Origin of the sequence: Rhodococcus sp. UNC23MFCrub1.1, from assembly GCF_000686025.1 — a bacterium.
Classification (GTDB): domain Bacteria; phylum Actinomycetota; class Actinomycetes; order Mycobacteriales; family Mycobacteriaceae; genus Rhodococcoides.
Genome location: NZ_JMLQ01000015.1, coordinates 1 through 57,503, shown reverse-complemented (window position 1 = coordinate 57,503; position 57,503 = coordinate 1). Strand labels below are relative to the sequence as shown.

56 protein-coding genes and 1 tRNA gene (1 of these 57 running past the window's edge) are annotated in these 57,503 nt (G+C 68.4%); 42 read left to right on the top strand and 15 right to left on the bottom strand.

Features of this window, described 5'->3' with window-relative positions; genetic code table 11:
- Window positions 1-670, top strand: part of the annotated coding region (locus BR07_RS0122100) for an NAD(P)(+) transhydrogenase (Re/Si-specific) subunit beta (RefSeq protein ID WP_027507264.1) (this coding region is incomplete at its 5' end). 132 nt of the annotated region lie to the left of the window's left edge; 670 of its 802 annotated nt are in view.
- Window positions 671-698: 28 nt separating this feature from the next.
- Here BR07_RS0122100 and BR07_RS0122095 read toward each other — a convergent pair.
- From BR07_RS0122095 to pdhA, 3 genes are all read right to left on the bottom strand, one after another.
- Entirely contained in the window at window positions 699-1,352 is a 654-nt protein-coding gene (locus tag BR07_RS0122095) for a hypothetical protein (protein ID WP_056448448.1), read from the bottom strand.
- A gap of 69 nt (window positions 1,353-1,421) precedes the next feature.
- Entirely contained in the window at window positions 1,422-2,450 is a 1,029-nt protein-coding gene (locus BR07_RS0122090) for an alpha-ketoacid dehydrogenase subunit beta (RefSeq protein WP_081821488.1), read from the bottom strand.
- Complete coding sequence (pdhA, locus tag BR07_RS0122085) at window positions 2,447-3,526, bottom strand: pyruvate dehydrogenase (acetyl-transferring) E1 component subunit alpha (RefSeq protein WP_037187430.1); 1,080 nt, start codon at window positions 3,524-3,526, stop codon at window positions 2,447-2,449. Before pdhA ends, BR07_RS0122090 begins: the two co-directional genes overlap by 4 nt.
- A 260-nt stretch (window positions 3,527-3,786) precedes the next feature.
- On the opposite strand from pdhA, the gene BR07_RS0122080 reads away from it, so the two are divergent.
- The 4 genes from BR07_RS0122080 to BR07_RS0122065 all read left to right on the top strand — a co-directional run bounded on the left by BR07_RS0122080 (window position 3,787) and on the right by BR07_RS0122065 (window position 8,438).
- Complete coding sequence (locus tag BR07_RS0122080; RefSeq protein WP_027507260.1) at window positions 3,787-5,271, top strand: cryptochrome/photolyase family protein; 1,485 nt, start codon at window positions 3,787-3,789, stop codon at window positions 5,269-5,271.
- Window positions 5,272-5,342: 71 nt separating this feature from the next.
- Window positions 5,343-6,170, top strand: a complete 828-nt coding sequence (locus tag BR07_RS0122075) for an SDR family oxidoreductase (protein WP_027507259.1) — start codon at window positions 5,343-5,345, stop codon at window positions 6,168-6,170.
- A gap of 1 nt (window position 6,171) precedes the next feature.
- Window positions 6,172-7,389 (top strand): acyl-CoA dehydrogenase family protein, encoded by a 1,218-nt coding sequence (locus tag BR07_RS0122070; RefSeq protein ID WP_027507258.1) that lies wholly within the window; start codon window positions 6,172-6,174, stop codon window positions 7,387-7,389.
- Window positions 7,390-7,436: 47 nt separating this feature from the next.
- The gene (locus tag BR07_RS0122065) at window positions 7,437-8,438 is read left to right on the top strand and encodes a phosphotransferase family protein (RefSeq protein ID WP_051613704.1); all 1,002 of its coding nucleotides are present in this window, start codon (window positions 7,437-7,439) and stop codon (window positions 8,436-8,438) included.
- A 70-nt stretch (window positions 8,439-8,508) separates the two neighbouring features.
- Here the strand turns inward: BR07_RS0122065 and BR07_RS0122060 are convergent, their stop codons facing one another.
- Together BR07_RS0122060 and BR07_RS0122055 are read right to left on the bottom strand one after the other, a co-directional pair.
- Window positions 8,509-9,684, bottom strand: coding sequence for a benzoate/H(+) symporter BenE family transporter (locus tag BR07_RS0122060; RefSeq protein WP_027507256.1), 1,176 nt, complete (start codon window positions 9,682-9,684; stop codon window positions 8,509-8,511).
- A complete protein-coding gene (locus BR07_RS0122055) occupies window positions 9,681-10,121 on the bottom strand; it encodes an acyl-CoA thioesterase (RefSeq protein ID WP_027507255.1) in 441 nt (146 codons plus the stop codon). Before BR07_RS0122055 ends, BR07_RS0122060 begins: the two co-directional genes overlap by 4 nt.
- A 157-nt stretch (window positions 10,122-10,278) precedes the next feature.
- On the opposite strand from BR07_RS0122055, the gene BR07_RS0122050 reads away from it, so the two are divergent.
- Window positions 10,279-11,022, top strand: a complete 744-nt coding sequence (locus BR07_RS0122050) for a GntR family transcriptional regulator (RefSeq protein WP_027507254.1) — start codon at window positions 10,279-10,281, stop codon at window positions 11,020-11,022.
- An 84-nt stretch (window positions 11,023-11,106) separates the two neighbouring features.
- Window positions 11,107-11,952: an SDR family NAD(P)-dependent oxidoreductase gene (locus BR07_RS0122045; protein WP_027507253.1), complete on the top strand. Its 846-nt coding sequence runs from the start codon at window positions 11,107-11,109 to the stop codon at window positions 11,950-11,952.
- Between the two features lie 10 nt (window positions 11,953-11,962).
- Here the strand turns inward: BR07_RS0122045 and BR07_RS0122040 are convergent, their stop codons facing one another.
- Window positions 11,963-12,421, bottom strand: a complete 459-nt coding sequence (locus BR07_RS0122040) for a PTS sugar transporter subunit IIA (protein ID WP_027507252.1) — start codon at window positions 12,419-12,421, stop codon at window positions 11,963-11,965.
- Window positions 12,418-12,648 (bottom strand): glucose PTS transporter subunit EIIB, encoded by a 231-nt coding sequence (locus BR07_RS0122035; RefSeq protein ID WP_027507251.1) that lies wholly within the window; start codon window positions 12,646-12,648, stop codon window positions 12,418-12,420. Before BR07_RS0122035 ends, BR07_RS0122040 begins: the two co-directional genes overlap by 4 nt.
- A 272-nt stretch (window positions 12,649-12,920) precedes the next feature.
- Here BR07_RS0122035 and BR07_RS0122030 point away from each other — a divergent pair, with 272 nt between their 5' ends.
- Genes BR07_RS0122030 through BR07_RS0122015 form a run of 4 tightly spaced genes read left to right on the top strand, consistent with a single transcriptional unit; the run spans window position 12,921 to window position 16,935 of the window.
- Window positions 12,921-14,162: a PTS transporter subunit EIIC gene (locus BR07_RS0122030; RefSeq protein ID WP_373428369.1), complete on the top strand. Its 1,242-nt coding sequence runs from the start codon at window positions 12,921-12,923 to the stop codon at window positions 14,160-14,162.
- Window positions 14,159-15,340, top strand: coding sequence for an N-acetylglucosamine-6-phosphate deacetylase (locus BR07_RS0122025; protein WP_027507249.1), 1,182 nt, complete (start codon window positions 14,159-14,161; stop codon window positions 15,338-15,340). Before BR07_RS0122030 ends, BR07_RS0122025 begins: the two co-directional genes overlap by 4 nt.
- Complete coding sequence (gene nagB, locus BR07_RS0122020; protein WP_027507248.1) at window positions 15,321-16,100, top strand: glucosamine-6-phosphate deaminase; 780 nt, start codon at window positions 15,321-15,323, stop codon at window positions 16,098-16,100. The genes BR07_RS0122025 and nagB overlap by 20 nt, the downstream gene beginning before the upstream one ends.
- Before the next feature lie 31 nt (window positions 16,101-16,131).
- Window positions 16,132-16,935, top strand: a complete 804-nt coding sequence (locus BR07_RS0122015; protein ID WP_027507247.1) for an SDR family NAD(P)-dependent oxidoreductase — start codon at window positions 16,132-16,134, stop codon at window positions 16,933-16,935.
- Window positions 16,936-16,953: 18 nt separating this feature from the next.
- Here the strand turns inward: BR07_RS0122015 and BR07_RS0122010 are convergent, their stop codons facing one another.
- The gene (locus BR07_RS0122010) at window positions 16,954-17,772 is read right to left on the bottom strand and encodes a shikimate 5-dehydrogenase (RefSeq protein WP_027507246.1); all 819 of its coding nucleotides are present in this window, start codon (window positions 17,770-17,772) and stop codon (window positions 16,954-16,956) included.
- 46 nt (window positions 17,773-17,818) lie between these two features.
- Complete coding sequence (locus tag BR07_RS0122005; protein WP_027507245.1) at window positions 17,819-18,484, bottom strand: HNH endonuclease family protein; 666 nt, start codon at window positions 18,482-18,484, stop codon at window positions 17,819-17,821.
- 133 nt (window positions 18,485-18,617) lie between these two features.
- Here BR07_RS0122005 and BR07_RS0122000 point away from each other — a divergent pair, with 133 nt between their 5' ends.
- From BR07_RS0122000 to BR07_RS0121970, 7 genes are all read left to right on the top strand, one after another.
- Entirely contained in the window at window positions 18,618-21,473 is a 2,856-nt protein-coding gene (locus tag BR07_RS0122000) for a DEAD/DEAH box helicase (protein ID WP_027507244.1), read from the top strand.
- On the top strand, window positions 21,473-22,234 hold the full coding sequence (locus tag BR07_RS0121995) for an SWIM zinc finger family protein (protein ID WP_037187418.1): 762 nt from the start codon (window positions 21,473-21,475) through the stop codon (window positions 22,232-22,234). Before BR07_RS0122000 ends, BR07_RS0121995 begins: the two co-directional genes overlap by 1 nt.
- Before the next feature lie 64 nt (window positions 22,235-22,298).
- Window positions 22,299-23,807, top strand: coding sequence for a CoA-acylating methylmalonate-semialdehyde dehydrogenase (locus BR07_RS0121990; RefSeq protein WP_027507242.1), 1,509 nt, complete (start codon window positions 22,299-22,301; stop codon window positions 23,805-23,807).
- Window positions 23,808-23,818: 11 nt separating this feature from the next.
- Complete coding sequence (locus tag BR07_RS0121985; protein ID WP_027507241.1) at window positions 23,819-24,958, top strand: acyl-CoA dehydrogenase family protein; 1,140 nt, start codon at window positions 23,819-23,821, stop codon at window positions 24,956-24,958.
- Window positions 24,955-26,064 (top strand): enoyl-CoA hydratase/isomerase family protein, encoded by a 1,110-nt coding sequence (locus BR07_RS0121980; protein WP_037187413.1) that lies wholly within the window; start codon window positions 24,955-24,957, stop codon window positions 26,062-26,064. Before BR07_RS0121985 ends, BR07_RS0121980 begins: the two co-directional genes overlap by 4 nt.
- Window positions 26,061-26,954 carry a 3-hydroxyisobutyrate dehydrogenase gene (gene mmsB / locus BR07_RS0121975; RefSeq protein WP_027507239.1) on the top strand — a complete coding sequence of 298 codons (894 nt, stop codon included), beginning with the start codon at window positions 26,061-26,063 and terminating at the stop codon, window positions 26,952-26,954. Before BR07_RS0121980 ends, mmsB begins: the two co-directional genes overlap by 4 nt.
- 20 nt (window positions 26,955-26,974) lie before the next feature.
- Window positions 26,975-27,757: an enoyl-CoA hydratase gene (locus BR07_RS0121970; RefSeq protein ID WP_027507238.1), complete on the top strand. Its 783-nt coding sequence runs from the start codon at window positions 26,975-26,977 to the stop codon at window positions 27,755-27,757.
- A gap of 69 nt (window positions 27,758-27,826) precedes the next feature.
- Here BR07_RS0121970 and BR07_RS0121965 read toward each other — a convergent pair whose 3' ends face one another.
- Complete coding sequence (locus BR07_RS0121965; RefSeq protein ID WP_027507237.1) at window positions 27,827-28,357, bottom strand: MarR family winged helix-turn-helix transcriptional regulator; 531 nt, start codon at window positions 28,355-28,357, stop codon at window positions 27,827-27,829.
- Window positions 28,358-28,578: 221 nt separating this feature from the next.
- Between BR07_RS0121965 and BR07_RS0121955 the strand changes: the two genes are divergently transcribed.
- Both BR07_RS0121955 and BR07_RS0121950 read left to right on the top strand, forming a co-directional pair.
- Entirely contained in the window at window positions 28,579-29,394 is an 816-nt protein-coding gene (locus BR07_RS0121955) for a hypothetical protein (protein ID WP_027507236.1), read from the top strand.
- Between the two features lie 69 nt (window positions 29,395-29,463).
- A complete protein-coding gene (locus BR07_RS0121950) occupies window positions 29,464-30,111 on the top strand; it encodes an alpha/beta hydrolase family protein (RefSeq protein ID WP_027507235.1) in 648 nt (215 codons plus the stop codon).
- 27 nt (window positions 30,112-30,138) lie between these two features.
- On the opposite strand, the gene BR07_RS0121945 is transcribed toward BR07_RS0121950, so the two are convergent.
- The 3 genes from BR07_RS0121945 to BR07_RS0121935 all read right to left on the bottom strand — a co-directional run bounded on the left by BR07_RS0121945 (window position 30,139) and on the right by BR07_RS0121935 (window position 31,857).
- Window positions 30,139-30,211 (bottom strand) — tRNA-Arg (locus tag BR07_RS0121945).
- Window positions 30,212-30,271: 60 nt separating this feature from the next.
- Window positions 30,272-30,973, bottom strand: coding sequence for a DUF305 domain-containing protein (locus BR07_RS0121940; protein ID WP_027507234.1), 702 nt, complete (start codon window positions 30,971-30,973; stop codon window positions 30,272-30,274).
- 2 nt (window positions 30,974-30,975) lie between these two features.
- The gene (locus BR07_RS0121935) at window positions 30,976-31,857 is read right to left on the bottom strand and encodes a DUF3105 domain-containing protein (protein WP_027507233.1); all 882 of its coding nucleotides are present in this window, start codon (window positions 31,855-31,857) and stop codon (window positions 30,976-30,978) included.
- 157 nt (window positions 31,858-32,014) lie between these two features.
- Between BR07_RS0121935 and argS the strand changes: the two genes are divergently transcribed.
- From argS to BR07_RS0121830, 20 genes are all read left to right on the top strand, one after another.
- Entirely contained in the window at window positions 32,015-33,667 is a 1,653-nt protein-coding gene (gene argS, locus BR07_RS0121930; protein WP_027507232.1) for an arginine--tRNA ligase, read from the top strand.
- Complete coding sequence (lysA, locus tag BR07_RS0121925) at window positions 33,664-35,082, top strand: diaminopimelate decarboxylase (RefSeq protein ID WP_027507231.1); 1,419 nt, start codon at window positions 33,664-33,666, stop codon at window positions 35,080-35,082. The genes argS and lysA overlap by 4 nt, the downstream gene beginning before the upstream one ends.
- Complete coding sequence (locus BR07_RS0121920; protein ID WP_155957165.1) at window positions 35,079-36,431, top strand: homoserine dehydrogenase; 1,353 nt, start codon at window positions 35,079-35,081, stop codon at window positions 36,429-36,431. The genes lysA and BR07_RS0121920 overlap by 4 nt, the downstream gene beginning before the upstream one ends.
- Before the next feature lie 91 nt (window positions 36,432-36,522).
- Entirely contained in the window at window positions 36,523-37,455 is a 933-nt protein-coding gene (gene thrB / locus BR07_RS0121915) for a homoserine kinase (protein WP_027507229.1), read from the top strand.
- A gap of 292 nt (window positions 37,456-37,747) precedes the next feature.
- Window positions 37,748-39,907, top strand: a complete 2,160-nt coding sequence (gene rho, locus BR07_RS0121910) for a transcription termination factor Rho (RefSeq protein WP_081821486.1) — start codon at window positions 37,748-37,750, stop codon at window positions 39,905-39,907.
- A 150-nt stretch (window positions 39,908-40,057) separates the two neighbouring features.
- Window positions 40,058-40,291 carry a 50S ribosomal protein L31 gene (gene rpmE, locus BR07_RS0121905; protein WP_027507227.1) on the top strand — a complete coding sequence of 78 codons (234 nt, stop codon included), beginning with the start codon at window positions 40,058-40,060 and terminating at the stop codon, window positions 40,289-40,291.
- 101 nt (window positions 40,292-40,392) lie between these two features.
- Window positions 40,393-41,472, top strand: coding sequence for a peptide chain release factor 1 (gene prfA / locus BR07_RS0121900; protein WP_027507226.1), 1,080 nt, complete (start codon window positions 40,393-40,395; stop codon window positions 41,470-41,472).
- Window positions 41,473-41,517: 45 nt separating this feature from the next.
- Window positions 41,518-42,399 carry a peptide chain release factor N(5)-glutamine methyltransferase gene (gene prmC / locus BR07_RS0121895; protein WP_027507225.1) on the top strand — a complete coding sequence of 294 codons (882 nt, stop codon included), beginning with the start codon at window positions 41,518-41,520 and terminating at the stop codon, window positions 42,397-42,399.
- Between the two features lie 61 nt (window positions 42,400-42,460).
- Entirely contained in the window at window positions 42,461-43,123 is a 663-nt protein-coding gene (locus BR07_RS0121890; protein WP_027507224.1) for an L-threonylcarbamoyladenylate synthase, read from the top strand.
- A 125-nt stretch (window positions 43,124-43,248) separates the two neighbouring features.
- Complete coding sequence (locus BR07_RS0121885; RefSeq protein WP_081821490.1) at window positions 43,249-44,337, top strand: glycosyltransferase family 4 protein; 1,089 nt, start codon at window positions 43,249-43,251, stop codon at window positions 44,335-44,337.
- A 1-nt stretch (window position 44,338) separates the two neighbouring features.
- Window positions 44,339-44,800, top strand: coding sequence for a hypothetical protein (locus BR07_RS0121880; protein WP_197027871.1), 462 nt, complete (start codon window positions 44,339-44,341; stop codon window positions 44,798-44,800).
- A 477-nt stretch (window positions 44,801-45,277) separates the two neighbouring features.
- Window positions 45,278-46,003 carry a F0F1 ATP synthase subunit A gene (gene atpB / locus BR07_RS0121870; RefSeq protein WP_037187440.1) on the top strand — a complete coding sequence of 242 codons (726 nt, stop codon included), beginning with the start codon at window positions 45,278-45,280 and terminating at the stop codon, window positions 46,001-46,003.
- A gap of 82 nt (window positions 46,004-46,085) precedes the next feature.
- Window positions 46,086-46,328 carry an ATP synthase F0 subunit C gene (locus BR07_RS0121865; protein ID WP_027507220.1) on the top strand — a complete coding sequence of 81 codons (243 nt, stop codon included), beginning with the start codon at window positions 46,086-46,088 and terminating at the stop codon, window positions 46,326-46,328.
- Window positions 46,329-46,333: 5 nt separating this feature from the next.
- A complete protein-coding gene (locus BR07_RS0121860; protein ID WP_027507219.1) occupies window positions 46,334-46,897 on the top strand; it encodes a F0F1 ATP synthase subunit B in 564 nt (187 codons plus the stop codon).
- On the top strand, window positions 46,894-47,724 hold the full coding sequence (locus BR07_RS0121855; protein WP_027507218.1) for a F0F1 ATP synthase subunit delta: 831 nt from the start codon (window positions 46,894-46,896) through the stop codon (window positions 47,722-47,724). Before BR07_RS0121860 ends, BR07_RS0121855 begins: the two co-directional genes overlap by 4 nt.
- A gap of 128 nt (window positions 47,725-47,852) precedes the next feature.
- On the top strand, window positions 47,853-49,496 hold the full coding sequence (gene atpA, locus BR07_RS0121850; protein WP_027507217.1) for a F0F1 ATP synthase subunit alpha: 1,644 nt from the start codon (window positions 47,853-47,855) through the stop codon (window positions 49,494-49,496).
- Between the two features lie 42 nt (window positions 49,497-49,538).
- Window positions 49,539-50,513: a F0F1 ATP synthase subunit gamma gene (locus tag BR07_RS0121845; protein WP_027507216.1), complete on the top strand. Its 975-nt coding sequence runs from the start codon at window positions 49,539-49,541 to the stop codon at window positions 50,511-50,513.
- Between the two features lie 2 nt (window positions 50,514-50,515).
- Window positions 50,516-51,967: a F0F1 ATP synthase subunit beta gene (atpD, locus tag BR07_RS0121840; protein WP_027507215.1), complete on the top strand. Its 1,452-nt coding sequence runs from the start codon at window positions 50,516-50,518 to the stop codon at window positions 51,965-51,967.
- Window positions 51,968-51,973: 6 nt separating this feature from the next.
- Window positions 51,974-52,342, top strand: coding sequence for a F0F1 ATP synthase subunit epsilon (locus BR07_RS0121835; RefSeq protein ID WP_027507214.1), 369 nt, complete (start codon window positions 51,974-51,976; stop codon window positions 52,340-52,342).
- A 47-nt stretch (window positions 52,343-52,389) separates the two neighbouring features.
- Window positions 52,390-52,824 (top strand): DUF2550 domain-containing protein, encoded by a 435-nt coding sequence (locus tag BR07_RS0121830; protein WP_231476479.1) that lies wholly within the window; start codon window positions 52,390-52,392, stop codon window positions 52,822-52,824.
- Between the two features lie 24 nt (window positions 52,825-52,848).
- Here the strand turns inward: BR07_RS0121830 and BR07_RS0121825 are convergent, their stop codons facing one another.
- Window positions 52,849-53,430 (bottom strand): cob(I)yrinic acid a,c-diamide adenosyltransferase, encoded by a 582-nt coding sequence (locus BR07_RS0121825; protein WP_027507212.1) that lies wholly within the window; start codon window positions 53,428-53,430, stop codon window positions 52,849-52,851.
- 65 nt (window positions 53,431-53,495) lie between these two features.
- On the opposite strand from BR07_RS0121825, the gene murA reads away from it, so the two are divergent.
- On the top strand, window positions 53,496-54,749 hold the full coding sequence (gene murA, locus BR07_RS0121820) for a UDP-N-acetylglucosamine 1-carboxyvinyltransferase (RefSeq protein WP_027507211.1): 1,254 nt from the start codon (window positions 53,496-53,498) through the stop codon (window positions 54,747-54,749).
- Between the two features lie 18 nt (window positions 54,750-54,767).
- On the opposite strand, the gene pdxR is transcribed toward murA, so the two are convergent.
- On the bottom strand, window positions 54,768-56,177 hold the full coding sequence (gene pdxR, locus BR07_RS0121815) for a MocR-like pyridoxine biosynthesis transcription factor PdxR (RefSeq protein ID WP_027507210.1): 1,410 nt from the start codon (window positions 56,175-56,177) through the stop codon (window positions 54,768-54,770).
- Between the two features lie 95 nt (window positions 56,178-56,272).
- On the opposite strand from pdxR, the gene BR07_RS26015 reads away from it, so the two are divergent.
- Window positions 56,273-56,968, top strand: coding sequence for a pyridoxamine 5'-phosphate oxidase family protein (locus BR07_RS26015; protein WP_331280460.1), 696 nt, complete (start codon window positions 56,273-56,275; stop codon window positions 56,966-56,968).
- Window positions 56,969-57,503: the final 535 nt, after the last annotated feature.

The following is a 57,503-nucleotide window of genomic DNA, read 5'->3' as shown; positions in this document are numbered from 1 at the left end:
CATGATCGTCGGCGCGTCCGGCACCATCCTCACGAATCTGATGGCGACGGCAATGAACCGGTCGATTCCGGCGATCGTGTTCGGGTCCTTCGGTGGCGGCGGCGCGTCCGCGATCGGTGGCCCGGACGATGCCGGCGGCACGGTGAAGTCCACCTCGGCGGCCGACGCGGCGATCCAGATGGCGTACGCCTCGCAGGTCATCGTGGTGCCCGGCTACGGTCTCGCGGTCGCGCAGGCCCAGCACGCGGTCAAGGACATGGCGTCGATCCTCGAGTCCAAGGGCGTGGAGGTGAAGTACGCGATCCATCCGGTGGCCGGGCGCATGCCGGGTCACATGAACGTGCTGCTCGCCGAGGCGGACGTGGAGTACGAGGCGATGAAGGAGATGGACGACATCAACGGGGAGTTCTCCCGCACCGATGTCACCCTCGTCATCGGCGCGAACGACGTCACCAACCCGGCGGCGCGCAACGATCCGAGTTCGCCGATCCACGGGATGCCGATTCTGAACGTGGACGAGTCGCAGTCGGTGATCGTGCTCAAGCGGTCGATGAGCTCCGGGTACGCAGGTATCGACAATCCGCTGTTCACGGCGGACCGCACGTCGATGCTCTTCGGCGACGCGAAGAAATCCGTCAACGCCGTCATCGAGGAACTCAAAGCCCTCTAGGTGTACCCGGCCCTGATGCCCCGCCCGCTCACCGGCGGCGGAGCATCAGGGCCGCGGTGTCGAGAGGGTTCTTCGCCTCGCGGGCAGCGGCGACGGGGGAGTGCGCCATGACGACACCGGCGGCGCCCCACCACATCCCGGTCACCAGCAGCGCCCCGACGATGCCGATGCCTGTCGCACCCGCGGTGACCACGGCGGCGAGGGCCACGCCGGCGACCAGGGCCGAGCCCAGCCCCAGGACGACGGGACGCAGCCGACCGGGCACGACGAGCGCACCCGACGCGATCACCGAGGATGCTGCGACCACGCGGCCGTCGGGAAGTGCCGACGTCGCGATGTGATCGGACAGCCATGCCGACCCGGCTGCGGCGGTCAGGGTCGACCCGAGGCACAGCATGAGGATCGCGCCGATGCCGTACGGCAACTTGCGCACCACCGCGACCACCGTCAGCGCGGCGACCACCACCAGCACGGTCGTCACGTCGATGACGTCGAGCACCGTGTCGGCCGGGGCGTACAGGGCCTCGAGCGCGACCGACGCCGGTGGGTAGCGCACGCCCAGCAGCGGCAGGACGGCGTAGAGCACGACCAGTGCCGCCGCAGACACTCCTGTCAGTGCCCACCACCGAGGGGTGGTGCGTCGGGCGCGAAGCGCGATCTGTTGCGTCGTCGTGGTACTCACGGGTCCCCATGATGGCGCACGAGGCTGGCAGAATCCTGTGACCCGGCACAGTGATTCCCGTGCGGCGCGTCAGCCTGCGAGAACCGTGTCGACTCCCGTGAGAATCCGATCGACGTCCGGGAGGTGGTGCCGCTCGAGGCGTGCCGGCGGGTACGGAACGTGGAAGCCCGTGACCCGCTGGACGGGTGCCTCCAGCGAGTAGAAGCACTCCTGCGACACCTGGGCCGCCACCTCCGCCGCGATGCCGAGGTAGCCCGTGTCCTCGTGCACGACGACGAGGCGCCCGGTCCGACGCACGGACCGACAGACCGTGTCGGTGTCCAGCGGTGAGAGGGACCGGAGATCGATGACCTCGAGGCTGTGGCCCTCGGACTCCGCCACCTCGGCTGCCTTCAGTGCGGTCTGCACCATCGACCCGTAGGCCACCACTGTCGCATCGGTACCGGTGCGGCACACGCGAGCGGCGTCCAGCGGCAGATCGGGCGCATCGGTGGCCCATTCGCCCTTGTCCCAGTACCGACGCTTGGGCTCGAGGAAGACGACGGGGTCCTCCGAGTGCACGGCCTGCTGGATCATCCAGTACGCGTCGTGGGGCGTGCTCGGGCTGACCACGCGCAGGCCCGCCGTGTGGGCGAAGTACGCCTCGGGAGATTCCGAATGGTGTTCGACGGCTCCGATGCCACCACCGAACGGGATGCGGATGACCATCGGAGCGCCGACGAGTCCGGCGGTGCGATACCGGATCTTGGCCACCTGGGACACGATCTGGTCGAAGGCGGGGTAGACGAACCCGTCGAACTGGATCTCCACGACCGGGCGGTAGCCACGGAGCGCCATGCCGAACGCGGTGCCCACCATGCCGGACTCGGCGAGAGGCATGTCGAGTACGCGCTGGTCGCCGAAGTCCTTCTGCAGTCTGTCGGTCACGCGGAACACACCGCCGAGCTTGCCGATGTCGAGGCCCATCAGCACGACCTTGTCGTCGTCTTCGAGGCATGCACGCAGACCTGCGTTGATCGCACCACCGAGGGTGCCCTTGACGTGGAGATCGGACGACGCGGTGGTCGCGCCGGCGCGGGAGAGGGTTCCGGTGGTCATCGCAGTGTCTCCTTCTGGCGGTCCACCACAGCGTGTGGTTCGGCGTAGACGTGGTCGAGCAGGGTGGACGACTCCGGATCGACGGCGGAGATCGTGGCGGAGCGCAGCCGGGTGGCGACGTCGTCCGCGGTCGCGGCGATGTCCTCGCGCACGGACGGTGTCAGGGCGCCCTCGCGGGTGAGCAGTCTGTCGAGGCGGTCCAACGGATCGCGCGCCGCCCACACGTCGCGCTCGGCGTCCGCGCGGTACCGCGTCGGATCGTCGGACGTGGTGTGCGGGCCCATGCGGTAGGTCATCGCCTCGATGAACGTGGGGCCACCGCCGGTGCGGGCTCGGTGCGCGGCGGCGCGCGTCACGGCGAGGACGGCGAGGGCGTCGTTGCCGTCGACACGCAGGGCGGGCATGCCGAAGCCGGCGGCACGGGACGCGAGCGGGAGCGGGCTCTGGAGCGCGACGGGCTCGCTGATGGCCCAGTGGTTGTTCTGGCAGAAGAACACGACTCCGGCTCCGAACGACACCGAGAACGACAACGCCTCCGAGATGTCGCCTTCGCTGGTAGCGCCGTCGCCGAAGTAGGCGACCGTGGCGATCTCGGCACCGTCGAGCCGCGCTGCCATGGCGTAGCCGGTGGCATGCAGACCCTGCGCTCCGACGATGATCGCGGGATTGGTGATGTTGTACTCGTCGGGGTCCCATCCGGAGTGCGCGGTACCGCGCCACAGTGCGGTGAGCTTCTCTACCGGCACGCCTCGGCAGTACGCCACCGCGTGCTCTCGGTAGCTCGTGAAGATGTAGTCGTCGGCGGTGACGGCGTGGGCAGAGCCCACCTGGGCTGCTTCCTGACCCAGCAGCGGTGCCCACAGTCCCAGTTCGCCTTGACGCTGCAAAGCGGTCGCCTCGGTGTCGATGCGGCGCGCGACCACCATGTCGCGGTACATGTCGAGCATGTGGGCGGCGTCGACGTCGGCGACGAGTCGCCAGTGCTCGGGGTCGTGCACTCGTCGGCCGTCGGGTTGGACGAGTTGCACGGGATGCGCGATGCGATCGCCCCGCGGTGATGTGTCCGATCGGGTCATGGTCTTCCTCTCCGCCGGTGCGCGGACCTCGTCGTGAGAGGAGGGCGCACAGTGTGGACGAACCGTGTGTGGTTCACCTCACAGCATGCTCGCCTGACCGCATTGCGCAAGTGATACCTGCGAGAGTGAGCAACTCGCTCGATGGACACCTCACCGACACGCACAGAACGAGCAGGATGGGCGTCGGGTGACGGTGTCGGACGGTCACGCGTAGCGGTTCCCGGCCGGTTGGCTCGGGGGAGGACGGGGAACAGCAGAGCATGTCCTCTCCGGCTCCGCTCTGGGTGTTCGCCGATCAGCTCGGACCCCACGTCCACTCGTCCGAGGAGATGGTGGACCGTGACGTCGTCATCATCGAGTCCGCGCGCGCGTTGGGACGTCGACGGGGTCATCGTCAGAAGGCCCATCTGTTGCTCAGCGGCATGCGGCACCTCGCCGAGGAGTTGGGCGATCGAGCGACGTACATCCGTGCGGACACCTATCGCGAGGGCCTGGCTCGCGTCGGGCGCCCGGTCGTCGTCCACGAACCGACGTCGCGGCGAGCGGAGGCCTTCGTTCGTCGACTGGCCGACGAGGGCCTGGTCGAGGAGATCGTGCCGACCCCCACGTTCGCCCTGTCCCGTGCGGACTTCGCCGACTGGGCGGGCGGCAAGAAGTCGTTCCTCATGGAGAACTTCTACCGAGAGCAGCGTCGCCGGTTCGACATCCTGATGGACGGCGAGAATCCGGTGAGCGGCACCTGGAACCTCGATGCGGAGAACAGGGAGAAGCCGCCGAAGAAGCGGACGACACTCGGTGTTCCCGAACCGTGGTGGCCCGAGGAGGACGACATCGACGCCGGCGTGCGTAAGGATCTCGACGCCATGGACGTCGACTGGTCCGGCGAGGACGGACCGCGTCTCTTCGCCGTCACCGCAGCCGAGGCGGCGTCGGCGCTGGAGACCTTCGTGGCCACCCGTCTCGCCACGTTCGGTCCCTACGAGGACGCCGTGATGGCCGCGGACTGGACCATGTCGCACTCGCTGCTGTCGGTGCCGTTCAACCTCGGTGTGCTGCACCCGTTGGACGCGGCGCGCGCCGCCGAGCAGGCCTACCGGGACGGCACGGCACCGCTCGCAAGCGTCGAGGGGTTCGTACGCCAGATCCTGGGGTGGCGCGAGTACGTGTGGCACCTCTACTGGCATCTGGGCGAGGACTACATGCGCACCAACGCCCTCGATGCCGACACACCGCTGCCCGGATGGTTCCAGACCCTGGATGCGGAGGAGGTCACCGCGGCGTGTCTGTCCGACGCCCTCGCCGGCGTGCACGATCGCGGGTGGGTGCACCACATCCCGCGCCTGATGATCCTCGGAAACCATGCGCTGCAACGTGGGTACGACCCGCGGGCGCTCACCCGGTGGTTCACCGAGCACTTCGTCGACGGGTACGAGTGGGTGATGCCGGTCAACGTCTTCGGCATGAGTCAGCACGCCGACGGGGGAGTGATCGCGACCAAGCCCTACACGTCCGGCGGCGCGTACATCGACCGCATGACCGATCACTGCAAGGGCTGCGCGTTCGATCCGAAGAAGCGGGTGGGCGAGGACGCATGCCCGTTCACGGCGGGGTACTGGGCGTTCACGCACAAGCACCGCGAGCGGCTGGCGAAGAACATGCGCACGCGCCGAGCAGTCAGTTCGATGGAGCGGCTCGGCGACATCGACGAGATCGTCGAGCAGGAGCGGCACCGGACCTCTTTCTGAACTCGAGGTCGACCTCGAGTTCGTTGACCCTGAAAGCCCGTCACCCACTGCGCATGCCTACTATCTGAATGATGCGGGTCACAGACAAGGTCGCCATCGTCACGGGAGGTGGCGCCGGTATCGGCGCCGCCCTCGCCACTGCACTGGTCGAGGCCGGGAACTCGGTCCTGGTCGCCGATCTCGACGGGGCGGCCGCCGATGCGGTCGCCGCGCGACTGGGGGAGCGGTGCATCGCCGTCGGCGGCGACGTCGCCGACGACGCGGTGATCGCCCAGATGATCGAGCGGGTCGAGGAGGCGTTCGGGCCACTCGACATCTACATCGCCAATGCCGGGACGACGGCAGGGATGGGGCTCGACAGCACCGACGCCGCCTGGGACACCGCGCTGTCGGTCAACGTCCTCGCCCATGTGCGCGCTGCGCGCGTGGTGATCCCGCGATGGATCGAGCGCGGAACGCACGGCTACTTCCTGTCCACCGCGTCCGCGGCGGGCCTGCTCACCCAGATCGGATCGGCCACCTACTCGGTGTCCAAGCACGCCGCCGTCGGCTTCGCCGAATGGTTGTCGGTCACCTACGGCGACAAGGGCATCGCGGTGAGCTGCCTGTGCCCGATGGGCGTCAACACGGCGCTCCTGAACTCGGGCTTCGACAGTGACGCCGAGGGTGCCTCGGTGGCGGCCTCCGCCGTGACCGGCGCCGGCACCGTCCTCGAACCGGAGGACGTCGCTCGCATCGTCCTCGAGGCGATGGAGACCGAGAAGTTCCTCGTTCTCCCGCACCCCGAGGTGCTCACGTTCTACTCGCACAAGAGTGCCGACTACGACCGGTGGATCGCCGGGATGCGTCGGTACCGAACATCTCTCGAGACGGCCGCACGGCCAGGACAGGATCGCTGACATGGATTTCGCGTACTCGGATCGGTGCAAGGACTACCAGCAGCGCCTGCTGGCGTTCATGGACGAGAAGGTCTATCCGGCGGAGGCGGTCTACGCCCAGCAGATCCTGGAGTCCGGTGATCCGCACTTCCAGCCGCCGATCCTCGAGGAGCTCAAGGCCGACGCGAAGTCGCGCGGCCTCTGGAACCTCTTCCATCCGGATCCCGCCTACGGCCCCGGTCTGACCAACGCCGAGTACGCACCGCTCGCGGAGATCATGGGCCGCAGCCCCGCGATCGCGCCCGAGGCCTGCAACTGCGCCGCACCGGACACCGGCAACATGGAGGTGTTCACCCGCTTCGGCACGGACGAGCACAAGGAGAAGTGGCTCGCCCCGTTGCTCGAGGGCACCATCCGCTCGGCCTTCGCCATGACGGAGCCCGATGTCGCCAGCTCCGACGCGACGAACATCGCGATGTCCATGGTGGCCGACGGCGAGGACTGGATCCTGAACGGTCGGAAGTGGTGGACTTCCAACGCTTTGCACCAGAACTGCAAGGTCTTGATCGTCATGGGCAAGACCGCGCCCGAGGCGTCGACGTACGAACAGCAGTCGATGATGGTCGTGCCGATCGACGCGCCCGGCGTCACCGTCCTGCGCGGACTGCCCGTGTTCGGGTACCAGGACCGCGAGGGTCACGCCGAGGTCCTCTTCGAGAACGTCCGCGTCCCCGGCAAGGACGTGCTCGCCGGACCGGGCGCCGGTTTCATGATCGGCCAGGCACGTCTCGGCCCCGGCCGTATCCACCATTGCATGCGTGCGATCGGAATGGCCGAGCGCGCACTGGAACTCATGTGTGACCGTGCGTCGTCCCGCGTGGCGTTCGGCAAGCCGATCGCGGCGCAGGCCAACATCCAGGACTGGATCGCCGAAGCCCGCATCGACATCGAGATGGCGCGCCTGCTCACGCTGAAGGCCGCCTGGATGATGGACGAGTTCAGCAACAAGGAAGCGCGCGTGGAGATCGCGGCCATCAAGGTCGCCGCGCCCGCGATGGCCCTGAAGATCGTCGACCGCGCCATCCAGGTCCACGGCGGCGGCGGTGTCTCCGACGACTTCCCGCTCGCCAGCATGTACGCCCACCTGCGGACCCTGCGTCTCGCCGACGGTCCGGACGAGGTGCACAAGCGGACCATCGCACGCACCGAGCTCGCGCCCTACCGGAAGATCGACAAGTGACGACGGGAACGACACCGGGCCTCGACGACGGTGCGGTGACGGCGTGGATGGAGAGCCTCGACATCGGGGTCTCGGGGCCACTGACCTTCGAGCGCATCGGCAACGGGCAGTCCAACCTGACGTTCGCCGTTGGCGATGCCGCCGGTGGTCGGTGGGTGCTGCGGCGTCCGCCGCTGGGCACGCTGCTGGCGTCGGCGCACGACGTCGCTCGCGAGTACCGCATCCTGTCGGCCTTGCAGCAGACCGCCGTTCCGGTGCCGACGACGATCGCGCTGACCGATGATCCAGCGGTCACCGATGCGCCTCTGGTCCTGATGAGTCATGTGGACGGGTTGGTGATCGACAGCCCGACCGTCGCGGAGACGCTGTCCGAGGAGCGTCGACGGGCCATCGGGGAGGCGATGCCCGCCACGCTCGGCAAGATCCACGCGGTCGATCTCGACAGCACCGGACTCACCGACCTGGCGAGTCACAAGCCCTATGCCGCACGGCAACTGAAGCGATGGTCGTCGCAGTGGGCGCAGTCGAAGACGCGGGACGTTCCGGACATCGAGCGCCTTGCCACCGCGCTGGCGGCGTCGGCTCCGGAGCAGGCCGAGGTCTCGTTGGTGCACGGCGACTTCCATCTGAGCAACATCATCACCAGCGGAGCCGGTGAGGGAAGTGTCGACGATGCGATCGTCGCGGTGGTCGACTGGGAGCTGTGCACGCTGGGCGACCCGCTCGCGGACGTCGGTGCGCTGCTGGCCTACTGGTCGGAGGCCGACGACGACAACGCGGGCATGTTCATGTCCTCCACGTTGCCGGGCTTCCCGACGAGGAACGAGCTGGTCGAGCTCTATGCCGCCGCCACCGGCCGCGACGTCTCCGCGGTGGGGTACTGGCACGCCCTCGCGCTGTGGAAGCTGTCCGTCATCGCCGAGGGCGTCATGCGCCGGGCCATCGACGACGAGCGCAACCGGGCACGCGACGGTTCTCCGACGACGGATCTGGTGGACGGCATCATCGGCCGCGCCGTCGCCACGGCGGAGGAGGCCGGGATCCTCTGAGTGGGCTCCGCCCCCGTGCGCCTTTCGCGTACCCCTGGATACGCGAAAGGCGCACGAGGAGCACCGGTCCTCAGGCGCGTCGGGTGAGGCCCAGTCGGACGACGAGACCGAGCACGAGCGCCCAGAAGGCCGAGCCGATCCCCGCGATCGCCACACCCGAGGCGGCGACGACGAACGTGATGGCCGCCGGCACCCGGTCCGCCTCGGTGCTCAACGCGGCGGCCAGCGATGCCGCGAGGGTTGCCAGCAACGCCAGTCCCGCAACGGTTTCCACGATGCCGGCCGGCGCGAGGGCGACGAGGGTCGCCAGCGCCGCCGAGGCGAGCGCGAGGGCCAGGTAGGACGCCCCGGCAGCCACCGCCGCGATCCACCGACGATCCTTGTCCGGGTGCGCGTCCGGGGCGGCCGCGAGCGCTGCGCTGATGGCAGCGAGGTTGACGGCGTGAACGCCGGCGGGTGCGGTGATCGCTGTGCCGACGCCGGTGACGGTCATCGAGGCTCGCCACGGTACCGCGTAGCCGAAGGAGGCCATGACGGCCGTTCCCGGGATGTTCTGCGACGCCATCGTCACGATGTAGAGCGGCAGGGCGATGCCGATCAGCGCCTGCCACGTCCAGGTGGGTGCGACGAGGTCGAGGCTCGGGAGCAGCGATCGGGCGCCGATCTCGGTGTCGCCCGTCGTGAGCGAGATGCCGATGACCACGGCGGCGACGGCGAAGGCCGCCGGTACCGCCCAGCGCGGGGAGAAGCGCAGCAGCAGGACCCATGTGACGACGACGGGGGCGACCGCAGCGGGATTGTCCGCGAGGGCCCGCACGGGTTCGAGACACAGTGGCAGGATGACGCCGGCGAGCATCGCCTGTGCCAGCGACACCGGGATCGCCGCGATGACGCGGCCGAGGCCGGACCACACTCCGGTGAGCACGATCGCGATGCCCACGGTCACGAACGCTCCCACGGCCGCCGGCCATCCGCCGACCACCGCTCCGGTACCCGCGAGCAACGCGGCACCGGGTGTGGACCAGGCCAGTGTGATCGGGATGCGGTAGCGCAGTGCCAGACCGGTGATCCCGAAGGCCATGACGAGAGACATGGCGAACAGTCCGGACGCGGCCTGGGACTCGCTCGCCCCCACCGAGCGCAGGCCCGTGAGGACCACGGCGAACGAACTGGTGAAGCCGACGAGCGCCGTGACCACACCCGCGCCGATCGGCACGGCGAGGGACACCCGGCCGGGGGCTGTCACTGTCCGAGTGCCTCGACGACCGCGCGGATCTCGTCGGGGACCGGTGTCGGGCGGCGGGTCTCGGCGTCGACGTAGACGTGAACGAACCGTCCCGCCGCCGCCGGGGTCAGGTTTTCGCCGTCCACCCGGAAGATGCTCAGCGCGTACACGATCGAGGTGTTGCCGAGCCTCTCGACGGCGATACCCACCTGCAGGTCGTCGGGAAAGCTCAGTTGGCTGAGGAACCTGCAGGACGTCTCGGCCACCACGCCGATGGCCGGAAGTGTGCGGATGTCGAGGCCGGTGCTCTGCATGAGCCACCCGTTCACCGCGGTGTCGAAGTACGAGTAGTACGTGACGTTGTTGACGTGCCCGTAGTGGTCGTTGTCCTCCCAGCGGGTGGCGACGGGCCACAGGACGGGGCAGTCGGCTGCGGACGGGACGGTGCTCTCGGTCATGCGGGTGAGGATTCCATCCCCGTGCGCCTTTCGCGTATCCCAGGGTGCGCAAAAGGCGCACGGGGCGAAGCCACGGTAGTAAGTTGGACGGGACCAGTCCGTACCGCTCGCGCCAAGATCGCTCCGGTCGCGCCGATTCTCGGGAGTACACGCCGTGGTGATGCCCGTCCACCTTCGCGACAGTGCCGTACCCAAGCACGAGCAGCTCCGCGCGATCCTGCTGCACCGGTGCACCAAGGAACTCCAGCCCGGCGATCTGATGCCGAGCGAACGGCGCCTCATGGAGGACTACGGGGTCAGTCGAATCACCGTGCGCGAGGCCATCGGTCAGCTCGTCAACGAGGGCCACCTGGTGCGGGTGCGCGGCAAGGGCACGTTCGTCGCCAGTCGGCCCGTCCAGTCGAGGCTCCACCTGGCGTCGTTCTCGGAGGAGATGCGCGCGCAGGGTCTCGAACCCACCACGGTCGTTCTCTTCGCGCGGCTCGAGGATCCGTCGGTGGCCACCATCCGTGCGCTGGACATCGCCGCGGGCGGCAAGGCGTACCACATCAAGCGGCTGCGGCTGGCGGACGGAGAGCCCGTCAGCGTCGACGACGGGTGGTACGACGCCGCCGTGCTGCCGGGCCTGGTCGAACTCGATCTGAGCAAGTCCATCTACGACGCGGTGTCCTCCCACTACGGGCAGACCATCGATCGCGCCGAGCAGACGGTCAGCGCGACGGCGGCCGACAACGACACCGCGACGCTGCTGGGGACGAAGCGTGGGGCGCCGGTGCTGTACTTCGACCGGGTGTCGTTCAGCGGTGACCGGCCGATCGAACACACGGAGAGCTGGTACCGCTGCGATCGGTATCAGCTCACGATGGAGGTCCAGGGCGGGCGGCGGCCACAGCGTCGCTGACGTCCACAGCCGACAGCGTCGCCGACGCCGTTCGCTCGTACACTTCGGTCGAGGCGTTCCATCCGCAGATCGAAAGGCTCCTCCGTGCCCACTCCCCGTTCGCTCACCGGTCGCACCATCGTCGTGACGGGAGCGAGCGACGGAATCGGGCGCATCGCCGCGCGCACCCTGGCGGAACGCGGTGCGGAGGTGCTCGTCGTGGGCCGCTCACCGGAGAAGACCGCCGCCGCGGCCTCGGAGATCGGTGGTCGCGCGTTCGTGGCCGACTTCGCCTCGTTCGACGACGTGCGACGGGTCGCGGACGAGCTGCGGGATTCCGTCGATCACATCGACGTCCTGTTGAACAACGCGGGTGGAACGTTCGATCCGTCGAAGCGCACCGCCGACGGGCACGAGCCGAACGTCCAGATCAATCACCTGTCGCCGTTCCTGCTCACCCACCTGCTACTCGACCGACTCGGCGGTACGGCGGGCAGTCGCATCGTCAACACGTCGTCCGTGGGCAACCTCGGTGGACGAATCGATCTGCAGGACATGGCCTACGACCGTTCCTCGCCGGCCGAGTTCCGCGCCTACTGCACCAGCAAGCTGATGAACATCGGCTTCACCCGCGGCGCCACGGAGCGGTGGTCCGACCGCGGCATCACGTCGGTGGCCGTCCACCCCGGAGCGGTGCGCAGCAACTTCGGCAACGCCAACGTCCTGTTCCGGGTGATCTACCGGACTCCGCTGAAGTACGTGGCCTCGATCAGTGCCGAGTCGGGCGCCGAGCCGTTGGTGTCGGTGGCCGTCGACAAGCCGGACGCCGAGGTCGCCGGGATCTACTACAGCCGCCACAAGGCTCGCGGTCGCACGAACGGGCAGGTAGACGATCCCGCCGTGGTCGACGGGCTGTGGAGAGAGTCGGAGAAGCTGGTCGGGCTGGCCTGACCCCGGCGCGTCAGAGGGTGAAGAGCGGCTCGCCGGCAGTGACGGACGACCCGACCGACGGCGTCGCGAAGGAGTCCGCGGCGGAGTCCATCACGACGACGGGGCACACGTCGTCGAATCCGGCGGCGGCGACGGCGGCCGGGTCGTAGCGCACGACGACGTCTCCAGCCGACACCGAGTCCTTCTCGGCCGCGACCAGTTCGAAACCCTCGCCCTTCATCGTCACGGTGTCGATACCGATGTGCACCAGCACTCCCTTCCTGTCCTCCGTCAGAACCACGAAGGCATGAGGGTGCAGCTTGAGGATGCGCCCGGACACGGGAGAGTGGACGTCCACCATTCCGGTCGTCGAAGCGGGTCTGACAGCCACGCCGGCGCCGACCATCTGCGAGGAGAACACCGGGTCGGGGACGTCGGCCAGTGCGATGACGGTGCCCGCGAGCGGGCTGCCCACGGCGGTGTCGGTCACAGGATGTCGTCGATGTCCTCGGCGAGGGTGTCCGCCTCGGGCCCGACGATGACCTGCACGGCCGTCCCCTTGTGGAAGACCCCGTGTGCTCCGGCGGCCTTGAGAGCGGCCTCGTTCACGAGTGCTCCGTCTCGCACCTCGGTGCGGAGCCGCGTGATGCAGGCTTCGATCTCGACGATGTTCCCGGCTCCTCCGAGCCCGGCGACGATGGCGTCCGCCTTGGACATGCGGTGCTCCTTCCGCTCGGTGACCCGCCCCCGGCGCGATGCGATGCAGGTGGGCGTGCTCACACTTTCTGTTTGACATCAGGCTGCCACCTGGTCAAACTACAACTGGTTATGACCGGACAGTACCCGTGATGGAACCGGTCCACAACACACACGAGAAGAAGGTCGCCATGGCCGGCACGACTGCCACCGGGAACACCGCACCACAGACGCCCACCGAGAAGAAGGACTCCCGCGCACTCGCCGGGTTGCAGCGATTCGGGCGCAGTCTCATGCTGCCCATCGCCGTGCTCCCCGCCGCAGGCATCCTGCTCCGCATCGGCCAGCCCGATCTGCTCGGACGCTTCACCCCGCTCGAGACCACCGCATCGGTGATCTCGGCCGCGGGGCAGTCGGTCTTCACGTGGCTTCCCCTCATCTTCGCAGTCGGCATCGCGATCGGCTGGGCGAAGAAGTCGGACGGCTCCACCGCGTTGGCCGCGGTGGTCGGTTACATGGTGGTCGACGGCGTCTTCACGGCCATGTCGCCGGTGGTGCTCGACGGCGAGGTCGACGCGAACGGCGACCCTGCCGTCATCGACTACGGCGTGCTGGCCGGCATCATCATCGGTCTGCTCTCCGCCGTTCTCTGGCAACGCTTCTACCGTCAGAAGCTGCCCGACTACCTGGGCTTCTTCAGCGGCCGACGCCTCGTCCCGATCCTGACGGCGATCACCGGTCTCGTGGTCGGCGTCCTGATGTCCTTCGTGTACCCGCTGTTCTACAGCGCCCTGAACTGGGTGGGCGCCACCGTCGCCGATCACTCCGTCGTGGGCAGCGGTATCTACGGTTTCGCCAATCGCATGCTCATCCCGACCGGCCTGCACCACATCCTCAACTCCGTCGTGTGGTTCCTCGTCGGTGACTACACGGACGCGAGCGGCCAGATCGTCCGAGGCGACCTCAACCGCTTCTTCGCCGGGGACCCGAGCGCCGGAGTGTTCATGACCGGCTTCTTCCCGATCATGATGTTCGCGCTGCCCGCCGCTGCCTTCGCGATCTACCGCAACGCGAAGCCGTCGCAGAAGAAGCTCGTCGGTGGCATCATGCTCTCGACCGGTCTCACGGCCTTCGTCACCGGTATCACCGAGCCGCTCGAGTACTCGTTCATGTTCGTCGCCTGGCCGCTCTACATCGTGCACGCGGTGCTGACCGGTACCTCGATGGCGTTGACCAACGCACTGGGCATCCACGACGGCTTCTTCTTCTCCGCGGGCGGTATCGACTACCTGCTGAACTACGGCATCGCCACCAAGGCATGGCTTCTCATCCCGATCGGCCTGGTCTACGCCGTCATCTACTACGTGCTGTTCAGCTTCGTCATCAAGAAGTGGAACCTGCGCACGCCCGGACGTGAGGACGACGTGACCCTCGACGACGCGGCGGTGACCACCGGCGCACCGGCGGCCACCACCGCATCGACGGACGCCACGACCGCGCCGACGGACAAGCCGGCCGGCGGCGGCTCGGCGTGACCCTCCTCCGCGGGCGCGTCGTCCTGGTGGACGGCGTGCTCGAGGACGGGGTGGTGGAGTTCGAGGACGATCGGATCGTCCGGGTGGGCCCGGCCCGCGGGCGGACGGACATCGCCGTCCCGCCGTCGTCCTCGACGATTCTGCCGGGCATGGTGGACGTGCACTGCCACGGCGGCGGGGGAGCAGGCTTTCCCGATGCCACGGCCGACGCCGTCGATGCCGCTGTCGCGCATCACGTGCGCAGCGGGACGACGACCATGCTCGCCTCCCTCGTGTCCGCCCCGCGCGAGGTGCTCGTCGACAGGACGACACTGCTGGCGGAGCTGTGGCGCCGCGGCGACATCGCGGGCGTTCATCTCGAGGGGCCGTTCCTCGCCCGTAGCCGTTGCGGTGCACAGGATCCGGCGGCGATCGTTCCGGGTGATCCGCGTCTCCTCGAGGCCGTGGTGACGGCCGGCGGGGGAGCCGTGCGGTCGATGACGCTGGCACCGGAGACCGCGAACCTGGACGCCCTCGCTCGGGTGATGGCCGAGAACGACATCCGTCCGAGCGTGGGCCACACCGACGCCGATGCGGCCACGGTCACGGCAGCGCTGGCGCGGCTGACCGGGCCGGTGAGCGCCACCCATCTGTTCAACGGGATGCCGCCGCTGCACCATCGGTCGCCCGGACCGGTGGCCGCGTGTCTCGCGGCGGCGGGACGCGGCGAGATGGTGCTCGAACTCATCGGTGACGGAGTGCATCTCGATTCCTGGACGGTCGCCATGGTGGTCGACCTCGTCGGACCCGACGGCATCGTGTTCGTCTCCGACGCCATGGCCGCGGCCGGGATGAGCGACGGCCCTTACCGATTGGGCTCGCTCGACGTGACGGTCGCGGACGGGGTGGCGCGCCTGACGCAGGACGGCGACGAGCCGGGAGCCATCGCGGGCGGAACGTCGACAGTCCTCGACATCGTGCGACGGGCGGTGGCCGAGTCGGGAGTCGACCTGGTGTCGGCGGTGCGCATGGGGGCGACCACACCGGCTCGGTTCCTCGGCCTGCAGGACACGGTGGGGCGCCTGGCGGCCGGGATGCGCGCGGACATCGTGATCACCGATGCCGATCTGACCGTGACGAGCGTCGTGAGGCGCGGACGAGTGGAAGTGGGTGTGCCGGATGGAGATCGTCATCCGTGACGACGCGGCGGCGGTGCACCGCACCGTGGCGGACATCGTCGAACGCAGGGTTCGGCAGGGTGCCGCGGTGCTGGGCGTGGCGACGGGGTCCACCCCGTTGGGGACGTACCGGGAGCTCGGTCGGCGGCATCGCGAGGAGGCGTTGTCGTTCGCGTCCTGCCGGGCGTTCCTCCTCGACGAGTACGTGGGTCTGCCGGCCGCCCATCCGCAGTCGTACCGTTCGGTGATCGCCACGGAGTTCGCTGCGGAGATCGACATCGACCCGGATGCCATCGACGGTCCGAACGGCGAGGCGGCGGACGTCGCGGCCGAGTGCGCTCGCTACGACGCCGCGATCGCCGCGTCGGGCGGTGTGGACGTGCAACTGTTGGGCATCGGGTCCGACGGCCACATCGGCTTCAACGAACCGGGGTCGTCGCTCGTCTCCCGCACGCGGGTCAAGACCCTCACGCGCCGCACGCGGGAGGACAACGCACGCTTCTTCGACTCCGCCGACGAGGTACCGCATCACGTGGTCACCCAGGGTCTGGGCACGATTCTCGAGGCCCGCCATCTGGTCCTCGTCGCACTCGGCGAGGGGAAGGCGGAGGCTCTCGCCGCGTCGGTGGAGGGGCCGCTGGCCGCGTCCTGTCCGGCGTCGGTGATCCAGATGCATCCGCACGTGACCGTGGTCGTCGACGAGGGCGCGGCGTCGGCGCTGGGGTCGAGTGACTACTACCGGTACGCGTTGTCGGAGAAACCCACATGGCAGAACTTCTGATCGTCGGACGTCCGGTCCCTACAGTGAGCGGATGACCATGTCGACGCTGCGTACGCGTCTCACCGGATCCACCGTCCTCGTCACCGGCGCGAGCTCGGGCCTGGGTGCCGATTTCGCACGACGCTTCGCATCCCTCGGGTGCGACGTCGTGCTCGTCGCGCGGCGACTCGATCGCCTCGAGGAGCTGGCTGCGGAGATCTCCTCCCGGCACGGTGTCACCGCCACCCCGATCGCCGCGGACCTCGCCGTGCCCGGTGCGGGATCGGCGCTGAAGGCGACTCTCGGTCACCGCGGCATCACGGTGCACTCGCTGATCAACAATGCGGGATTCGGGACGCACCAGCCGTTCGTCGAGGAGGATCCGGTGACGCTCGGCAACGAGATCGCCGTGAACATCGCTGCTGTCGTCGATCTCTCGCGTGCGTTCCTGCCGGGCATGATCGAGCACGGCGCGGGCGTGCTGGTCACGCTCGCGAGCACGGCGGCGTACCAACCGCTCCCGGGAATGGCCGTCTACGCGGCGAGCAAGGCGTTCGTGCTCAGCTTCACCGAGGCGCTGGCCGTCGAGACTCGCGGGACCGGCGTCACCGTCATGGCGGTCTCGCCGGGTCCCACCGAGACCGAGTTCTTCGAGGTGCTCGGCAGCAAGGACGCCGCGTTCGGGAAGATGCAGACGTCGGAACAGGTCATGGACACGACGTTCGCGGCGCTCGCGGCCAAGCGGCCCCCGGCCTCGGTGGTGTCCGGAGTGAACAACAAGCTGCAGTCGGCCGGTGTGCGGTTGCTCCCACGGCGCGCCGCCCTCGAGGTCACCGCCAGAATGTTCCGTGAGTAGTCGGCTGGTCGAACGACCTCAGCGCCGACTGAACTCGGAGGCCCGCTGGATCTGCTCGGTGCGCAGGCGCACGCCGGTGTACAGCGCGAATTGCTCCGCGGCCTGCAGTGCCACCACCTGCGCACCGGTGATCACGGGCTTTCCGGCGGCGCGCGCCGCGACGATCAGCGGTGTCTCTGACGGCACCGCGACCACGTCGACGACGGCGCGAGCGGCGGCGATCTGCTCGGTGGCGAACGGCAGCGCGTCGGAGTCCGGACCGCCGGCCATCCCGACGGGTGTCACGTTGACGAGGACGTCGGCCGAGACGTCGTCGGCGGTGGCCGACCAGCCGTAGCCGTACTTCTCGGCGAGAGCCGGTCCGGTTCTCTCGTTGCGCGCCACGACAGTTCCTGTGGTGAAGCCCGTGTCCCGCAGCGCGGCGACGACGGCCTTGGCCATGCCGCCACTGCCCGTGACCGCGACCGACCACGACGGGTCGAGACCGGCCTCCCGGACGAGGTCCGCGACGGCCTGGTAGTCCGTGTTGTAGGCGTGCAGCACGCCGTCCTCGTTGACGATGGTGTTCACCGAGTCGATCGCGGACGCCGAGTCGTGCATGACGTCGACGTGCTCGATGCAGGCCTCCTTGAACGGCATGGACACTCCGCAGCCGCGGATTCCGAGCGCACGGATTCCGGCGACGGCCGCGGGGAGGTCGGTGGTGGTGAACGCCTTGTAGACGAAGTTCAGATCCAGCTCGTCGTAGAGGTAGTTGTGGAACCGGGTCCCGATGTTGCTGGGCCGCCCCGACAACGACATGCAGAGCTGGGTGTCTTTGGTGAACACACGCGACATGACGGGCAGCGTAACGGTTCCGGCGACGGCTCGGGTTCGGACGGAGTCAGGGGCAGGAGTTCGACACCGTGGTCAGCACGTCCCGGTCGGCCACCGTGACGGGAAGCCCGTACCGGACGGCCACCGTGAGGAACCGCCCCGCGTAGTAGCAGTGGTACGCGCCGTTGGGAGGCATCCAGTCCGAGGGGGTCTTGTCGCTCTTCGACTGGTTCTCCGCACCCGAGACGGCCATGAGGTTGTACGTGATGTCGTTGGCGAAACGGATGCGCTGATCGAGCGGCCACTGCCATGCGCCCATGTCCCACGCCGCCGCCAGCGGGTAGGTGTGGTCGATCTGCACGTCGCCCGCGCTCTGCTTGCTGAACGGCAGCACCGATCCCGTGAACGGATCGCTCAACGATCCCGCCACGACGACGCAGTCGTTGGTTCCCGGCCGGAACTGCACGTCTGTGAGCGCGAGCTGCAGCACGTTGTCGCGGGTGCCGCAGCCGTCGTGTCCGCCCGGACCGTCGTAGTCGTCGGTCCAGGCGGGACCGAACACGCATCCGTCCCCGGCCTTGCAACTGCGCTCGTACCCCGGCACGTCGGGCCGGGAGTCCACGACGGCGACCTGCGCGAGCAGTGACTCGATCGTCGTCGCGGGGGGACTGCCCGGTGCGGGAGTGGGCGCGCCCAGCAGCGTCGAGCAGCCGGTGAGGACGGCCAGGACCATCGCGGCGACGAGCGCGGACGCGAGACGCCGCGTCGGCCGGGTCGAGGAGAAGGTCACGAGGAGCGAGTATGCCGGGTGGGTCCGACAGGACGCGGGACGTTCTGCACAGGCCTCGCAGTGATTGGATGGCACCATGCTCCACGGCCTCTGGACCCCCGGTCGAGGCCTGATGTTGTGGGAGGACGACGACGCCCCGAGCGGCGACCGTCACTCGGCCGACACGCCGGAGCTCCCGCCTCACCTGGCCAAGGTGATGTCCCGACGGATGCGGCACCGTGCCGACGTCACCCTGCCGACGCCGCGCGGACACGTGGCGGTGTCGATGCCGTCGATCGCGCTGGCGCCGGCGGACGCAGCGGAACTGCTGTTGCGCGTTCCGCCCCGCCATCCCGCGATCTCCGGTGATCTGCGCTATCTCGCCCTCGTGGTGGCCGGGGTGGAGCGGTGGGTCCGTGCCGCGCGGGTGGTCCCGGTGCAGGTGCGGTTCGAGTCGCAGTGGTGGCTGCGGTGGCGACTGGTCGGAGGGGAGCCACAGCGCGCGTGGCGCGCGGAACTGGCGGCCGCGATGCCGCCGGTGCAGAGTGCGGAGGGCGGTGCGCGCGCCGTCCTCGACGACCTGCTCGCCGAGGTGACGGATCCGATCGTGCGCCGCGTCATCGGACGCCCCGTAGTCGAGCATCCGCTCCTGTGGTCCCTCGTCGAGGAGGAGCCGTACGAGGAGGGATCGGCTCGCTCCGAGGCGGCACTGGAGCAGTGGCGGGCGAGCCTGCGCGGCGACGAGCCCGAGCTGGTCCTGCGGCTCACCGAACCGGACGACGACGAGGAGACCGGGGAGCCGTTGTGGCCGCTCGAGGTGTTGCTGCGTCCGGACGGTGAGGCGCCGACGCCGGTGGTGGTGCACCGCGGCGGCGCGCCCGGTGCACACGGTGGCGGAGCGCCGGGTGTGCGGGACGCGGAACTGTTCCGGGTCGCGGTGGCGAAGCTCGGCGAGGCGATGGCCGCGTACGAGCCGCTGCGCTCGATGGCGACGGACACCGGCTCGCTCGACATGCTGCTGCCCACGGCGGCGGTGACCGACTTCGTGCTGCACGGGGTCGAGAAGCTGCGTGCCGTGTCGGTCGGGGTGCTGCTTCCGCGGGCGTGGAGTCGCCTCGACGCGTCGTTGCGGCTGAAGGTCGACTCGCCGCCGTCGCCCACCGCGGAGAACCGGGCGGTGGGGTTGGACGAGATCGTCTCGTACGACTGGCAACTGGCCATCGGCGACATGGAACTGACGCCGGAGGAGATGGCCCGGCTCGCGTCGACGAAGGGCGACCTGGTGCGACTGCGCGGCACCTGGGTGCAGGCCGACGGAACCGCCCTGAGCCGCGCGATCGAGTACGTGAAGAAGCAGAACCGGGACCGCGCCCTGCCGCTCGCCGACGTGCTGGGGCAGTTGTCCGCCGAGAAACCGCCGCCGGTTCCCGTCGAGCGGATCGAGGCCACCGGCTGGGCGCAGAAGTTGCTCGACCCGGACCGCCGGCCGGAACCGGTGGAGGTGCCCGACTCGGTGCACGCGACGCTGCGGCCGTATCAGCAGCGCGGTGTGGAGTGGCTCGCCTTCATGAGTTCGGCCGGCCTCGGGGCGGTACTGGCCGACGACATGGGGTTGGGAAAGACGCTGCAGCTGCTGGTTCTCCTGGCGCACGAGCGATCGGTGACACCGACGTTGCTCGTCGCGCCCATGTCGGTGGTGGGCAACTGGCAGCGCGAGGCGGCGAAGTTCGTGCCGACCCTGCGCGTGCTGGTGCACCACGGGCCGGATCGCGCGACGGGGGACGACCTGACGGCTGCGGTGCGCTCGCACGATCTGGTGGTCACGACGTACGCATTGTTGGCCCGCGACGTGGGCGAACTGTCGGCGCAGACCTGGCGACGGGTGGTGCTCGACGAGGCCCAGCACGTCAAGAACAGCAGCACGGCGCAGGCCCGCGCGGCGCGGGCGATTCCCGCGGCGCACCGGATCGCGCTGACGGGCACGCCCGTGGAGAACCGGTTGGACGAGCTCCGGTCGATCTTCGACTTCTGCAACCCCGGCATCCTGGGCACCCCGGCCACGTTCCGGGCACGCTTCGCGATCCCGATCGAACGCGAGAAGGAGGAGACCGCCGTGGCCCGGTTGCGCTCCCTCACGTCACCGTTCGTTCTGCGGCGGGTGAAGACCGACAAGACGGTCATCGCGGATCTGCCCGACAAGTTCGAGATGACCGTGCGCTCGAACCTCACCGCCGAGCAGGCGAGCCTGTACCAGGCCGTCGTCGACGAGATGATGCGACAGATCGCCGAGAGCGAGGGCATGGCGCGCAAGGGTGCGGTGCTCGGCGCGCTGACCCGGCTCAAGCAGGTGTGCAACCACCCGGCGCACTTCCTCGACGACGGGTCGACGGTGTTACGTCGTGGCAAGCACCGCTCCGGCAAGCTCGCACTCGTGGACGACATCCTCGACTCGGTCCTCGGCGACGGCGAGAAGGCGTTGTTGTTCACCCAGTTCACGGCGTTCGGATCGATGGTGGCGCCGTACCTCGAACGCCGGTTCGGCGTTCCCGTCCCGTTCCTGCACGGTGGTGTGAGCAAGGGTCGACGGGACGCGATGGTCGAGGAGTTCCAGTCCGCCGGCGGTCCTCCGATCATGGTGCTCTCGCTCAAGGCGGGTGGCACCGGCCTCAACCTGACGGCCGCCAATCACGTGGTGCACCTGGACCGGTGGTGGAATCCGGCGGTGGAGAACCAGGCGACGGATCGCGCGTTCCGCATCGGCCAGCGCAAGGACGTCCAGGTGCGCAAGTTGTTGTGCGTCGGCACCGTGGAGGAGCGCATCGACACCATGCTCACCACGAAGAAGGATCTGGCCGATCTCGCGGTGGGCTCCGGCGAGAGTTGGATCACCGAGTTGTCGACGGGGGAGTTGCGCGATCTGCTCACGCTCTCCGAGGACGCGGTGGGCGACTGATGGCGCAGTTCGACCAGTTCGGCCCCCGGCGGCGGATCCCGGACGGCATCGCGGCGAAGACCTCTCGGGGCGCCTTCGGTCGCACGTGGTGGGGCAAGCAGTTCGTGGAGACCATCGAGTCGATCGCCGACGCCGGGCGGCTCTCGCGCGGACGGACGTACGCCCGCGGCGGGCAGGTGATCTCCCTCGAACTCCGGCCGGGGCGGATCGACGGCGACGTCCAGGGCAGTCAGGTGGAGCCGTTCTCGGCGTCCGTGAGCATCGCTGTCCTGGATCCGTTCGACATGGACGCGCTGATGTCCGACGTACAGGAGTCGCCCGGCATGCTGACCGAGCTCGCCTCCGGCTCGGTTCCGCGGGCGCTGGGGCCGCGGCTGCTGCTGTCGAGTGCGTCGCAGCTCGATTTCGACTGCACCTGCCCCGACAGCGGGTGGCCCTGCAAGCACGCCGCGGCGCTGACGTATCTCGCCGCGGAGCGGATCGACGAGGACCCGACCCGCCTGCTGGCGCTGCGCGGAGTCGACCTCGATGCCCTGGTCGGGTTCGTCGAGGACGCGGAGGCGACGGTCGATCCGGACGATCACTTCGGTGACGCGACGACGCTGCCCGCGCTGCCGGACCCGCTGTTCTCGCCGGCGTCGGACGATCTCGAGGCGTCGTTGCTGCGCATCGCGTTGCGGACTGCGGACGTCGACGAGCGCGGGGTGCGGTCCGCGATGGCGGAGCTCGATGCGCTCTACCGGCGGATGGGCGGGGCGTGATCCTGGACATACGTGGACGTCCGACTATAGGATCACCTCACTCAACGACGACGAAGGTGGATCCGTGACCCGAGAACTGACGCACTACATCGGTGGACAGCACGTGGCGGGGGAGTCGGGCCGTTTCGCCGACGTCTTCGACCCGAACACCGGCGAGGTGCAGGCCCGCGTTCCGCTCGCCAGTACGGCGGAGGTCGAGGCGGCCGTGGCGAACGCCGAGGAGGCGCAGGTCGAGTGGGCGCTGCAGAATCCGCAGAAGCGTGCCCGCGTCCTGATGCGCTTCCTGGCCCTGATCAACGAGAACATGGAGCCGCTCGCCCAGTTGCTCTCGTCCGAGCACGGCAAGACCGTGGCCGATGCCAAGGGCGACATCCAGCGCGGACTCGAGGTCGTCGAGTTCGCCACCGGCATCCCGCATCTGCTCAAGGGTGAGTTCACGGCGAGTGCCGGAACGGGTATCGACGTGTACTCGATGCGTCAGCCTCTCGGTGTCGTCTCCGGCATCACCCCGTTCAACTTCCCCGCGATGATTCCGCTGTGGAAGGCCGCGCCCGCCATCGCCTGCGGCAACGCGTTCATCCTCAAGCCGTCCGAGCGGGACCCCTCCGTGCCGCTGCGGTTGGCCGAACTCTTCCTCGAGGCCGGTGGCCCTCCCGGAATCTTCAACGTCGTCAACGGTGACAAGGAAGCAGTCGACGCGATCCTGACCGACCCCCGCGTCAGCGCGGTGGGCTTCGTCGGCTCCACGCCCATCGCCCAGTACATCTACGAGACGGCGGCGGCGCACGGCAAGCGCGCCCAGTGCTTCGGCGGAGCGAAGAACCACGCCATCGTCATGCCCGACGCCGATCTCGACGAGGTGGCCGATGCGCTGATCGGTGCCGGCTACGGCAGTGCGGGTGAGCGCTGCATGGCCATCTCCGTGGCCGTGCCCGTCGGCGAGGAGACCGCGGAGGCCCTGCGCGCCAAGCTGGTCGAGCGCGTCGAGAAGCTCAGCGTCGGACGCAGCGACGACGCGGGCAGCGACTTCGGACCGCTCATCACGGCCGAGGCCGTCCAGCGTGTCACGGACTACGTGCAGATCGGTGTCGACGAGGGTGCGGACCTGGTGGTCGACGGCCGAGGCTTCTCGCTCGCCGGCCACGAGAACGGGTTCTTCACCGGCGCAACGCTGTTCGACAAGGTGACGACGGACATGCGCATCTACAAGGAGGAGATCTTCGGACCGGTGCTGCAGATCGTGCGTGCGGCCGACTACGAGGAGGCCCTGCGCCTGCCGTCGGCTCACGAGTACGGCAACGGTGTCGCGATCTTCACGCGCGACGGTGACACGGCGCGCGACTTCACCGCGCGGGTCAATGTCGGCATGGTCGGCGTCAACGTTCCCATTCCGGTGCCGATCGCGTACCACACCTTCGGTGGCTGGAAGCGGTCCGGATTCGGCGACCTCAATCAGCACGGACCGGATTCGGTGCGGTTCTACACCAAGACCAAGACGGTCACCCAGCGGTGGCCCAGCGGCCGCAAGGAAGCTGTGGCGCAGAACCACTTCGTCATCCCGACGATGGACTGACGGTGGCGGACATCTTCGCGCTCGACGAGGACGAGCGCGCGATCAGCGAGACGGCAGCGGATTTCGCCGCGGAGTTCCTCGCTCCGAACGCCGTGGAGTGGGACCGGACCAAGCACTTCCCGGTCGACGTCCTGCGCAAGGCCGCCGCTCTCGGTATGGGCGGGATCTACATCGCCGAGGACGTCGGCGGCTCCGGTCTGCGCCGCGTCGACGCCGTGCGGATCTTCGAGAAGCTCGCCGCAGGTGATCCGTCGATCGCCGCGTACCTGTCGATTCACAACATGGTGGCGTGGATGATCGACACCTACGGCTCCGACGATCAACGGCGACAGTGGCTTCCGGCTCTGTGCTCGATGGAGACCCTGGGCAGCTACTGCCTCACCGAACCGGGCGCCGGATCCGACGCGGCCGCGCTGTCGACCAAGGCGGTACGCGACGGGGACACCTACGTCCTGAACGGCGTGAAGCAGTTCATCTCGGGTGCCGGCGAGTCCGCCGTCTACGTCGTCATGGCACGCACCGGCGGGCCCGGCCCGTCCGGCATCTCCGCGTTCGTCGTCGAGAAGGACACGCCGGGACTGTCGTTCGGCGCCAACGAGGCCAAGATGGGCTGGAACGCGCAGCCCACCCGCCAGGTGATCCTGGAGGACGTCACGGTGCCGGCCGAGAATCTGCTCGGCGGCGAGGGCAACGGGTTCCGCATCGCGATGAACGGCCTCAACGGCGGTCGCATCAACATCGCGGCCTGCTCGCTGGGCGGCGCGACGGCGGCGTTCGACGCCGCGGTGTCCTACCTCGCCGACCGTCGTGCGTTCGGATCACGGCTGCTCGACGCGCAGGCACTGCAGTTCCGGCTGGCCGACATGCGGACAGATCTCGAGGCGGCCCGGGTCCTGCTCCTGCGGGCCGCGAGTGCTCTCGACGCCGATGCTCCCGACAAGGTGCAGCTGTGTGCGATGGCGAAGAAGTTCACCACCGACGTGGGGTTCACCGTGGCCAACGACGCGCTCCAGTTGCTCGGTGGCTACGGCTATCTCAGTGAGTACGGTCTGGAGAAGATCGTCCGCGATCTCCGAGTGCACCAGATCCTGGAAGGAACGAACGAGGTCATGCGAATCGTCATCGCCCGATCGGTGGTGGGTGCCGCGTGAGCGACACCGCCGCGGAGAACTCCGACGTCCTGCTGACGGTCGACCGCGGGGTCGCCACGGTCACCCTGAACCGGCCGCGCGCGATCAACGCGCTCAGCCACGCGATGGTGCGCGACATCGACGCGGCTCTCGTGAGGTGGGAGGACGACCCGTCGGTGCGCGCCGTGCTGATCACCGGCAACGGGGAGCGCGGACTGTGCGCCGGCGGCGACATCGTCGCGATCCACGACGACGCGAAGGCGAAGGCGGGCGAGAACTGGCCGACGGGGTCCGCCACCGCGCAGTTCTGGCGGGACGAGTACGTCATGAATTCGCGGATCAACCGGTACGGCAAGCCGATCGTCGCTCTGATGGACGGTGCGGTGATGGGCGGCGGAGTGGGTATCTCCGCTCACGCGACGGTCCGTATCGTGACGGAGAAGTCGAAGGTCGCGATGCCCGAGGTCGGCATCGGCTTCGTTCCGGACGTCGGCGGGACGTATCTCCTCGCCCGGACGCCCGGCGAGATCGGCACTCACCTCGCGTTGACCACCGCGCGCATGACGGCGGGCGACGCCGTCGCTGCCGGATTCGCCGACCACTTCGTGCCCACCGAGGATCTGCCGGCGTTCGTCGAGGCCCTGCACACGGGCACCGTCGACACCGCGCTGTCGCTCGTCTCGCCCGTTCCCGAGTCGGCTCTGGCGGCGCAGCGTGAGTGGATCGACGCGGCCTACACGGGCGACGACGCGGCGAGCATCGTCGCGCGGTTACGTGCCGACGGCCGCGACGAGGCCGTCGCTGCGGCCGACGCGATCGAGGCGAAGTCCCCCACGTCGGTGGCGGTCACGCTCCGCTCACTGCGCCGCGCGGCCGCGGCGTCGTCGCTGGACGAGGTCCTCGACGACGAGTACCGCGTGTCCATCGCCTGCCTGGACAGCCCCGACCTCGTCGAGGGCATCCGCGCGCAGGTGGTGGACAAGGATCGTCGACCGCGCTGGCGGCCTGCCCATCTCGACGACGTCACCACCTCCGACGTCGATCGTTTCTTCGCACCGCTCGGCGACGCCGAGTTGGGTCTGACGTCCGCTGCGGCGGACTCCGTCTCGAAAGGACCACAATCGTGAGCACCGTGATCGCCTTCCTGGGGCTGGGGCACATGGGCGGGCCGATGGCGGCCAACCTCGCCGCGGCCGGCCACGACGTCCGAGGCTTCGACCTCGTTCCCGCCTCGCTCGACCAGGCGCGGGAGAAGGGCATCACGGTCGCCGAGTCTGCCGCCGACGCCGTGGCGGGTGCCTCGGTGGTGGTGACGATGCTGCCCAGTGGCAAGCACGTCCTCGACTGCTATGCCGACGTCGTCCCCGCTGCCGGCGCCGGCACTCTGTTCATCGACTCCTCGACCATCGACGTGGCCGATGCCCGAACGGCGGCCGACGTCGCGCGGGCCGCGGGCCACCGCGCCGTCGACGCTCCCGTCTCGGGCGGCGTCGGTGGAGCCACCGCGGGCACGCTGACGTTCATGGTCGGGGGCGACGACGCTGCCGTCGCCGAGGCGAATCCGCTGCTCGAGATCATGGGTGGCAAGATCGTGCACTGCGGACAGAGCGGCAACGGCCAGGCGGCCAAGCTGTGCAACAACATGATTCTCGGGGTCTCCATGATCGCCGTCAGCGAGGCCTTCGTGCTCGGGGAGAAGCTGGGGCTGACCAATCAGGCACTGTTCGACGTCGCCAGCACGGCATCGGGACAGTGCTGGGCGTTGACCACCAACTGTCCCGTTCCGGGACCGGTGCCGACGAGTCCCGCGAACAACGACTACACGCCGGGATTCGCCGCCGCGTTGATGCGCAAGGATCTGGGTCTCGTGTCGGAGGCCGTGCGCGCCAACGGTGTCGAGGCGCAGCTGGGCATGCTGGCCTCGGCGATGTACGAGGCGTACGCCGCCGAGCACGGGGACAGGGACTTCTCCGGCATCGTGCAGGACATCCGTGAGCGTTCGGGCGGTACCGCGTGAGCGACGTCGGGACGCCGAAAGTGGAGACGCAGCAATTCGAGACGATCACGGTCGAGACCAGGGGCCGCGTCGGCGTCATCACGCTGAACCGGCCGAAGGCGCTGAACGCGTTGAACTCTCAGCTGATGACCGAGGTGGTCGAGGCTGCCGTGGCGTTCGATCGTGATCCGGCGATCGGGGCGATCGTGGTGACCGGTTCCGAGAAGGCGTTCGCGGCCGGTGCCGACATCAAGGAGATGCAGTCCAAGACCTACATGGAGGTCTACACGCAGGACTTCTTCTCCGAGTGGGACGCGTTCGCCGCAGTGCGCACACCGACCATCGCCGCCGTGGCGGGTTACGCCCTCGGTGGGGGTTGCGAGCTGGCCATGATGTGCGACATCTTGATCGCAGCGGACACGGCTCAGTTCGGCCAACCGGAGATCGCTCTGGGGGTGATCCCCGGAATCGGTGGCTCCCAACGGTTGACCCGTGCCGTCGGCAAGGCCAAGGCCATGGAGATGTGTCTGACCGGCCGCAAGATGGGCGCCGAGGAGGCGGAGCGAGCAGGGCTCGTGTCGCGGATCGTGCCGGCGGCCGATCTGCTCGCCGATGCGCTGGAGACGGCCGAGACGATCGCCGCGAAGTCGCTGCCCATCGCTGTCATGGCGAAGGAAGCCGTGAATCGGGCGTTCGAATCGACTCTGGCGGAGGGTGTTCGGTTCGAACGTCGCCTGTTCCACTCGACGTTCGCCACCGACGATCAGACCGAGGGCATGACCGCCTTCACCGAGAAGCGTCAGCCGGTGTTCCGCCACCGCTGATCCGGCCGTACCGAGATCCGGTGCGACACTCCTCGCCCGAGCGAGGGGAGTGGCACCGGATCTCTGCTGTCACCAGCCGGACGTGTCCTCGTCGTCGAAGTCCCCGGCGCGCCGCCGGACCCCGGCGAGGATGGACACCAGTCTGTCCAGATCCGCACCCGCGACTCCGGGGAGCCCGAACACGCGGTCGTTGAGATCTTCCGTCGCCTTGACCGCCAATTGCCGTCCCGCCTCGGTGATCTCGACGAGTGTGGTGCGGCGATCCGTGGGGTGCGGTACCCGCGTGACCAGGTCCGCCTTCTCCAACCTGTCGACGGCGTTGGTCACCGAGGTGGGATGGACCTGCAGGCGTGCGCTGGCTTTCGCCATCGGCAGGGCGCCGGTCTTCGTGAAGGTGAGCAGGGTGAGCAACTCGTAGCGAGCGAAGGTCAGCCCCGTGGGTTTGAGGACCTCTTCGACGCGCGCCATCATGATCTGTTGGACGCGCATGATGGACGTGACCGCGGCCATGCCGTCGGCGGCGTCCGACCATCCGTGGCGGATCCACTGACGGTGAGCTTCCGCGATGGGGTCCAGCGGAAGCTTCGGCGCTGACGACATGGGTCGATCTTCCCACGTTCGCACGGTGGATCGACTCGGCGCACGACCGAGTCGATCGCCACATCCGTCACATCTGCATCATGCGACACTTTGGTATCAATGCAGTCTCGACGACCGTGACCTGACGAAACCCGTGATCGAATCGGACCACACGGTTCCCAAGGGACCGCACGCGCATCTCGATCCCGAGATCGTCGACCCCGAGCCATTCAGGAGCATGCATGCGTACATTCCGTCGGCCTCGTCGAACGGTGGCCGCCCTGGCCATCGCCTGCGCCGGAGCGCTCGCGCTGCCGGCCGTCGCCTCTGCCGATCCGGCACCCGCTCCGGACCCGTTCCAGCAGGCGCTGGCCACTCTCGAGGGATCCGCTGCGCCGGGGGACGTCGCCCTCGAGGCGGCGCGCGCCGTGCTGGGTGCCGCACCGTCGGTCGATGTCGCGGAGCCTGCCGGTACGAACCCGCTGGCGCTGCTGGACGCTGCGAACGGACTGCTCGGCGGCTTCGGTCTCACGCCGTTCTTCTACCCGACGGCCGCGATCAACTGCTCCGCGCTCCCGGGTGCGCCGCTCGGCATCGTGCCCGCGGTCGCCGGTTCGGCTCCCGGCCCGTACACGCCGAAGGTGCCGGGTGTCACCATTCCGACACTGCCCGGGATCGACACCACGATCGCCGATCCGGGCGAGACGCTGTACGCCTTCGTTCCGGCGCCCGGCGGCATCGTGAACGACGGTGCGAACAAGTCCGGCATGCAGGTGGCGTGGTTCAACGTCAACACGCTGAAGGGTGGCTTCGCCGACATGGGTGGTCTCACCGACGTCGTCCTCGCGGAGATCATCGAGCCACTGGGTGAGCCGTTCCGTTCCATCGGACGCGACCTGCTGACGAACAACCTCTCGAAGTTCCCCAACGCCGGTGTCCGCCTGGCACCCGTCGCCACGGGCTCGGGCACCGTGTTGTCGGCGATCTTCGGCCAGGTCTCGCACGACGGCAAGACCTGCGCGTTCTTCCCGACGGTGGGGCTCACGCAGGTTCCCTGACACCGGACGCACGAGAAGAACGGGCATCGACCGCTGTGGTCGGTGCCCGTTCTGCGTTACGGTCGCGGCATGACGGAGGGAACGGTGCGGGAGTGGCGTGCCGACGGGATCCACGGCGTCGTCCACGAACCTGCCGGCGCACCCGTCGCGACGGCCGTGCTCGCCCACGGTGCGGGAAGCAACTGCGACGCAGCGATTCTGGTGGGCGTCGCCAACGAGCTCGCGGACCGTGGGGTACTGACGGCGCGGATCGATCTCCCGTTTCGTCAGGCTCGGCCCAAGGGCCCTCCGAACCGAGCGGGCGCCGCCGCGGATCGTGCCGGTATCGCCGCCGCGGTGCGGGCGCTGGATGCGCGGGGACCGGTGATCGTCGGGGGTCACTCGTACGGAGGCCGTCAGGCCTCGATGCTCCTCGCCGAGGACCCCGACATCGCGGACGCTCTTCTCGCACTGTCCTATCCGCTGCACCCGCCGACGAAGCCGGACACCCTGCGGACCGAGCACTTCCCGGGCATCGCCGCGCCGACCGTGATCGTGCACGGCTCGCGGGACCCGTTCGCCACCGCCGACGAACTGCGCGAGCACACGGCGCGGATCGGGGGAGCGGTGACCATCGTGACTATCGAGGCAGCGGGACACGACCTGGCGCCTGCGAGGAAACCGACGGCCCGGCTGACGGCCGACGCCGTGATGTCGGCGCTCCTGGCGAACGACTGACGGTGCTCGCACCGGGCGAGTGATGGGTGCCCCCGGCAGGATTCGAACCTGCGGCCTTCCGCTCCGGAGGCGGACGCTCTATCCCCTGAGCTACGGGGGCGCACCGGAGCGAACTCCGATGTGCCGTTTCGGGCGGTGCCAACAGTAGCGCATCACGCGATCAGAGCGGAGCAGCACCCTTCTCGGTGAGCATCTGCGTCATCAGCTGAGCCTCCGAGGTCTGGGTGTTCACCATCGTCTGCGCGAGATTGCGCACCGCGGGCGTCTCCGCGTGCACCGCGCCGTACTCCATCATCGGCAGACCACCCTCGTGGTGGCGCAGCATCAACTGGAGGAACAGCACGTCCAGTGCCGGACCGGTGGCGGCGCGCAGCGCCGTCATGTCCTGCGTGCTCGCCATACCCGGCATGGTCTGCACGGGACCGGTGGACGAGCCGGACCCGGACATGGACGACATCGACGAGCCGGACATGGAGTGTCCGCCGTCCTCCGTCATCCAGCCCATGTAGCCGCCCGTCGGCAACGGAGCGGCGTCCCAGAGCGCCAGCCAGCCCTGCATCTGCCCGGCCTGGTTCTGCTGTGTCGTGAGGATGTCGTACGCGAGATTCTTGACCAGCGGATCGGAGGCGCCACTGAGCGCGATGGTCGCCATCTCGATCGCCTGGTTGTGGTGCACGGTCATGTCCTGCGAGAACCCGACGTCGACCGAATCGGCGCCCGGTGTGGGTGCCGGATCGTCCCGCAACGGGGTCTGCGCGAGGAAGCCGACGGCGAATCCGATGACGAGCAGGGCCACCGCGCCCAGGACCAGCAGCGCCGACCGCTGACTCCGCTGCGCCGTGGGCCGCTCCTCCGTCGTCACGCTCACGGTGTGGGCACTGCCGCGCCGTCGGTGGGCAGGCCGTCGGTGGGCAGGCCCAGCCCGCCCGGGAGCTGACCCGCACCCGTCTCGGAGGCGTCGGGGGTCAGGCCCTCGCCGCTCATCGGCACCGCGTCGGGGCCCGGTGCACTGCCGTCGAACGGCGGCGGGTTGTCCTGATCGAAGGTCTCCGGCGTCGTGGAGCAGCTCGCGCCGACCTCGGGGTAGGCGTAGCGGTTCAGGCGCAGTGCGGCGATGAAGTGGTCGATCCGGGGGTCGTCGACACTGTCGAGCTTGAGCTGGTGGCCCCACGACTGCAGCGAGATCGGGGAGTCGAGTCCGGGGTAGGCGGACATGAGCATGTACTGCTGGTTCTCGACCTTGGCGGCCAGCGTCGAGATCTGGTCCTCGCTCAGGTCGTCCGGGTTGTAGGCGATCCAGACGGCGCCGTGCTCGAGCGAGTGCACGGCGTTCTCGGTGCGCAGACCGTCCGGGTAGACCGTGCCCATGCAGTTGGCCCACACCTGGTCGTGCGGGCCACCGAACGGCGGCGACTGGTCGTAGGCGACACGCTGCGAGCCGGTGACGTGCAGCGCAGCGGGATAGTCCTGCGTGACCACGCCGTCGATGCCGGTCGACGGGTCCTGGTTCTCCTCGGTGGGAGCGAAGCGCTGCGCCTCGGCGCGGTCCTGGTACTTGGGGACCAGGTTCCAGGCCAGGGCGCCGATCAGCGCGATGACCACGACGGATGCCGCCACCGTCAGCCACGGGATCTGACGTCGCTTGCCCGATCCCACGCTGGAGGGGACACCACCCTTGTTCCGGGTGCCGGTCTTGCTGGCAGCCTTGATGGCCTTGGCTGACTTCTTGTCGGAACCGCTTGGCATGGTCGGAGCGCTCTTTCGATCGAGGAGATGAGTGGCCGCCTACTCGAGGCAGCCCCACTGTACGGAGGGAGTCTGAGCCCTCGCTGAAGCGCTCCCGTCGGACCCACCGGTGACCGCGGTCGGGGTGCTGTGCAGCGAGACCATAGGATAAGGCCCCGTGACTCCCGCCGACCTCGCCGAACTGCTGCATGCCACCGCAGCGGCCGTGCTCACCGAGCACGGACTCGATCCTGCCGTGTTGCCCGCGACGGTGACGGTGGACCGCCCGCGCAATCCCGAGCACGGCGACTACGCGACCAACGTCGCGATGCAGGTGGCCAAGAAGGCGGGCGTCAGCCCCCGCGACCTGGCGACCTGGCTCGCGGACGCTCTGGCCGGTGCCGACGCTGTCGAGGCCGTCGACGTGGCCGGTCCCGGATTCCTCAACATCCGGCTCGCGAAGTCCGCTCAGGGCGCCATCGTGGAGCGCGTGCAGCGCGAGAACGATCGCTACGGCTGGTCCGACGAGCTCACCGGGACCTCGATCAACCTGGAGTTCGTCTCGGCGAACCCCACGGGTCCCGTGCACCTGGGCGGCGCTCGCTGGGCCGCGGTGGGCGACGCCCTGGGGCGCATCCTCACCTCGCGGGGTGCCGCGGTCACCCGCGAGTACTACTTCAACGATCACGGCGCGCAGATCGATCGGTTCGCACGCTCGCTGGTCGCCTCGGCGCTGGGTCTGCCCGCACCGGAGGACGGCTACGCGGGCGAGTACATCGCCGAGATCGCCGCGGCCGTCGTCACGCAGCGACCGGACGTGATGGGTCTGCCCGACGACGAGCGGCAGGAGGTGTTCCGAGCCCTCGGCGTCGACGCGATGTTCACGAAGATCAAGTCGGACCTGCACGAGTTCGGCACCGACTTCGACGTGTACTTCCACGAGAACTCGCTCTTCGAGTCCGGCGCGGTCGAGCGCGCTGTGGAGACGCTGAAATCCTCGGGCAACCTGTACGAGAAGGACGGGGCCTGGTGGCTCCGCAGCACCGAGTACGGCGACGACAAGGATCGCGTCGTGGTCAAGAGCGACGGCAACGCCGCGTACATCGCCGGCGACATCGCGTACTTCCAGGACAAGCGATCTCGCGGGTTCGACCTGTGCATCTACATGCTCGGCGCGGACCACCACGGCTACATCGGTCGGCTCAAGGCCGCTGCCGCAGCCTTCGGCGACGATCCGGCGACCGTCGAGGTGCTGATCGGTCAGATGGTCAACCTCGTCCGCGACGGTGTCGCCGTGAAGATGAGCAAGCGTGCGGGCACGGTGATCTCTCTCGACGACCTCGTGGAGGCCATCGGGATCGACGCCGCGCGGTACGTGATGGTGCGGTCGTCGGTCGACTCGTCGATCGACATCGATCTCGCGCTGTGGGCGAGCCGGAGCAACGACAACCCCGTCTACTACGTGCAGTACGCCCACGCCCGGTTGTGTTCTCTCGCCCGCGGTGCCGAGGAGCTGGGCGTCTCCGCCGCGGATCCCGACTTCGCGCTGCTGACCCATGCCGCGGAAGGTGACCTCGTCCGTACCGTCGGGGAGTTCCCCCGCGTCGTCGCCAGTGCGGCGGGGCTGCGCGAACCCCACCGGATCGCCCGGTACCTCGAGGAGCTGGCGGGTGCCTACCACCGGTTCTACGGAGCGTGTCGAGTACTTCCCCGAGGAGACGAGGATCCGATGCCCGTCCACACAGCGCGGCTCGCCCTGGGCGACGCCACCCGGCAGGTCCTGGCCAACGGCCTGGCCATGCTCGGTGTCAGTGCACCGGAGAAGATGTGAGCGCGCATCCCGCCGGGCCGCGGCACGCCGAGCAGTCGGGCCCCGGCACCCCGGAGCGTCCGGTGGACAGCGCGGCACTCACGGACCTTCATCCGAAGGTGTTCCCCCGCAACGCAGCTCGTGGTGACGACGGCGTCGTGACGCTGGCCGGTGTTCCGGTGACGGAACTCGCCGCCACGTACGGCACGCCGCTGTTCGTCATCGACGAGGACGATTTCCGGTCGCGCTGCCGCGAGATGGCGGAGGCGTTCGGTGCCCCCGAGCGGGTGCACTACGCGTCCAAGGCCTTCCTGTGTGGGGAGATCGCTCGCTGGGTCGCGGACGAGGGCTTGTCCCTCGACGTGTGCTCGGGCGGCGAGCTGGCGATCGCACTGAACGCGGGCTTCCCGGCGAACCGGATCGCGATGCACGGCAACAACAAGTCACGGGCCGAACTGGAGGCGGGAGTGCGCGCCGGTGTCGAGCACGTCGTGCTGGACTCGATGATCGAGATCGACCGGCTCGACGAGGTCGCTGCCGCGGCGGGAACGGTGCAGGACGTCCTGATCCGCATCACCGTCGGGGTCGAGGCACACACGCACGAGTTCATCGCCACCGCCCACGAGGACCAGAAGTTCGGCTTCAGCCTGTCCGACGGCAGCGCGCTCCGGGCCGTCAGTCGAGTGTTCGAGACCGACAATCTGCGCCTCGTCGGCCTGCACTCGCACATCGGATCCCAGATCTTCGAGGTCGACGGGTTCGAGCTCGCGGCTCACCGCGTGATCGGGTTGCTGCGCGACATCAAGGCCGAGTTCGGCACCGAGAAGACCTCGCAGATCACCGTGGTCGATCTCGGCGGCGGCATGGGCATCCACTACGTGCCGGGGGACAACCCGCCCCCCGTGCAGGATCTGGCCGCCAAGCTCGCCCACATCGTCGAGTCCGAGTCGGCGGCCGCCGGGATCCCTACTCCGACACTGGCAGTGGAGCCCGGACGTGCGATCGCGGGACCGGGCACCGTGACGCTGTACGAGGTGGGCACCGTCAAGGACGTCACCGTCGACAGCACCCACACGCGCCGCTACATCAGCGTCGACGGGGGCATGAGCGACAACATCCGGACCTCGCTCTATCAGGCCGAGTACGTCGGCCGCCTCGCGTCGCGTACGTCGGAGGCTCCGGCCGTTCTGGCCCGGATCGTCGGAAAGCACTGCGAGAGTGGCGACATCGTCATCCGCGACACGTGGCAGCCCAAGGATCTCGGTCCCGGTGACCTGTTCACCGTGGGCGCGACGGGTGCGTACTGCTACTCGATGTCGTCCCGGTACAACCTTCTGCCCCGTCCGGCCGTCGTCGCCGTGCGGGACGGGCAAGCGCGGCTGGTACTCCGCCGCGAAACGTTCGACGACCTGCTCAGCTTGGAGGTAGACCGGTGACCGCTCCAGAATCGTCAGTGTCGTCGGAGGCCGCGGCCTTCGTCAGTCCCGTGGACAAGCCGATCGGCGTCGCCGTCCTCGGTATGGGGAACGTCGGCAGCGAGGTCGTGCGCATCCTGCTCGATCACGCCACCGATCTCACCGCCCGCGTCGGTGCGCCGCTCGTGCTGCGGGGAGTCGCGGTGCGCGACATCGGCAAGGACCGCGGCATCGACCCCGACCTGCTGACCACCGACGTGCGCGCACTCGTCGCGCGCGACGACGTCGACCTGGTGGTCGAGGTGCTCGGCGGCATCGAGCCGGCCCGCGAACTGATCCTCGCCGCGCTCAACGCCGGCAAGTCGGTCGTCACGGCCAACAAGGCACTCCTCGCCGAGTACACCGGTGAGTTGGCCGATGCCGCCGAGAGCCACCGCGCCGACCTGTACTTCGAAGCCGCTGTGGCAGGGGCCATTCCGGTGGTCCGGCCGCTGATGCAGTCTCTCGCCGGTGACCGGGTGAACCGTGTCATCGGCATCGTCAACGGCACGACGAACTTCATCCTCTCGGCCATGGACGAGACGGGTGCGGACTACGCGGACACGCTCGCGGAGGCGGGACGGCTGGGATACGCGGAGGCGGATCCGACGGCCGACGTCGAGGGCTTCGATGCTGCGGCGAAGGCCGCCATCCTGGCCTCACTCGCGTTCCACACCCGGGTCACCTCGGCCGACGTACACCGCGAAGGGATCTCCTCGATCACCGCGGCGGACATCGCCACCGCGCGTGCGTTCGACTGCACCGTCAAGCTTCTCGCGCTGTGCGAGCGTGTGAGTGACGACGACGGCAACGACCGCATCTCCGTCCGCGTCTACCCGTCGCTCGTACCGCTGTCGCACCCGCTCGCCTCGGTGTCGGGTGCCTTCAACGCCGTCGTGGTCGAAGCCGAGGCCGCGGGACGGCTCATGTTCTACGGCCAGGGTGCGGGCGGCGCTCCCACCGCGTCCGCCGTCATGGGCGACCTGGTGATGGCGGCGCGCAACAAGTTCTACGGCGGCCGTGGACCCGGGGAGTCGACGTACGCCAAGCTCCCCGTCGCACCCATGGGGGACACCCCCACGCGGTACCACGTCAACATGCAGGTCGCGGATCGCGCCGGAGTGCTCTCCGCCGTCGCGGCCGAGTTCGCCAAGAACGACGTCAGCATCTCCACGGTGCGCCAGGAGGGCGCGAGCAAGCATGCCCGTCTCGTCGTCGTCACGCACCGCGCCAAGGACTCGGCTCTGGCGGCCACCGTGGACGCGCTGAAGGAACTCGACATCGTCACCGCCGTCACCAGCGTTCTCCGACTCGAGGGAACGTCCGAATGATCGGGATCTCGATCGCGGGATCGACTGTGGCGCCAGGTTCGTCGGTGAACCCGGCTGCTACCGAGTCGGCATAGTGGCCGGGCCGGCCGACGTGACGAGGACACTCACCACCGGGACGATGGCGCACGCCCGCGTGCCTGCCTCCAGTGCCAACCTCGGACCAGGGTTCGACACACTGGGGCTCGCCCTGGGTCTGTTCGACGACGTCGTCGTCACCGTGGCGGAGTCCGGGCTCGACATCGAGGTCGACGGTGAGGGTGCGCGCGAGGTTCCGTGGGGTCCGTCGCATCTCGTCGTGCGAGCGATCGAGCGTGGTCTCGAGTCGGCCGGCGTGTGGGCGGACGGCTTGAAAGTACGCTGCTACAACAGGATTCCTCACTCTCGCGGCCTCGGCTCGTCGGCGTCGGCGGTGGTCGGTGGGCTCGCCGCGGCCAACTGCCTCGCGGCGTCCCTGGATCCGGCTCTCGCGTTGTCGCCCGAGCAGATGGTGCAGCTGGCCGCCGAGTTCGAGGGTCATCCGGACAACGCGTCGGCCAGCGTGCTCGGCGGCGCCGTGGTGTCCTGGAGCCGCGAGTCCGGCCCGCCGGAGGGGCCGCGGGCCTATGCGGCCGCCCGTCTCGACGTGCACCCGGACATCGGTGCGACGGTGCTCATCCCGACCGAACGGTCGTCCACGGCGCACACGCGCGGACTGTTGCCCGACCTCGTTCCGCACCGCGACGCCGCGTTCAACGCGAGCCGATCCGCGCTCGCGGTCGTGGCCCTGACGACGCGACCCGATCTGTTGATGGTGTCCACCGAGGATCGCCTGCACCAGCCCTACCGGGCCTCCGCCCTGCCGGTGACGTCGCGATGGGTCGAGACCCTGCGTGCACACGGGCACGCCGCGACGGTCTCGGGCGCCGGACCCACCGTGCTCGTGCTCGGAACGGCGAGCATCGCGCGCGAGTTGGCCGACCGCGCCGGGGACGACGGGATGACGGTGCTGGAGCTGGACATCGCGGACGGCGTCACGACGCGCTGACGCGGACATTCTTGCCCGTACCTCGCATCACGGCTATTGTGGTACGCGTCCGTACATCGTGCGCAGTCAGCGCGCCGATTTCTCCAGGGCATTACTTCCCGGCCTCGAGCTCCAGCGGTGCCGCCGTCGTCGATCGGCGCGCCACGGCCGCCAGGGAAGTCGCATCCTGGAACAGCCTTCGCTCTTCTGCACGACGCGAACGTACGCGGCATCCGAGTTCGACACGAGAGTCGAACGGCGGAACGAACCCTCGATCTGCGCACCAGGCGCGCGAGGGAAGGAAAGGACCTCCGTGACCGATACGGAATCTATCGCTGCTCCGGCGACCCAGTCCGACACGCGCCCGCGCACGTCGCGCCGCGGTGCCGGACTCTCCGGGATGGTGCTCACCGAGCTGCGCGGACTCGCGTCCGAACTCGGGATCAAGGGTGTCTCCGGGATGCGTAAGGGCGACCTCGTGTCCGCGATCGAGGCCAAGCAGGTGCCCGCGTCCGCGGCTGCCACCGAGGCACCGTCGCGCGCACCCCGCGTGAGCCGGTCCGCGCCCGCCGCCACGTCGGACGCACCGTCCGCCGGTGTGTCCGACGCCGTGGCCCCCCGGGATTCCGGAGCCGACGGTGCGAGCGCCGGCGCCTCCAGCTCCGACGCCGGTACCCCCAGCGCCGACACCTCGGGTTCCGACGGTGCAGCGTCCGACGGCGCGAACCCCGACGGCCCGCGTCGCACGCGGAACCGTCGCGGAGCGACCCGCCGTGCCGGCGCCGCGGAGTCGACCGACACCGCCGCCGAGTCGCAGAACGACGCTGCGCCGACGCAGGACGGCCGCGCGCACCAGTCCACCGACGCGGCAGCGTCCACCACGACGGCTCCGGCCGAGACCACCCGCACCGACGGTGGCGACGACCGCGACCAGGGCGAGGGTGATCGTCAGAACGGGGACCGGCCGCGCCGCGAGCGCCAGGGCCGCAACCAGGGCGATCGCAATCAGGGCGACCGCAACGATCGCAACCAGGGCGACCGCAACCAGGGCGACCGCAACGACCGCAACCAGGGCGACCGCAACGATCGCAACCAGGGCGATCGCAATCAGGGCGACCGGAACGATCGCAACCAGGGCGACCGCAACCAGGGTGACCGCAACAACGGGCCTCGTGACAACGGTCCCCGCGACGACGAGGACGGCGAGGGCCGCGGCAGGCGGGGACGTCGTTTCCGCGAGCGTCGCCGTGGGCGCGATCGTGACGGTGCTCCCGAGGGCGGCGGCAACCAGCGTGATCGTGAGCGCGAGCCCGAACTGCGCGACGACGACGTCGTGCAGCCCGTCGCCGGCATCCTCGACGTGCTCGACAACTACGCGTTCGTCCGGACCTCGGGATACCTCGCGGGACCGAACGACGTGTACGTCTCCATGAACATGGTGCGCCGCAACGGCCTCCGGCGCGGTGACGCACTGACCGGTGCCGTGCGAGTGGCCCGCGAGGGGGAGCAGAACAACTCCCGGCAGAAGTTCAACCCGCTGGTCCGTCTCGACACGGTCAACGGTGCGCCGCCGGACGGCAACCGCAAGCGGCCGGAGTTCAACAAGCTGACGCCGCTGTACCCGAATCAGCGACTGCGCCTCGAGACCACGCAGAACATCCTGACGACGCGCGTGATCGATCTGGTCATGCCGATCGGCAAGGGGCAGCGTGCGCTCATCGTGAGCCCGCCCAAGGCGGGTAAGACCAGCGTGTTGCAGGCGATCGCGAACGCCATCGCGACGAACAACCCCGAGTGCTACCTGATGGTCGTGCTCGTGGACGAGCGTCCCGAAGAAGTGACCGACATGCAGCGCAGCGTGAAGGGTGAGGTCATCGCCTCCACCTTCGATCGCCCGCCGGGCGACCACACCTCGGTCGCCGAGCTGGCGATCGAGCGCGCCAAGCGTCTGGTCGAGGACGGCCGCGACGTGGTGGTGCTGCTCGACTCGATCACGCGTCTGGGCCGTGCGTACAACAACAGCTCGCCGGCCTCGGGTCGCATCCTGTCCGGTGGTGTCGACTCCACGGCGCTCTACCCGCCCAAGCGCTTCCTCGGTGCCGCGCGCAACATCGAGAACGGTGGATCGCTCACCATCATCGCCACGGCGATGGTGGAGACCGGCTCGACAGGTGACACGGTGATCTTCGAGGAGTTCAAGGGCACGGGCAACGCCGAGCTCAAGCTCGATCGCAAGATCGCGGAGCGGCGCGTGTTCCCGGCGGTGGACGTCAATCCGTCGGGCACCCGCAAGGACGAGCTCCTGCTCAGTCCCGACGAGGCGGCCGTGCTGCACAAGCTGCGTCGGGTGCTCTCCGGGCTCGACTCGCACCAGGCGATCGATCTGCTGATCGACCGACTGAAGAAGAGCAAGAACAACATCGAGTTCCTCATGTCGGTCTCCAAGACGGCGCCCGGTTCGCCGGAGGACTGACCCCCGAGGATCGACGGAACAAACGTCTCGGCACCGATGTTGAGACGATTACCAGCGCGGACAGCTGCTCTGGCATACTGATCGGCCGAGTCCGGTTCCGGTTCACGCACTCGACAGTCGAGGCGACCCGGCGACCATGAAAGGGACACCATGAAGGCAGGAATCCACCCCGATTACACAGCGACGACAGTCGTGTGTGGTTGCGGACATACTTTCGAGACCCGCAGCACCAACTCGGCGGAGCGCATCAACGTCGAGGTCTGCTCGCAGTGCCACCCGTTCTACACGGGCAAGCAGAAGATCCTCGACACCGGCGGCCGCGTGGCTCGCTTCGAGGCTCGCTACGGCAAGCGCGCAGGCAAGAAGGCCGACGCCGACAGCTAGCTCTTCCGCCGACGCCCGTTCCGAGATTCGTCTCGGGGCGGGCGTCGGTCGTTTCTGCACCATTGTTCGTTGACATTCTTCGGTTCGACAGGGAGAACACCGTGGCCGCCTCCGCGACACCGTCCGCGATCGACGACATCCTCGCCGAGCACGCCGGACTCGAGCGCGACCTGTCCGATCCCTCGCTGCACGACGATCCGGCGGCGGCTCGCCGCGCCGGGAAGCGGTTCGCGCAGCTGGCCCCGATCATGAGTGTGTACTCCAAGCTCAGTGCCGCCCGCGACGATCTCGAGGCGGCCCGCGAGCTCGCTGCCGACGACGCCGGCTTCGCCGCGGAGATCCCAGCGCTCGAGGCGACCGTGGCCGAGCTCGACAGCACCCTCACCGACCTGCTCGCGCCCCGTGATCCTCACGACGCCGACGACGTCGTGCTGGAGGTCAAGTCGGGTGAGGGCGGCGAGGAGTCCGCCCTGTTCGCGTCCGATCTCGCTCGGATGTACGTCCGGTACGCCGAGCGCCACGGCTGGCGGGTCGAGATCCTCGACGCGAACGTCTCCGATCTGGGTGGGTACAAGGACGCGACGCTGTCCATCAAGGCGCGCACCGACACCGCCGACGGTGTGTGGTCGCGGTTCAAGTTCGAGGGCGGCGTGCATCGGGTGCAGCGTGTTCCCGTCACCGAATCGCAGGGACGAGTGCACACGTCGGCGGCCGGCGTCCTGATCTACCCGGAGCAGGACGAGGTCGAAGCCGTCCAGATCGACGAGACCGATCTGCGCATCGACGTCTACCGCTCGTCCGGCAAGGGTGGCCAGGGCGTCAACACCACGGACTCCGCGGTGCGCATCACGCATCTGCCCACGGGCATCGTCGTCACCTGTCAGAACGAACGCTCCCAGCTGCAGAACAAGGCGAGGGCGATGCAGGTGCTCGCCTCGCGGCTGCAGGCGGCGGCCGAGGAAGCGGCCGACAAGGAGGCGGCGGCCGGGCGTGCGAGCCAGGTGCGCACCGTCGATAGGTCCGAGCGCATCCGCACGTACAACTTCCCTGAGAACCGCATCACCGACCACCGCATCGGCTTCAAGTCGCACAACCTGGACGCCGTTCTCGACGGTGACATGGACGCGCTCCTCGACGCGCTCGCCGCGGCCGACCGACAGGCGCGGCTCCAGGCGGAATGACCTCCGCGTGATCGCCGGGCCGACCGGCAGTGCGAAGCTGTGTCGGTGAGTCGCGTCCCGCTACGTCTGGCCATCGTCGAGGCAACCCGCGTCCTGACCGAGGCCGGCGTCCCCAGCCCGCGGGTCGACGCCGAGTTGCTCGCCGCGCATCTGCTGTCGGTTCCCCGCGGGCGGCTCGGCCTGACCCCGTTGGTGGAGCCCGAGGTCGCCGAGGCCTACCGTGCGACCGTCACGCAGCGTGCGAAGCGAATTCCGTTGCAGCACATCATCGGAACGTCGTCACTGGGGGAGATCGACGTCGAGGTGGGCCCCGGGGTGTTCGTCCCCCGCCCGGAGACGGAACTGTTGCTCGCCTGGGCACTCGCGTTCCTCGAGTCCGCCGGGCGGCATCCGCCCGTCGTCCTCGACCTGTGCACCGGAAGCGGCGCACTCGCCCTCGCGATCGGCCACGCTCGCCCGGACGCCGTGGTGCACGCGGTGGAGAAGGATCCGCACGCGTTGGCGTGGGCGCGGCGCAACGCCGACCTGCGGGCGTCGGACGGCGACACTCCCGTGCATCTGCATCACGGTGACGTGACCGAGAGGACGGTGCTCACGGAGCTCGACGGCACCGTCGACCTGGTCGTGGCGAACCCGCCCTACGTGCCGACGAGTGCGCGGCTCGATCCCGAGGTGATCGACCACGATCCGCACGTCGCGCTGTTCGGTGGCCCGGACGGGCTGTCCGTCATCGAGCCGATGATCGCGAACATCGCGCGGTGGTTGCGGATCGACGGGGGAGTGGGCATCGAGCACGACGACTCGCACGGAGACCGGGTGGTCGCCCTCCTGGAGGGGCGAGCGGTGTTCGGAGACGTGTCCCAGCATCGGGATCTCGCGGACCGCCCACGCTTCGTCGTCGCTCGTCGGCAGCGCCGGATCACCTAGGACGCGAGATCGCGCCACCGCTGCGCAGGCGTGCCGTGCACGCAGTGGCAAGATGGGCCGGGTGTCCACCGTCTACGACTGCTCCGATTCCGCCTCTCGCGCGGCAGGTCTCGATGCCGCCAAGCGTGCGCTGTCGTCCGGCCGACTGGTCGTGATGCCCACCGACACCGTGTACGGGCTGGCCGCGGACGCCTTCGACAGCAGCGCCGTCACGGATCTGCTCCGGGCGAAGGGGCGCGGCCGCGACATGCCGGTGCCGGTGCTCGTCGGTTCCTGGCACACGATCGACGGCCTCGTGCTGGGAGTGCGGCAGGCGGCGCGCGATCTCATCCGCGCGTTCTGGCCCGGAGCGCTGAGTCTCGTCGTGCACCAGGCGCCGTCGCTCGCGTGGGACCTCGGCGACGCCCGCGGCACCGTCATGCTCCGCATGCCGCTGCATCCGGTGGCTCTCGAACTGCTGCGCGAGGTGGGCCCCCTGGCCGTCTCGAGTGCGAACATCTCCGGCCGCCCGCCCGCCGTCACGGCGGAGGACGCCCGCGTACAGCTCGGCGGGTCCGCGGCCGTGTATCTCGACGGCGGTCCGGCCGAGCATGCGCTCGCGTCGACGATCGTCGACCTGACGGGGGACACCCCGCGCATTCTCCGCGTCGGCGCAGTCTCGACGAGCGAGATCGCCGAGGTCCTCGGCGTGACCGCCGAGTCGCTCGTCGCCGGAAGCGCCTGACGAATGCCGCACTCGGCTCCGCCGCGGGAGTCACCGTGGTGACGGCCGTGCCCGCGCACGCGAGTGCGCTCCTGGCGCAGTCGGACGGAGGCGCCGGTGTCCCCATCCGCGAGCTTCTTCTCGTCATGCTCACGGCAGCGGTGGTGACGTTCCTGGTCACCGGAGCCGTCCGGCTCGGCGCTCTGCGTTTCGGCGCGGTGGCCGTACCGCGTGAGCGCGACGTCCACGTCACCCCGACGCCCCGGCTCGGGGGTATCGGCATCTACCTGGGGCTGCTCGTCGCGCTGCTCTTCGCGCAGAAGTTGCCGGCCCTCACCCGAGGGTTCGAATTCACCACGGACGTCCAGGCGGCCCTGGTCTCCGGGTTCATCATCATGGCCGTGGGTGTGGTCGACGACCGGTGGGGCCTGGACGCGCTGACCAAGTTCGCCGGTCAGGTCACCGCGGCCGGTGTCCTGGTGCTGATGGGCGTCAGCTGGTACCTGCTGTATCTGCCGTGGGGCGAGGGGTCGACGCTGATCCTGGACCAGCTGCAGGCGGGTCTCGTCACCGTGCTCATCGCCGTGGTCATGATCAACGCGATGAACTTCATCGACGGTCTCGACGGCCTCGCCGCGGGCGTCGGCCTGATCGCCGCGGTGGCCATCTGTCTGTTCTCCGTCGGACTGCTCCACGAGCAGGGCGGTGACGTCAGCGCCTACCCGCCCGCGATGATCGCCGCGGCCCTCGCCGGTGCGTGCCTGGGGTTCCTGCCGCACAACTTCCAGCCGGCGCGCATCTTCATGGGCGATTCGGGTTCCATGGTCATCGGCCTCATGCTCGCCACCGTCGCGACCAGTGCATCCGGACGTATCGGGCTCAGTGCCTACGGCACGCGGGACCTCCTGGGTCTGCTGACCCCGTTGCTGCTGGTGGGCGCGATCATGTTCATCCCGATCCTCGACCTGCTGCTCGCGATCGTGCGTCGCACGCGTGCAGGCCGCAGCCCCTTCAGCCCGGACAAGATGCACCTGCATCACCGTCTGCTCCAGATCGGTCACTCGCATCGCCGCGTGGTGCTGCTCATCTACTTGTGGGTCGGTGTGCTCGCGTTCGGGGCGGTCGGCGCGTCCCTGTTCGATCGCCGCCTCGTGGTGCTGCTGCTCGCCGGCGGACTCGTCTTCGCCCTGGTGGTCACCGCGGTGCCGTCGTTCCGGGATCCGGGCCGCCGGTAACCTGCGTGTCGTGACCTTCTCGCCCGCACCGATCCCGTCCTCCACCGCACCGCTCCGCGCCGCCGTCCGGTACGGCGTCATCGCCCTGCTCGGCCTCGCCGTGGTCGCCGCGATCATCGCGGTGCTAGTCGCCGGCCTCGAGGGTCTGTGGGGCGCGCTGCTCGGGTCCGCGGTCGGTGGTCTGTTCATCCTCGCCACCGCCGCATCCGTCCTGTTCTCGGCCAAGTTGCCGCCGACCGCGGTCGGGGCCGTCCTGCTGGGCGGGTGGATCGTGAAGATGCTGATCGCGGTGATCGTGCTGGGACTGCTGCGGGGGATGGACTTCTACAACCGCCCGACACTGGGCATCGTGGTGCTCGCATCCCTGGTCATCGTCCTGGGCGCCGAGATGTACGGCATCTTCCGGCAGCGTGTTCCGTACGTCGATTCTCCCGCGGGCGACCCCGACTCGGACGTTCAGTAGTACGACATTTTGTAGTAGTGTCGTCCGCGGAGCGACCCCCGACACAACTCAGCGTGTTGTGTTGATAAAGTTCCTTTCGAGCGAGGGCTTACCGGGCGTAACGGACACATCGCGCCGCCCGGAACCGTCTTTGCAGGTGATCGACGTCACCAAAGCTGTTTCTCGTAGTCCACGCCATGTGAGAGTGTGTACCGCGACGAAGCGTCCGTTTCGAGACGTCGCGTCACCGAGTCGACGAAGTCGCCGACACCCGACAGACGCGGGACCGTGAGCACGGTCCGACGCGGCTGACGACTACTCGAGCCGACCCGAGTCGACTTGTAGATCGTCCTAGCTCGATCGTGCCCGAATGCCATATGTCCGATCGAACCGCGGGTGTCCTTCGCCTGCGGCCGAACACGGGAGAGACCGCTGAGCGTCACCAACTTGGCCGCGGAGTTCCATCCGCCGTCACTGTCCGACTTTTTCCCACCGGCCATCCTGTTCGAGGGCACCCCGTTCGAGCTCGACCGGCTGATGCTGGTCCGCATCATCATGACGGTCGTTCTTCTCGCGTTCTTCAGCCTCGCGATGCGCAGCCCGAAGATCGTGCCCCGCGGTATCCAGAACGTCGGTGAGCTCGCATTGGGCTTCGTCAAGGATCAGATCGCAGACGAGGTTCTCGGCAAGGAGCAGGGCAAGCGCTTCCTGCCCGTCATCGCGACCATCTTCTTCGCGGTGCTGTTCCTCAACTTCTCGGGTGTCATCCCCTTCATCAACATCTCGTCGAATGCCCGAGTGGGCATGCCGATCGTGTTGGCAGCCCTCGCGTACGTCGTCTTCAACTACGTCGGTATCAAGAAGTACGGGTTCTTCAAGTACGTGAAGAGCAGCATCGTCGTTCCGAACGTGCCGATCGCGCTGCACCTGCTGCTGATCCCCATCGAGTTCATCTCGACGTTCATCCTGCGGCCCTTCACGCTGACCGTGCGACTCATGGCCAATATGCTCGCCGGCCACATCATGCTGGTGCTGTTCTTCAGCGCGACGCAGTTCTTCTTCTTCGAGGCGGCGACCGGCATGAAGGTGTTCGGCCTGTTCTCGCTCGTCGCGGGATTCGGCTTCACGCTGTTCGAGCTGCTGGTCATCTTCCTGCAGGCCTACGTGTTCGCGCTGCTGACGGCGGTCTACATCGACCTCGCCCTGCACGCCGACTCGCACTGACCCACCCACCGACTCTCCAGCCACCAGACAGACCTGACCCGCTGCCGACCGGTCGTGGGCAACAGAAAGGGAACACATCACAATGAGCCTCACCTACCTCGCGCAGGAAGCACAGGAAGTCACCGGCGCAGGCTACGGAGCCATCGGCTACGGCCTCGCGGCCATCGGCCCCGGCATCGGCGTGGGCATCGTGGTCGGTAAGGCCATCGAGGGCATCGCGCGTCAGCCCGAGCTCGCCGGCCAGATCCGCACCAACATGTTCCTCGGTATCGCATTCACCGAGGCCCTCGCGCTGATCGGCCTCGTCGCCGGCTTCATTTTCTGATCGCCATGTCGACATTCGCAGTCCTCGCAGCAGCGGAGGGGGAAGAGGACATCAATCCTCTCCTCCCCGCGACCTACGACATCGTCTGGTCTGCGGTCTGCATCGCCGTCATCGGGTTCTTCTTCTGGAAGTTCGTGCTCCCGCGATTCCAGACGGTGCTCTCCGAGCGGTCCGAGAAGATCGAAGGCGGGATCAAGCGCGCCGAAGAGGCACAGGCCGAAGCCAAGGAGGCGCTCGAGCAGTACCGCGCCCAGTTGGCCGACGCACGCCAGGAAGCCGCCAAGATCCGTGAAGACGCACGCACCCAGGGTCAGCAGATCCTCGCGGAGATGAAGACCAGTGCACAGGCGGAGAGCGACCGCATCGTGGCCTCCGGTCACCAGCAGCTCGCGGCTCAGCGTCAGCAGATCGTCACCGAACTGCGTGCCGATCTGGGCCGTACGGCTGTCGAGCTGGCCGAGAAGGTCATCGGCGAGCAGCTGTCCGACGACGTCAAGCGTGCCGGCACGATCGATCGTTTCCTCGACGAACTCGATTCTGTCGGCGCAGATTCCGCTAGCGGGAAGTGAGCACCATGTACGCAGCGAGTCGTGAAGCCCTCGCCGAGGCCCGCACCGTCCTGACGGCCGAGCTCGATGCGGCGTCGGATGCGACGTCGGCTGCCGCCGGCGCCGGATCCGACCTCTTCGGGGTCGTGTCGGTGCTCGACGGACAGCGTCCACTGCGCGCCGCACTCGCGGACGCGTCGGCTGCTCCGGACGCGCGACGCGCGCTCGCGGGCCGCCTGTTCGACGGCAAGATCGGTGCAGCGGCCACCGCCGCACTGCAGGCCGCCGTCGCACAGAACTGGTCGTCGGCCCGTGACCTCACCGACTCGCTCGTACTCCTGGGCCGTGAGGCACTTCTGCGCGCGGCGCAGGACCAGGATCAGTTGGGCACCGTGGAGGACGAGCTGTTCCGTCTCGGCCGCATCATCGCCGGCGATCCTGCCCTCGAGCAGGCGCTGTCCGATCGAAGCAAGCCCGCCGAGGCGTCGGGATCGCTCCTGTCGACGTTGCTCTACGGCAAGGTCACCGCGATCACCGAGGCCCTGGCGATCCAGGCCGTCGGCCGACTGAAGGGTGCTGCACCGGCATCCGTGTTCGGCGAACTGTCCGCACTCGCGGCCACTCGTCGTGACAAGGAGGTCGCTCACGTCCGCAGCAGCACCGAGCTGAGCGAGGATCAGATCTCTCGGCTCACGTCCAGGCTGGAAGGTATCTACGGCAAGTCCGTGACCGTCCACGTGGAGGTGGACCGGGAACTGCTGAGCGGACTGGTCGTCCGTGTCGGCGACGAGGTCATCGACGGCAGTGGTGCGGGTCGTCTCGCCTCCCTGAGGAAGTCGCTCCGGTGAGCGGTACGCATCGCAGCACCCGAGTTCTGTAGCAAGCCCAGTTCGGTAACAAGCCCCACCCCGCGTTTCGGACGTCGACCGCACAGCCGGTCCGGCCACGAAACACCAGACAGTGAGAGCAGGAAAACATGGCGGAGTTGACGATCTCCTCCGACGAGATCCGTAGCGCGATCGAGAGCTACACAGCGAACTACGCACCGGAGTCCTCTCGTGAAGAGGTCGGTCTGGTGTCCGACACGAGCGATGGAATCGCTCACGTGACGGGCCTCCCGTCCGCGATGTCGAACGAGCTGCTGGAGTTCCCCGGCGGCATCCTCGGCGTGGCACTGAACCTCGACGACCGTGAGATCGGTGCCGTCATCCTCGGTGACTACGAGCACATCGAGGAAGGCCAGGAAGTCAAGCGCACCGGCGAGGTCCTCTCGGTCCCCGTCGGCGACAACTTCCTCGGACGCGTCATCGACCCGCTGGGCAAGCCCATCGACGGTCTCGGTGACATCGAGTCGAACGAACAGCGTGTCCTGGAGCTCCAGGCGGCATCGGTGCTCGAGCGCCAGCCCGTCGAGGAGCCCCTCGCGACCGGCATCACCGCCATCGACGCCCTGACGGCCATCGGCCGCGGCCAGCGTCAGCTGATCATCGGCGACCGCAAGACGGGCAAGACCGCCGTCTGCGTCGACGCCATCATCAACCAGAAGGCCAACTGGGAGACCGGCGACGCCGACAAGCAGGTGCGCTGCATCTACGTCGCCATCGGCCAGAAGGGTTCGACCATCGCGGGCGTCAAGTCCGCTCTGGACGAGCACGGCGCCATGGAGTACACGACCATCGTCGCCGCTCCCGCGTCCGACTCGGCCGGCTTCAAGTGGCTAGCCCCGTACACCGGTTCGGCCCTCGGCCAGCACTGGATGTACCAGGGCAAGCACGTCCTCATCGTGTTCGACGACCTGACCAAGCAGGCCGAGGCGTACCGCACCATCTCGCTGCTGCTGCGTCGCCCGCCGGGCCGCGAGGCGTACCCCGGTGACGTCTTCTACCTGCACTCCCGTCTGCTCGAGCGGTGCGCGAAGCTGTCCGACGAGCTCGGTGGCGGTTCGATGACGGGTCTGCCGCTGATCGAGACCAAGGCCAACGACATCTCGGCCTTCATCCCGACCAACGTCATCTCCATCACCGACGGCCAGGTCTTCCTCGAGTCGGACCTCTTCAACAAGGGTGTCCGTCCCGCCATCAACGTCGGTACCTCGGTGTCCCGAGTCGGTGGCGCGGCGCAGACCAAGGGTCTGAAGAAGGTTGCCGGTTCGCTCCGTCTGGAGATGGCTCAGTTCCGCGAGCTGGAGGCGTTCTCCGCCTTCGCGTCCGACCTCGACGCCGCGTCCAAGGCGCAGCTCGAGCGCGGTGCCCGCTGGGTCGAGCTGCTCAAGCAGGACCAGTACACCCCGGTGTCCGTCGAGGACCAGATCGTCTCGATCTACCTCGTCGACGCCGGCTACTACGACACGGTCCCGGTCGAGGACGTTCGTCGCTTCAACCGCGAGCTCCTCGAGGATCTGCACCGCAACGCGTCGAGCGCCTACGAGGCGATCGCCGGCGGCAAGGTTCTCAAGGACGAGGCCGCCGACGCGATCACGAAGGCGACCGACGAGTTCAAGCAGGGCTTCCTGACGTCCTCGGGCGAGCGGATCGTCAACGAGGCAGAGGCCGATGCGCTCGACAAGGGCGACGTCGACCAGGAGAAGGTCACCGTCACTCGCAAGACTGTCAGCAAGTGATGAGCGGACCCGTGGCACGTCGAACAGGGAGTGAGGTGACAGATGCCCAGCATTCGTGAGCTGCGCTCCCGGATCAGGTCGACCAACTCGATCAAGAAGATCACCAAGGCGCAGGAACTGATCGCGACCTCGCGCATCACCAAGGCGCAGGCCCGCGTCGAGGCGTCGAAGCCGTACGCCACCGAGATCACCAAGGTGCTCTCGGCGTTGGCCAGTGCCTCGGGTTCGCTGGACCATCCGCTGCTCACCGAGCGTGCGGAGCCCAAGCGGGCCGCCGTGCTCGTCGTGACCAGCGACTCGGGTCAGTGTGGTGGCTACAACTCCAACATCCTTCGTGAGGCCGAGGAGCTCCAGCAGCTCCTCAAGTCCGAGGGCAAGGAGCCGGTCATCTACGTTCTGGGCCGAAAGGGCCTGACGTACTACACGTTCCGTGATCGCGACGTCAAGGGCGCGTGGACGGGCTTCTCGCAGCAGCCGGCGTACACCGATGCCGCGAAGGCCGCCAAGCACCTCGTCCAGCTGTTCATGGCGGGGTCCGGCGAGGAGATCGAGGCACCGAACGGCGAGGGCACGGTCGAGGGTGTGGACGAACTCCACATCGTCTACACCACCTTCGTGTCGATGCTGTCGCTCAAGCCGACGGTGCGCCGCATGGCTCCTCTGGAGATCGACTACGACGACGAGGAGATCGAGCTGGGTGCAGACATGCTCAGCGACTCGCCGTCGTCGAAGGAGGTCACCGCGCAGTACGACTTCGAGCCGGAGGCGGACACGCTGTTGTCCGCGCTGCTCCCGAAGTACGTGAGCACCCGCATCTACGCCGCACTGCTCGACGCGGCGGCATCCGAGTCGGCCGCTCGTCGCACCGCGATGAAGGCCGCCACGGACAATGCCAACGATCTGGTCAATGCCCTGTCACGCCAGGCCAACCAGGCACGCCAGGCTCAGATCACCCAGGAAATCAGCGAGATCGTCGGCGGCGTCGACGCGCTTGCCGCGAGCTCAGGAAGAGACTGAACATGACCGCAGCAGTAACCGATAGCACGGGTTCCGGCGCCAAGTCGTCCGAGAACGGGCGCGTCGTGCGCGTCATCGGTCCCGTCGTCGACATCGAGTTCCCCCGTGGATCCATCCCCGCGCTGTTCAACGCGCTGAACGCAGAGATCGAGCTGAAGGCCGTCGCCAAGACGCTGACGCTCGAGGTCGCACAGCACCTCGGCGACAACCTCGTGCGCACCGTGTCGATGCAGCCCACCGACGGCCTCGTCCGCGGCACCCCCGTCGTCGACTCCGGCAAGCCGATCTCGGTTCCCGTCGGTGACGTCGTCAAGGGCCACGTGTTCAACGCCCTCGGCGACTGCCTGGACAGCCCCGGACTCGGCCGTGACGGCGAGCAGTGGGGCATCCACCGCAAGCCCCCGGCCTTCGATCAGCTCGAGGGCAAGACCGAGATCCTCGAGACCGGCATCAAAGTCATCGACCTCCTGACCCCGTACGTCAAGGGCGGAAAGATCGGTCTGTTCGGCGGCGCAGGCGTCGGCAAGACCGTGCTCATCCAGGAGATGATCACCCGTATCGCACGTGAGTTCTCCGGCACGTCGGTGTTCGCCGGCGTCGGTGAGCGCACGCGTGAGGGCACCGACCTCCACCTCGAGATGGAGGAGATGGGCGTTCTGCAGGACACCGCCCTGGTGTTCGGTCAGATGGACGAGCCGCCGGGCACGCGTATGCGCGTCGCCCTCTCGGCTCTCACCATGGCCGAGTACTTCCGCGACGTGCAGAACCAGGACGTGTTGCTCTTCATCGACAACATCTTCCGGTTCACGCAGGCAGGCTCCGAGGTATCCACTCTCCTCGGCCGCATGCCGTCCGCCGTGGGCTACCAGCCCACCCTCGCCGACGAGATGGGTGAGCTCCAGGAGCGCATCACCTCGACGCGTGGTCGTTCCATCACGTCTCTGCAGGCCATCTACGTGCCCGCCGACGACTACACCGACCCCGCACCGGCGACGACCTTCGCCCACCTCGATGCCACCACCGAGCTGTCGCGTCCGATTTCGCAGAAGGGCATCTACCCCGCTGTCGATCCGCTGACGTCCACCTCGCGCATCCTGGAGGCGTCGATCGTCGGAGACGAGCACTTCCGCGTCGCCAACGAGGTCAAGCGCATCCTGCAGAAGTACAAGGAGCTGCAGGACATCATCGCCATCCTCGGTATGGACGAGCTGTCCGAGGAGGACAAGGTCACGGTCTCCCGTGCCCGTCGTCTGGAGAAGTTCCTCGGCCAGAACTTCATCGTCGCCGAGAAGTTCACCGGTGAAGAGGGTTCGGTCGTGTCGCTGGCCGACACCATCGAGGCGTTCGACAAGGTCACCAAGGGCGAGTACGACCACCTTCCCGAGCAGGCCTTCAACAGCTGCGGTGGACTCGACGACGTCGAGGCCGCAGCCAAGAAGATCTCCGGAAAGTAGTCCGAGATGGCTGAGATGGACGTCGAACTGGTCGCAGTCGAGGAACGCCTGTGGTCGGGAACGGCCACGCTGGTCAGCGCTCAGACCACCGAGGGCGAGATCGGCATCATGGCCGGACACGAGCCGGTGCTCGGTCAGTTGATCGAGGGCGGCACCGTAGCCATCACGACGGGCGACGGTGAACGGCGCGTCGCCGCCGTGCACGGTGGTTTCCTGTCGGTCACCGGCCGGACCGTCACCATCCTCGCCGAGTCCGCCGAGTTCGCGGAGGACATCGACGTCGAGGCTGCGCGGTCCGTGCTGTCCGAGGGCTCCGACGACGAGGAGGCGCTCGCGATCGCACGCGGGCGTGTCCGCGCGGTCGAGCGGGCCTAGGTACACGAGAAGAAGCCGCGGCGGGTTCCGAAGAGATGACGTCCTGGATGACAGTGCTTGTCGTTCTGGTCGTGCTGCTCGGAGGGCTCGCCGCGGCTTTTCTGTATCGGTTGGTGCTTCTCCGCCGCGGGGGCACTGCCGTGATCCTGCGCAGTCTTCCCGCCGCAGCGGGAAGTGGGTGGCGTCACGGCATCGTCCGTTACGGCGAGAACGTGCTCGTGTTCTACAAGCTGTCGAGTCTGCGTCCGGGTCCGGACCGCCGCATGATCCGCCAGACTCTGATCCAGGGCGAGCGGCGCAGTCCGCAGAGCTCCGAGTTCGACATCATGAGTGACGAGACCGCGATCGTCGAACTCGACGCGGGGGACCGCCGCTACGAGATCGCCATGGAGCGTGGCCCGTTCACTGCATTCACGTCGTGGCTCGAGTCGAGGCCGTCCGACCGGTCGCAGCGCAACATGCCGGGCAGCGGCCCGGCCTGACACGTCGCTCGCTCGGGCCCGTGGTCAGTCGCGCGAACGCTCGCCGCCCGGCTTCCACAGGACGTCGCCGTCCGGGTTGGTGACCCGCCCGAGAATGAACAGCAGATCCGACAGTCGGTTGAGATAGGTCGCCGGCAGCGGCCCCGTCGTCTCGGGATGTGCCTCGACAGCGGCCCACGCTGCCCGCTCCGCCCGTCGCGCGACGGTGCGCGCCTGGTGCAGAAACGCGGAAGCAGCCGTCCCGCCCGGAAGGACGAAGGAGGTCAGCGGCGCGAGAGTGTCGTTGAACTCGTCGCACCACGTCTCGAGCCGCGTGACGTACTCCGGCGTGACGCGCAGCGGTGGGTACTTCGGGTTCTCCTGGATCGGAGTCGACAGGTCGGCTCCGGCATCGAACAGATCGTTCTGGATCCGGCGCAACACCGTCGCCACGCCCTCGGGCGGTGATCCGACCGCCAACACCAGTCCGAGAGCAGCGTTCAGTTCGTCGCACTCCGCGTAGGCCACGACCCTCGGGTCGTTCTTCGAGACGCGGGAGAAGTCGCTGAGACCCGTCGTCCCGTCGTCGCCGGTACGGGTGTAGATCGAGGTCAGGTGAACCGCCATGGATCAACCCTACTGGCAGTCGGCCGATGCTCTGATCGACGACCGATGCCTCTACTGTTGTCGTCGTGAGTGAACGTTTCCTGGTCACCGGCGGTAGTCGTCTCTCCGGCGACGTGTCGGTCGGTGGGGCGAAGAACAGCGTGCTGAAGTTGATGGCCGCGGCGCTGCTCGCCGAGGGCACGACCACCCTCACCAACTGCCCCGACATTCTCGATGTCCCCCTCATGGCCGACGTTCTCCGTGGGCTGGGGTGCGACGTCGAACTCGAGGGGGATGCCGTGCGCATCACCACCCCCGCAGAGCCGAAGTATCACGCCGACTTCGCGGCGGTACGCCAGTTCCGTGCGTCGGTGTGCGTCCTGGGACCGCTGGTCGCGCGGTGTCGCAAGGCCGTGGTGGCACTGCCCGGCGGCGACGCCATCGGCTCGCGTCCGCTCGACATGCACCAGTCGGGTCTCCGCCTGCTCGGCGCGCACAGCGAGATCGAGCACGGGTGTGTGGTCGCGACAGCGGAGAAGCTGCACGGCGCGACGATCCGGCTGGCCTTCCCGTCCGTGGGCGCGACCGAGAACATCCTGATGGCGGCGGTGCTGGCCGACGGCGAGACCGTGATCGACAACGCTGCCCGCGAGCCGGACATCGCCGATCTGTGCGCGATGCTGAACAAGATGGGTGCTCGCGTCGAGGGTGCCGGAACTCCGACGCTGACCATCATCGGTGTCCCCAGCCTGAAGCCCACCGAACACCGCGTCATCGGTGATCGCATCGTGGCCGCGACGTGGGGCATCGCCGCGGCGATGACCTGTGGCGACGTCACGGTGTCGGGGGTCAATCCCAAGCACCTCACCCTCGTGCTCAACAAGCTGAAGGCGGCCGGCAGCACCGTCACCCTGCGCCCGGACGGATTCCGCGTCGTGCAGGAGGAACGACCGGTGGCCGTCAACTTCGCCACGCTCCCGTTCCCCGGGTTCCCGACAGACCTGCAGCCCATGGCGATCGGCCTCGCCTCGGTGGCCAACGGCACGTCGATGATCACCGAGAACGTCTTCGAGGCCCGGTTCCGCTTTGTCGAGGAGATGATCCGGCTCGGTGCCGACGCGCGAACGGACGGCCACCACGCGGTGGTCCGCGGAGTGTCGCGGCTGTCGAGTGCACCGGTCTGGTCCTCGGACATCCGCGCGGGCGCCGGTCTGGTGCTCGCCGGCCTCGTGGCCGACGGCACCACCGAGGTGCACGACGTCTATCACATCGACCGCGGTTACCCGCGGTTCGTCGAGCAGCTGCAGGATCTCGGCGGAGACATCGAACGCGTGCAGTGACGCTCGCGCCGCTGCACGTCAGTCGCGGTGGCGTCGGAGTTCGTCGATGAGAATGGTGAGTGCCGTTCGGAGCTCCGTGTCGGTCAGTCGGCCGTAGCCGATCACCAACCCGCCCACGTCGGTGTGCGATCGAGTGGACAGCGCGACGGTCGGTACCTCGATTCCGCGGTGTGCTGCGCCGCGGGCGACCGCCTCCGCTCGTCTCGGCGACAGGACGAGTGTCGTGTGCATACCCGCGCCCAGGCCACGGAGTTCACCGAACGGCGACAGCGAATCCCGTACTGCCGCATCGCGATCGCGGTAGCGCCGCCGCGCCGCTCGCACCGTGCGATCCCACTCGCCGTCGTCGAGCAGTGACGTCATCGCCGAGCACAGGGGTGTCGACGGGAAGTCGCCCGTGGCCAGGCGGTGGTCGAGTACCGGCCGGACGAGGTGCGACGGCAGCACCATCCACCCGAGTCGCACGCCTGCGCCCAGGGTCTTGGCGATGGTGCCGAGGTAGACGACGCGATCCGGATCAAGGTGCGCCAAGGCGGGGAGCGGCGCGACGTCGTAGCGGTACTCGGAGTCGTAGTCGTCCTCCACGACGACGGTGTCGGTGCTCTGCGCATGGGCGATGAGAGCGGCACGACGTCCCACGTCGAGGGTTCCGCCGGTGGGGTACTGGTGAGACGGTGTCACGTACACGGCGCGTGTGGTCTCGGGCGTGGACGCGAGCGTGTCGACCCTCATGCCGCCGGCATCCACGGGGACGTCGTACAGGTCCCAGCCCATCGCGATCGCCGCCGACGCCGCAGTCCGATATCCCGGATCCTCCATCGCCAGAACAGGTCTCGGTTCCGGACGGTCCGCGCGCATCGCCGCGAGTGCCAGAGTCAGCCCATGGGTGGCACCCGTCGTCACGACCACGCGATCGGGATCGACGCTCATTCCGCGCGCACGGCCGAGCAGCGAACACACGCTGCGGCGAAGACGGACGGGCCCCGCCGGATCGGGGTAACCGGGGGGAGCGGGCTCCGTGCCGGCGATGCGCCACGCCCGCCGCCATGCCGCGGTCGCCGAGGGCGGTGTCCAGGGGATGCCCGGTCGAAGCGCGAGCGTGGGGGGAGCGCTGTCCGCCTCTGCGCGTGGACGCGCGTCGGACACGGCGGCGGTGGTCGGTGTGACGGACCGCAGGTCGGGGGAGACGAACGTGCCGGATCCGGCGCGGCCCTCGATCCACCCCTCTGCGGCGAGCTGGTCGAAGGCCTGATCGGCGACGCCGCGGGAGACCGACAGCTCTGCGGCCAGCGATCGGGTCGACGGGAGACGATCGCCGGCGACCAGAAGTCCGTCGACGATGGCGGTGCGTAGTGCGTCGGCGATCTGCAACGGGAGTGGACGCGTCGAGGATCGGTCCACGGAGAGTGGTAGCGCGTGTGAGGCCATGACGTCGATGCCTTCCCGCTGGTCGAAGTGGTCCAGCCGAACAGTATCGAAGTGGACCGTGACGGCAGACCACTTCGTTCAGCACACTGATTCGCATGACGATGCACGATGCCCATGGCCGGCGGCCCGACACCTCGTCGACGGCGTCAGCTCTCTCTCCGACACCCCGAACCACGTTGCGACGCAACCGAGCTCGCGCCCAGGCGGATCGCGCTGCTCTGACGGACGTGCTCGACGCCGCACAGCTCTGTCACCTCGGAGTGGTGGTGCAGGGAAGTCCCCTCGTCGTTCCGACTGCGTTCGCCTACGACCTGGACGGTCCCGATGCCGAAGGGACGTTGTACCTCCACGGCTCGGTGGCCGCGACGACCCTGGGCGCTCCCGGTGACGTCTGCGTGAGCATCACGGTGCTGGACGGTCTGGTGCTGGCGCGCTCCGCGTTCCATCACTCGATGAACTACCGGAGTGCCGTGGTTCGGGGGACACCCCGTGTCGTGGACGACGAGGGTGAGCGCGCCGTCGCACTCGATCTCATCGTGAACAAGCTGGTCCCCGGCCGGACCGATGTGGTCAGGGCCAACACTCGCAAGGAGCTGGCCGCGACTCGCGTGGTGGCACTGCCGCTGTACGAGGCGTCGGTGAAGGCACGGTCGGGCGGACCGAACGACGACGAGGGGGACATCGCCGCCGGGGGAGTGTGGGCCGGCGTCCTCCCGTTGACGACGCAGGTCGGCGAACCCGTCCCGGCGCCCGATCTGGACGAGATCGGCGCGGCATCCCCACCGATGTGAGCGGCGTCATAGTCGGACTGTCGCTCCAGGGTGAGCGGGCGCGGGCCCCGACATATGCGTTGACCTGGGCCGACGCCGCGTGGGCCGCGGAACACCTGCCGATTTGCATGGAGCGGTCCACAGGCGTAACTTTCTTCGAGTCAGAGCGACACGGACACCGACCGAAGGCCTTCAGGGGCTGGGCGAACGAGGTGGGACGGAGTCGCATGGCCGATCGGACAGAAAAGGTTCGTCTGCACCTCGTGTAGGCTGAGCGTACAGTCCAACTTCCTGATCCGCGTGGTGCCTGGTGTTTGACTCGGGTGTTGCGGTGTGGTTAGGCTGGAACGGTTGCCCCGGATCCTCCCTCTTCGTGTGGGTGGTGGTGGTGTGTGCGTGTTCTTTGAGAACTCAACAGTGTGTCGATGAATGTCAGTGCCAATATTTTGTTTTGGTTTGCTGGTTCTTCTCCTTCTTCCCGTCGGGGAGGGACCGGTTCTTTTTTGTCAGCAATGGAGTTATTGCTGGCGTGAGTTTTATTGCTGGATTTGGCTCT

Coding starts and splice junctions, on each gene's coding strand:
- BR07_RS0122090 (WP_081821488.1), bottom strand. CDS start 2,450: ATGACCACCGGAACCCTCTCCCGCGCCGGCGCGACCACCGCGTCGTCC.
- pdhA (WP_037187430.1), bottom strand. CDS start 3,526: ATGACCCGATCGGACACATCACCGCGGGGCGATCGCATCGCGCATCCC.
- BR07_RS0122080 (WP_027507260.1), top strand. CDS start 3,787: ATGTCCTCTCCGGCTCCGCTCTGGGTGTTCGCCGATCAGCTCGGACCC.
- BR07_RS0122075 (WP_027507259.1), top strand. CDS start 5,343: ATGCGGGTCACAGACAAGGTCGCCATCGTCACGGGAGGTGGCGCCGGT.
- BR07_RS0122070 (WP_027507258.1), top strand. CDS start 6,172: ATGGATTTCGCGTACTCGGATCGGTGCAAGGACTACCAGCAGCGCCTG.
- BR07_RS0122065 (WP_051613704.1), top strand. CDS start 7,437: ATGGAGAGCCTCGACATCGGGGTCTCGGGGCCACTGACCTTCGAGCGC.
- BR07_RS0122055 (WP_027507255.1), bottom strand. CDS start 10,121: ATGACCGAGAGCACCGTCCCGTCCGCAGCCGACTGCCCCGTCCTGTGG.
- BR07_RS0122035 (WP_027507251.1), bottom strand. CDS start 12,648: ATGTCCAAGGCGGACGCCATCGTCGCCGGGCTCGGAGGAGCCGGGAAC.
- BR07_RS0122030 (WP_373428369.1), top strand. CDS start 12,921: ATGCTGCCCATCGCCGTGCTCCCCGCCGCAGGCATCCTGCTCCGCATC.
- nagB (WP_027507248.1), top strand. CDS start 15,321: ATGGAGATCGTCATCCGTGACGACGCGGCGGCGGTGCACCGCACCGTG.
- BR07_RS0122015 (WP_027507247.1), top strand. CDS start 16,132: ATGACCATGTCGACGCTGCGTACGCGTCTCACCGGATCCACCGTCCTC.
- BR07_RS0122010 (WP_027507246.1), bottom strand. CDS start 17,772: ATGTCGCGTGTGTTCACCAAAGACACCCAGCTCTGCATGTCGTTGTCG.
- BR07_RS0122005 (WP_027507245.1), bottom strand. CDS start 18,484: ATGGTCCTGGCCGTCCTCACCGGCTGCTCGACGCTGCTGGGCGCGCCC.
- BR07_RS0122000 (WP_027507244.1), top strand. CDS start 18,618: ATGCTCCACGGCCTCTGGACCCCCGGTCGAGGCCTGATGTTGTGGGAG.
- BR07_RS0121995 (WP_037187418.1), top strand. CDS start 21,473: ATGGCGCAGTTCGACCAGTTCGGCCCCCGGCGGCGGATCCCGGACGGC.
- BR07_RS0121965 (WP_027507237.1), bottom strand. CDS start 28,357: ATGTCGTCAGCGCCGAAGCTTCCGCTGGACCCCATCGCGGAAGCTCAC.
- BR07_RS0121955 (WP_027507236.1), top strand. CDS start 28,579: ATGCGTACATTCCGTCGGCCTCGTCGAACGGTGGCCGCCCTGGCCATC.
- BR07_RS0121950 (WP_027507235.1), top strand. CDS start 29,464: ATGACGGAGGGAACGGTGCGGGAGTGGCGTGCCGACGGGATCCACGGC.
- BR07_RS0121935 (WP_027507233.1), bottom strand. CDS start 31,857: ATGCCAAGCGGTTCCGACAAGAAGTCAGCCAAGGCCATCAAGGCTGCC.
- rpmE (WP_027507227.1), top strand. CDS start 40,058: ATGAAGGCAGGAATCCACCCCGATTACACAGCGACGACAGTCGTGTGT.
- BR07_RS0121885 (WP_081821490.1), top strand. CDS start 43,249: ATGCTCACGGCAGCGGTGGTGACGTTCCTGGTCACCGGAGCCGTCCGG.
- BR07_RS0121865 (WP_027507220.1), top strand. CDS start 46,086: ATGAGCCTCACCTACCTCGCGCAGGAAGCACAGGAAGTCACCGGCGCA.
- BR07_RS0121860 (WP_027507219.1), top strand. CDS start 46,334: ATGTCGACATTCGCAGTCCTCGCAGCAGCGGAGGGGGAAGAGGACATC.
- atpA (WP_027507217.1), top strand. CDS start 47,853: ATGGCGGAGTTGACGATCTCCTCCGACGAGATCCGTAGCGCGATCGAG.
- BR07_RS0121845 (WP_027507216.1), top strand. CDS start 49,539: ATGCCCAGCATTCGTGAGCTGCGCTCCCGGATCAGGTCGACCAACTCG.
- atpD (WP_027507215.1), top strand. CDS start 50,516: ATGACCGCAGCAGTAACCGATAGCACGGGTTCCGGCGCCAAGTCGTCC.
- BR07_RS0121835 (WP_027507214.1), top strand. CDS start 51,974: ATGGCTGAGATGGACGTCGAACTGGTCGCAGTCGAGGAACGCCTGTGG.
- BR07_RS0121830 (WP_231476479.1), top strand. CDS start 52,390: ATGACAGTGCTTGTCGTTCTGGTCGTGCTGCTCGGAGGGCTCGCCGCG.
- BR07_RS0121825 (WP_027507212.1), bottom strand. CDS start 53,430: ATGGCGGTTCACCTGACCTCGATCTACACCCGTACCGGCGACGACGGG.
- pdxR (WP_027507210.1), bottom strand. CDS start 56,177: ATGGCCTCACACGCGCTACCACTCTCCGTGGACCGATCCTCGACGCGT.
- BR07_RS26015 (WP_331280460.1), top strand. CDS start 56,273: ATGACGATGCACGATGCCCATGGCCGGCGGCCCGACACCTCGTCGACG.